Origin of the sequence: Psychroflexus sp. MES1-P1E (genome assembly GCF_002836055.1) — a bacterium.
GTDB lineage: Bacteria > Bacteroidota > Bacteroidia > Flavobacteriales > Flavobacteriaceae > Psychroflexus.
This window is the reverse complement of the sequence record NZ_PJBS01000314.1, coordinates 1-49,055: the sequence shown is the minus strand read 5'-3', so window position 1 is coordinate 49,055 and position 49,055 is coordinate 1. Positions and strand designations below refer to the sequence as shown.

General features: G+C 37.4%; 39 protein-coding genes and 7 tRNA genes. 38 read left to right on the top strand and 8 right to left on the bottom strand.

Annotated elements, in window-relative coordinates; genetic code table 11:
- Positions 1-49: 49 nt before the first annotated feature.
- From mutS to CXF67_RS12725, 4 genes are all read left to right on the top strand, one after another.
- Entirely contained in the window at positions 50-2,668 is a 2,619-nt protein-coding gene (gene mutS / locus CXF67_RS12740; protein WP_102089085.1) for a DNA mismatch repair protein MutS, read from the top strand.
- 103 nt (positions 2,669-2,771) lie between these two features.
- Positions 2,772-2,843 (top strand) — tRNA-Gly (locus CXF67_RS12735).
- A gap of 7 nt (positions 2,844-2,850) precedes the next feature.
- Positions 2,851-2,938 (top strand) — tRNA-Leu (locus CXF67_RS12730).
- Positions 2,939-2,980: 42 nt separating this feature from the next.
- Positions 2,981-3,517 (top strand): RNA methyltransferase, encoded by a 537-nt coding sequence (locus tag CXF67_RS12725; protein WP_102089084.1) that lies wholly within the window; start codon positions 2,981-2,983, stop codon positions 3,515-3,517.
- Between the two features lie 43 nt (positions 3,518-3,560).
- On the opposite strand, the gene uvrB is transcribed toward CXF67_RS12725, so the two are convergent.
- The 6 genes from uvrB to CXF67_RS12695 all read right to left on the bottom strand — a co-directional run bounded on the left by uvrB (position 3,561) and on the right by CXF67_RS12695 (position 11,265).
- Positions 3,561-5,567: an excinuclease ABC subunit UvrB gene (gene uvrB / locus CXF67_RS12720; protein ID WP_102089083.1), complete on the bottom strand. Its 2,007-nt coding sequence runs from the start codon at positions 5,565-5,567 to the stop codon at positions 3,561-3,563.
- 122 nt (positions 5,568-5,689) lie between these two features.
- Complete coding sequence (locus CXF67_RS12715; RefSeq protein WP_257984689.1) at positions 5,690-6,103, bottom strand: PrcB protein; 414 nt, start codon at positions 6,101-6,103, stop codon at positions 5,690-5,692.
- Between the two features lie 73 nt (positions 6,104-6,176).
- Positions 6,177-6,872 carry an SIMPL domain-containing protein gene (locus tag CXF67_RS12710; protein ID WP_102089081.1) on the bottom strand — a complete coding sequence of 232 codons (696 nt, stop codon included), beginning with the start codon at positions 6,870-6,872 and terminating at the stop codon, positions 6,177-6,179.
- Positions 6,873-6,915: 43 nt separating this feature from the next.
- Complete coding sequence (locus tag CXF67_RS12705) at positions 6,916-9,507, bottom strand: T9SS type B sorting domain-containing protein (RefSeq protein WP_102089080.1); 2,592 nt, start codon at positions 9,505-9,507, stop codon at positions 6,916-6,918.
- A 24-nt stretch (positions 9,508-9,531) separates the two neighbouring features.
- Positions 9,532-10,356 (bottom strand): ABC transporter permease, encoded by an 825-nt coding sequence (locus CXF67_RS12700; RefSeq protein WP_102089079.1) that lies wholly within the window; start codon positions 10,354-10,356, stop codon positions 9,532-9,534.
- A 9-nt stretch (positions 10,357-10,365) separates the two neighbouring features.
- Positions 10,366-11,265, bottom strand: coding sequence for an ABC transporter ATP-binding protein (locus CXF67_RS12695; protein ID WP_102089088.1), 900 nt, complete (start codon positions 11,263-11,265; stop codon positions 10,366-10,368).
- An 86-nt stretch (positions 11,266-11,351) separates the two neighbouring features.
- Here CXF67_RS12695 and CXF67_RS12690 point away from each other — a divergent pair, with 86 nt between their 5' ends.
- Together CXF67_RS12690 and CXF67_RS12685 are read left to right on the top strand one after the other, a co-directional pair.
- Positions 11,352-12,398: a hypothetical protein gene (locus tag CXF67_RS12690; protein ID WP_102089078.1), complete on the top strand. Its 1,047-nt coding sequence runs from the start codon at positions 11,352-11,354 to the stop codon at positions 12,396-12,398.
- 68 nt (positions 12,399-12,466) lie between these two features.
- Complete coding sequence (locus CXF67_RS12685; protein WP_102089077.1) at positions 12,467-14,407, top strand: M1 family metallopeptidase; 1,941 nt, start codon at positions 12,467-12,469, stop codon at positions 14,405-14,407.
- Positions 14,408-14,607: 200 nt separating this feature from the next.
- Here CXF67_RS12685 and fabD read toward each other — a convergent pair whose 3' ends face one another.
- On the bottom strand, positions 14,608-15,492 hold the full coding sequence (gene fabD, locus CXF67_RS12680) for an ACP S-malonyltransferase (RefSeq protein WP_102089076.1): 885 nt from the start codon (positions 15,490-15,492) through the stop codon (positions 14,608-14,610).
- Between the two features lie 782 nt (positions 15,493-16,274).
- Here fabD and CXF67_RS12675 point away from each other — a divergent pair.
- The 7 genes from CXF67_RS12675 to trpA are packed head-to-tail and all read left to right on the top strand — an operon-like array spanning position 16,275 to position 22,638.
- On the top strand, positions 16,275-17,657 hold the full coding sequence (locus tag CXF67_RS12675; RefSeq protein ID WP_102089075.1) for an anthranilate synthase component I family protein: 1,383 nt from the start codon (positions 16,275-16,277) through the stop codon (positions 17,655-17,657).
- Positions 17,658-17,667: 10 nt separating this feature from the next.
- Positions 17,668-18,234 carry an anthranilate synthase component II gene (locus CXF67_RS12670; RefSeq protein ID WP_102089074.1) on the top strand — a complete coding sequence of 189 codons (567 nt, stop codon included), beginning with the start codon at positions 17,668-17,670 and terminating at the stop codon, positions 18,232-18,234.
- 23 nt (positions 18,235-18,257) lie between these two features.
- A complete protein-coding gene (trpD, locus tag CXF67_RS12665) occupies positions 18,258-19,253 on the top strand; it encodes an anthranilate phosphoribosyltransferase (RefSeq protein ID WP_102089073.1) in 996 nt (331 codons plus the stop codon).
- On the top strand, positions 19,250-20,008 hold the full coding sequence (trpC, locus tag CXF67_RS12660; RefSeq protein WP_102089072.1) for an indole-3-glycerol phosphate synthase TrpC: 759 nt from the start codon (positions 19,250-19,252) through the stop codon (positions 20,006-20,008). The genes trpD and trpC overlap by 4 nt, the downstream gene beginning before the upstream one ends.
- 17 nt (positions 20,009-20,025) lie before the next feature.
- On the top strand, positions 20,026-20,646 hold the full coding sequence (locus CXF67_RS12655; RefSeq protein ID WP_257984688.1) for a phosphoribosylanthranilate isomerase: 621 nt from the start codon (positions 20,026-20,028) through the stop codon (positions 20,644-20,646).
- Entirely contained in the window at positions 20,633-21,817 is a 1,185-nt protein-coding gene (trpB, locus tag CXF67_RS12650; protein ID WP_102089070.1) for a tryptophan synthase subunit beta, read from the top strand. The genes CXF67_RS12655 and trpB overlap by 14 nt, the downstream gene beginning before the upstream one ends.
- A 59-nt stretch (positions 21,818-21,876) precedes the next feature.
- Positions 21,877-22,638: a tryptophan synthase subunit alpha gene (gene trpA / locus CXF67_RS12645; protein WP_102089069.1), complete on the top strand. Its 762-nt coding sequence runs from the start codon at positions 21,877-21,879 to the stop codon at positions 22,636-22,638.
- A 110-nt stretch (positions 22,639-22,748) separates the two neighbouring features.
- On the opposite strand, the gene CXF67_RS12640 is transcribed toward trpA, so the two are convergent.
- Positions 22,749-23,285, bottom strand: a complete 537-nt coding sequence (locus tag CXF67_RS12640; RefSeq protein ID WP_102089068.1) for a DUF4920 domain-containing protein — start codon at positions 23,283-23,285, stop codon at positions 22,749-22,751.
- Positions 23,286-23,386: 101 nt separating this feature from the next.
- On the opposite strand from CXF67_RS12640, the gene CXF67_RS12635 reads away from it, so the two are divergent.
- The 25 genes from CXF67_RS12635 (at position 23,387) to CXF67_RS12515 (ending at position 48,559) form a co-directional block, all read left to right on the top strand.
- Entirely contained in the window at positions 23,387-24,454 is a 1,068-nt protein-coding gene (locus CXF67_RS12635; protein ID WP_102089067.1) for a branched-chain amino acid aminotransferase, read from the top strand.
- 1,148 nt (positions 24,455-25,602) lie between these two features.
- The gene (locus tag CXF67_RS12630; RefSeq protein ID WP_102089066.1) at positions 25,603-26,508 is read left to right on the top strand and encodes a TIGR01777 family oxidoreductase; all 906 of its coding nucleotides are present in this window, start codon (positions 25,603-25,605) and stop codon (positions 26,506-26,508) included.
- A gap of 115 nt (positions 26,509-26,623) precedes the next feature.
- Positions 26,624-27,292 carry an SGNH/GDSL hydrolase family protein gene (locus CXF67_RS12625; protein WP_257984687.1) on the top strand — a complete coding sequence of 223 codons (669 nt, stop codon included), beginning with the start codon at positions 26,624-26,626 and terminating at the stop codon, positions 27,290-27,292.
- A 1-nt stretch (position 27,293) separates the two neighbouring features.
- Positions 27,294-28,577 (top strand): DUF2851 family protein, encoded by a 1,284-nt coding sequence (locus CXF67_RS12620; RefSeq protein WP_102089087.1) that lies wholly within the window; start codon positions 27,294-27,296, stop codon positions 28,575-28,577.
- Positions 28,574-28,804 (top strand): hypothetical protein, encoded by a 231-nt coding sequence (locus CXF67_RS12615; RefSeq protein WP_003440851.1) that lies wholly within the window; start codon positions 28,574-28,576, stop codon positions 28,802-28,804. Before CXF67_RS12620 ends, CXF67_RS12615 begins: the two co-directional genes overlap by 4 nt.
- A gap of 9 nt (positions 28,805-28,813) precedes the next feature.
- Entirely contained in the window at positions 28,814-29,494 is a 681-nt protein-coding gene (mnmD, locus tag CXF67_RS12610; RefSeq protein ID WP_102089065.1) for a tRNA (5-methylaminomethyl-2-thiouridine)(34)-methyltransferase MnmC2, read from the top strand.
- 150 nt (positions 29,495-29,644) lie between these two features.
- Positions 29,645-31,717 carry an amino acid carrier protein gene (locus CXF67_RS12605; protein WP_102089064.1) on the top strand — a complete coding sequence of 691 codons (2,073 nt, stop codon included), beginning with the start codon at positions 29,645-29,647 and terminating at the stop codon, positions 31,715-31,717.
- Positions 31,718-31,727: 10 nt separating this feature from the next.
- Positions 31,728-32,612 carry a helix-hairpin-helix domain-containing protein gene (locus CXF67_RS12600; protein WP_102089063.1) on the top strand — a complete coding sequence of 295 codons (885 nt, stop codon included), beginning with the start codon at positions 31,728-31,730 and terminating at the stop codon, positions 32,610-32,612.
- 25 nt (positions 32,613-32,637) lie between these two features.
- Entirely contained in the window at positions 32,638-33,804 is a 1,167-nt protein-coding gene (locus CXF67_RS12595) for an acyl-CoA dehydrogenase family protein (RefSeq protein WP_015024888.1), read from the top strand.
- A gap of 260 nt (positions 33,805-34,064) precedes the next feature.
- Positions 34,065-34,955, top strand: a complete 891-nt coding sequence (locus CXF67_RS12590) for a tyrosine-type recombinase/integrase (RefSeq protein WP_102089062.1) — start codon at positions 34,065-34,067, stop codon at positions 34,953-34,955.
- 117 nt (positions 34,956-35,072) lie between these two features.
- Positions 35,073-35,146 (top strand) — tRNA-Thr (locus CXF67_RS12585).
- A gap of 17 nt (positions 35,147-35,163) precedes the next feature.
- Positions 35,164-35,245 (top strand) — tRNA-Tyr (locus CXF67_RS12580).
- A 50-nt stretch (positions 35,246-35,295) separates the two neighbouring features.
- Positions 35,296-35,368 (top strand) — tRNA-Gly (locus tag CXF67_RS12575).
- 30 nt (positions 35,369-35,398) lie between these two features.
- Positions 35,399-35,470, top strand: a tRNA-Thr gene (locus CXF67_RS12570).
- A 93-nt stretch (positions 35,471-35,563) separates the two neighbouring features.
- Positions 35,564-36,748 carry an elongation factor Tu gene (tuf, locus tag CXF67_RS12565; protein ID WP_102089061.1) on the top strand — a complete coding sequence of 395 codons (1,185 nt, stop codon included), beginning with the start codon at positions 35,564-35,566 and terminating at the stop codon, positions 36,746-36,748.
- 126 nt (positions 36,749-36,874) lie between these two features.
- Positions 36,875-36,947, top strand: a tRNA-Trp gene (locus CXF67_RS12560).
- A gap of 14 nt (positions 36,948-36,961) precedes the next feature.
- Positions 36,962-37,159 carry a preprotein translocase subunit SecE gene (secE, locus tag CXF67_RS12555; protein WP_102089060.1) on the top strand — a complete coding sequence of 66 codons (198 nt, stop codon included), beginning with the start codon at positions 36,962-36,964 and terminating at the stop codon, positions 37,157-37,159.
- 3 nt (positions 37,160-37,162) lie between these two features.
- Positions 37,163-37,714, top strand: a complete 552-nt coding sequence (nusG, locus tag CXF67_RS12550; RefSeq protein WP_015024893.1) for a transcription termination/antitermination protein NusG — start codon at positions 37,163-37,165, stop codon at positions 37,712-37,714.
- Between the two features lie 74 nt (positions 37,715-37,788).
- Positions 37,789-38,226 carry a 50S ribosomal protein L11 gene (gene rplK / locus CXF67_RS12545; protein WP_102089059.1) on the top strand — a complete coding sequence of 146 codons (438 nt, stop codon included), beginning with the start codon at positions 37,789-37,791 and terminating at the stop codon, positions 38,224-38,226.
- Positions 38,227-38,241: 15 nt separating this feature from the next.
- Entirely contained in the window at positions 38,242-38,937 is a 696-nt protein-coding gene (gene rplA, locus CXF67_RS12540; protein WP_015024895.1) for a 50S ribosomal protein L1, read from the top strand.
- A gap of 12 nt (positions 38,938-38,949) precedes the next feature.
- Complete coding sequence (rplJ, locus tag CXF67_RS12535; protein ID WP_015024896.1) at positions 38,950-39,471, top strand: 50S ribosomal protein L10; 522 nt, start codon at positions 38,950-38,952, stop codon at positions 39,469-39,471.
- Positions 39,472-39,517: 46 nt separating this feature from the next.
- A complete protein-coding gene (gene rplL / locus CXF67_RS12530; protein ID WP_015024897.1) occupies positions 39,518-39,889 on the top strand; it encodes a 50S ribosomal protein L7/L12 in 372 nt (123 codons plus the stop codon).
- Between the two features lie 161 nt (positions 39,890-40,050).
- A complete protein-coding gene (rpoB, locus tag CXF67_RS12525) occupies positions 40,051-43,863 on the top strand; it encodes a DNA-directed RNA polymerase subunit beta (RefSeq protein WP_102089058.1) in 3,813 nt (1,270 codons plus the stop codon).
- Positions 43,864-43,931: 68 nt separating this feature from the next.
- Complete coding sequence (rpoC, locus tag CXF67_RS12520; protein WP_102089057.1) at positions 43,932-48,239, top strand: DNA-directed RNA polymerase subunit beta'; 4,308 nt, start codon at positions 43,932-43,934, stop codon at positions 48,237-48,239.
- 2 nt (positions 48,240-48,241) lie between these two features.
- Complete coding sequence (locus CXF67_RS12515; RefSeq protein WP_102089056.1) at positions 48,242-48,559, top strand: DUF3467 domain-containing protein; 318 nt, start codon at positions 48,242-48,244, stop codon at positions 48,557-48,559.
- Positions 48,560-49,055 lie beyond the last annotated feature (496 nt).

Genomic DNA, 49,055 nt, shown 5'->3' with positions numbered 1-49,055 from the left:
CAGGATTTCTTTAATCCTAATTCTATTTAGTATTTTAGCATAAAAAAACGTGCCTCAAAAAAGCCCTCATAAAGTAACTCCATTAATGAAGCAATACAATGCCATCAAGGACAAATATCCTGATGCGATGCTTCTCTTTAGAGTAGGTGATTTTTATGAAACTTTTGGATCAGATGCTATTTCTGCTTCACGTATTTTAAATATTGTTCTTACCAATCGTAATAATGGAGGCGAACGCTCAGAACTTGCTGGCTTTCCTCATCATTCTTTAAATACATATTTACCAAAACTTGTCAAGGCTGGATTAAGGGTTGCCATATGTGACCAGCTTGAAGATCCTAAGCAGACTAAAACGATCGTTAAAAGAGGTGTAACGGAATTAATCACTCCTGGAGTCTCCTTAAATGATGATGTCTTGTCTAGAAATTCCAATAATTTTTTATGCTCGATATTTTTAGGTTCCAAACAAAACTATGGTATTTCCTTTTTAGATGTTTCTACAGGCGAATTTCTTGTTTCTGAGGGGTCGCTTGAAGACATAGATAAGCTGCTTCAAAACTTTAATCCAAGTGAAATTCTTATTTCTAAAAAGCAAAAAAATGCTTTACACGATACTTTAGGAAAACAACACCCTTTCTTTTACTTAGATGATTGGATATTTAAATCGGACTTTTCTCAGGAAGCGATTCATTCTCATTTTAAAACCACTTCAGTAAAAGGCTTTGGAATTCAAGATTTTGAAGAAGGTTTAATTTCTTCAGGTGCTATTCTTCACTATTTATCTGAAACCAATCATTTTCAACTTGAACATATAAACACCATTTCAAGAATTGCGAAAGAAGACTATGTTTGGATGGATAGGTTTACAATAAGGAATCTTGAGTTATATCATTCTTCTACGCCTGGTGCTGTCACTCTTATTGATGTGATTGATAAAACTGCTTCAGCAATGGGAAGCAGGATGCTTAAACGTTGGTTAGCTTTTCCTTTGAAATCTGAATATAAGATTAATCAGCGTTTAGAAAATGTCAGTTTGTTTAAAAGTAATTTTGATTTGCAAACTGAGATAAGATCCTACTTAAAACAGATCAATGATATTGAACGTTTAATTTCAAAAGTGGCGACTTTAAAAATAAACCCTAGGGAGTTACTTCAGCTTAAAAACTCTATGGATGTTATAAATTCTTGCATGCTTTTGCTTAAGGAATCTGGTCACGAAAGTTTAAAAACAATTGCAGATCAGTTAAATTCCTGTGATGTATTTAGGGCCAAAATCGATTCAGCATTATCTGATGAACCTCCCGTCAATATTCTTAAAGGTAATGCTATTAAAAGCGGTTTTTGTGAGGAGTTAGATGATATTCGAAAAATCGCGTTCTCTGGTCATGATTTCTTAAATGAAATGTTAGAGAAAGAATCCAAGCTTACCGGTATTCCTAGTTTAAAAATAGGTAGCAATAATGTGTATGGCTATTACCTCGAAGTGAGACATGCTCATAAGAATAAAGTACCAGAGGAGTGGACACGAAAGCAAACCCTTGTCAATGCAGAACGCTATATTACTGAGGAGCTTAAGGTGTATGAGGAAAAAATTCTTACTGCAGAGGAAAGAATTTCAACACTAGAGCAGCAGCTCTTTCATGAATTAGTGATCTGGACCCAAGATTATATCAAAGTTATACAACAAAACGCAGTTCAAATTGCACAGCTAGATTGTCTTTCTGGTTTTGCTCAATTGGCTATGGAACGTAATTATAATAGACCTATAATCAATGGAAGTTTAGAACTCAACATTAAAGAGGGAAGGCATCCGGTCATTGAGAACCAACTTAAAGCAGAAGAAGAATATATTAGTAATGATCTCTACTTAGATCAGGAGGCTCACCAAATCATAATGATTACAGGTCCCAACATGAGTGGTAAATCCGCTTTACTAAGGCAAACAGCTCTCATTGTCTTATTAGCTCAAATGGGAAGCTTTATACCTGCTTCTTCTGCAGAGATCGGTATTGTAGATAAAATTTTTACTAGGGTAGGCGCAAGCGATAATATCTCTATGGGAGAATCAACATTTATGGTAGAAATGAACGAATCTGCTAGTATTTTAAATAATTTGTCGGAAAGAAGCCTAGTCTTATTAGATGAAATTGGACGAGGTACAAGTACATACGATGGTATTTCTATCGCTTGGGCTATTGCTGAGTATATTCATGAGCATCCCACAAAGGCTAAAACACTTTTTGCGACTCATTATCATGAGCTTAATGAAATGTCTAAACAATTTAAACGCATTAATAATTACAATGTCTCCGTCAAAGAGCTTAAAGACAAAGTTTTGTTTTTAAGGAAATTAGTTCCTGGCGGAAGTGAACATAGTTTTGGAATTCATGTAGCTAAAATGGCAGGTATGCCACAATTTGTTGTTCAGAAGGCTCATAAAATTTTAAAAAAACTAGAATCTTATAGAGATTTAGAAGGAGATATGAGTCTATTAAAACAGGCAATTCAACCAGAGCCACAACTGAGTTTTTTCAATATGGACGATCCTTTACTAGAAGAAATCAAGGATGAAATCCTCAGTTTAGACATCGACACCCTAACCCCAGTGGAAGCCTTGATGAAACTCAATGAAATAAAAAGACTACTTAAGCCTAAAGCAAAAAAGTAGATAGAGTTTAAAAAATCTTCTCTAAAAATTATCTTTTCAGATTTTACGTAAAAGGTTTTGAAAAATCAAATAATATATTAAATTTGCACTCGCAATTAATCATGCGAAAGTAGCTCAGCGGTAGAGCACCACCTTGCCAAGGTGGGGGTCGCGGGTTCAAATCCCGTCTTTCGCTCTATTTCGCTCGGATGGTGGAATTGGTAGACACGTTGGACTTAAAATCCAATGACCATTGCGGTCGTGCGGGTTCAAGTCCCGCTCCGAGTACCAAACCCTTTGAGAAATCAAAGGGTTTTTTTATGTGATAGTCCTATGCCTAGAAAACTAAAAAACAGAGAGCTCATTCGTAAAACAGATGAAGAATTTAAGGATTCTCCAAAGACTCCACTGATTTTGATTCTTGATAACATAAGAAGTCTAAACAATATTGGCTCTGTTTTTCGAACGTCTGATGCCTTCCTTATTCAAAAGATCTATCTGTGCGGCATCACGGCTACACCTCCTCATAAGGATATTCAAAAAACAGCTTTAGGAGCCACTCAGACCGTAGACTGGACTTATGTAAAAGACACTCTAGAACTCGTAAAAGGTTTACAGCAGCAGGGTGTGAAGGTGATGTCGATAGAGCAAGCTGAACACTCCATATCTTTGAAGGACTTTTACCCTAAACAGAATCAACCATATGCACTAGTCTTAGGTCATGAGGTAAAAGGGGTTCAACAGGAGGTTGTAGATCAATCTGATGGGGTTATTGAAATTCCACAATTGGGAACCAAGCATTCTTTAAATATTTCAGTAACCACAGGAATTTGTGTTTGGGATTTTATGTCAAAAACACAGGGTATTTAATTCACTCGATTTTTGAAAAGTTGAAGTCATCCCAAATTCTCTTTTATGCTTTTTCTTCCTCTACTTTATTTTGAAGCATTTTCAATTCATCTCTAAATCTAGCAGCTTCCATAAAGTCAAGATCCTTTGCGGCTTTTTCCATAGATTTTCTCACCTTGGTCATTCTCTTTTTCAAGTCGCTTTCAGAATAATTAGCGACAGCTTCTTCCGCAGCTTCAAGGGTTGGCATTTCTATCACTTCGTAGGGTTCCTTTTTCTTTCCACTTAAAGCAGAATCCAAGGATTTTTTGACAGCCTGTGGTGTAATGTTATGTTTTATATTGTAATCAATTTGTTTTTGGCGTCTATAATCGGTTTGGTCCATGGTTTTCTGCATGCTAACGGTAATTTTATCTGCATACAGTATGCCTTTGCCTTCCAGATGTCTAGCGGCTCTCCCTATAGTTTGCGTCAGTGTTCTGTTACTTCTTAAAAAGCCCTCTTTATCTGCATCCAAAATGGCCACCAAAGATACTTCAGGTAAATCTAGACCTTCCCTCAGTAAATTTACACCCACCAAAACATCAAACACTCCTTTTCTTAAGTCAGACATAATTTCAACTCTTTCTAAAGTGTCGATATCACTGTGGATATAGCGGGTTCTTATTTTTACTCTGGTCAAATACTTGGACAACTCTTCTGCCATTCGTTTGGTTAGAGTTGTTACTAATATTCTTTGATCTTTATCAACTCTGATATTAATTTCCTCAATGAGATCATCAATTTGATTCTGACTAGGTCGTACCTCTATCACTGGATCCAATAATCCTGTTGGTCTTATGACCTGCTCAACAACTACTCCACCAGATTTTTGCAATTCATAATCAGCAGGAGTTGCACTCACATAAACGACCTGGTTTTGCAAAGCTTCATATTCTTCCAGCCTTAGTGGCCTATTGTCCATGGCAGCTGGTAGTCTAAATCCATAATCTACCAAGTTTTCCTTACGAGATCGGTCACCACCATACATAGCCCCTACTTGGGGAATAGTAACGTGGCTTTCATCTACAATCATTAAAAAATCGTCTGGAAAATAATCAATCAAGCAAAATGGTCTTGTGCCCGGCTCCCTTCCGTCTAGATACCTAGAGTAGTTTTCAATTCCAGAGCAATAGCCTAATTCTTTTATCATTTCAAGATCGAAGTTGGTTCGCTCCTCGATACGTTTAGCTTCCAAAGGTTTTCCTATCTCTTTAAAGTATTCAATCTGTTTTCCTAGATCGATAGCAATTTGATCGATAGCTTGATTTAGGATATCAGGGGACGTCACGAAAATATTGGCAGGATAAATATTTAATTTATCATATTTCGCCATAACCTCGTTGGTTTCTACGTCAAAAGCTTCAATCTCTTCAATTTCGTCACCAAAGAAGTGAATGCGATAAGCATGATCAGCATAGCCCGGAAACACATCTAAGGTATCTCCTTTTATTCTGAAATTACCACGATTAAATTGAGCTTCTGTTCTAGAGTATAGACTTTGTACCAAACGTTGAAGAAGCTTCGTTCTCGGAATCTGCTGATCCACTTCGATAGAAATAACATTCTTTTGAAATTCTGCGGGGTTTCCAATACCATACAGACAACTTACCGAAGCAACAACTATAACATCTCGCCGTCCTGAAAGTAATGAGGAAGTTGTGCTTAGTCTAAGTTTTTCAATTTCATCATTGATGGATAGATCTTTTTCGATATAAGTTCCACTTGAAGGGATAAAGGCTTCTGGCTGGTAATAATCATAATAGGACACAAAATACTCAACGGCACTATCCGGAAAAAACGCTTTGAATTCTGAATAGAGTTGTGCAGCTAGGGTCTTATTATGAGCCAGAACCAGTGTAGGTCTTTGAACCTCTTCCACCACATTGGCTATAGTGAAGGTCTTTCCTGATCCTGTGACGCCCAATAAAGTTTGATACCGCTCATTATTATGAAGACCCTTTACCAGTTTATCGATCGCTTGAGGTTGGTCGCCAGCAGGTTTAAAATCTGATTTCAGAGTAAACTTCATAAAGTTAATTTTTGGCGAAGATACTTGGAAAGGAAGTCATCGCAAACTTTCTTTATGTCCTTTGGCATTACTTTCACAAGTGAATATACTTCAAGATATAGGTGACAATTCGACTCCTTATGTTACTGAAAAATAATCTCTTTATTGGTTTTTGGTATTTTTTTGACTTGATATGGAATCAACAGAGGCAAGGTGACCATAGAACCTTCAGGAGAATTATTTTGCATCTTGAAGATAAGTGTAGTTTCATTTTCACTTTCAAATAAAATTTCAATAGAATACCCGCTGGTATTCCTAATTTTATCTGTAGCTATTAATAGTATATATTGTTGAAAGTTGATTGGATTTTCATCAAAATAACTTAAGAATGATTCTTTGTCTGCAAAGGTGTTTTCAAGCTCAGATTGTCTGCTGATACCCAAATTCCGATTGGCTAGGGAGCTATTTTCATCGTTAAAATTGCCCTCTTTGACGAATTCTAATCTAGAATCAGCTTTAGCGTTATCATCCTCTGAAGAGCAGCTGAAAAGAACCATGGAAAGGAGTAGAAGAAGGATAGGTTTTATAATTCATTTTTTATTAAGATATTAAAAATGAGTAAGGCCTGCTTTAGTGTAATGAAAACCTTACTAAAACTTCACTCTTCACTTCCATCTGATCAAAAGATAGGTTTGGAGAATAGGTTTCATTTATGGAGGAGGCTCCTCTTATCTGAACACCAGAGGCTTTTCCTTGTAAAGCATAGGTATAGGAGTTGGTTTCCGAAATATATATCGCCTTACCAATATCTTGCCCTATGGCTTTAGACATTGCTCCAGCAGCTTCTTTTGCATGAGTCACTGCTTTTGCTTTCATCTGTGATTTAATAAGATCAATTTGCGAGTGTTCCGTTTTTCCTAAGTTGATATTAGAAATCTCAATGTCTTGTAATGCGTTTAAGACCTTACCTAAAGTAGAGGCCTGATACACCAAAAGGCTGTAGGACTTATTTTTTAGAATTTTCTGACCAGACAAAAAATAAGATTTAAAGTTACTCCCAGCATCAGTTATAAAAAGTTGCTTTTCAATATCAATAGATAGTTTTTCTAATTCTGAAATCATCTTTTGTTCCTGCTTTTCGACGCTTGTTCTTCCATGGGTATCGTCTTCAGATATTAAAATATCCAAGTAAATCCTGTCTGGACTTACTAACGTGTCGGCGCTCCCTTTAACTTCTATATAAGGTTGATCAATAAAGTTTTTTTGCTGAGCTATAGCGTTGGAGATACATAAGAAGAATATTAAAAAGCTGAGTAAAGATTTCATAAGGTTTCAGTTTAAAAAAGATTAAGTTAGTTTTATGTACGGGTCAGCGCTTTAAGGTAAAATGGCCTGTTTCCAACCGACCATCTGTAAATTGGATGCGGAACCAATAGTCATCCGTGGGCATATTTTGACCAGTGTAGGTTCCATCCCATCCCCGATCTTGATTCGTAAACGAAGCTAACAGTTTGCCGAAGCGGTCATAGACTTCCAGCTGAATATTCTCTTGATGGGTTCCGGATAAACCGCTTATTTTCCAAATATCATTGATGCCATCTCCATTAGGCGTAAAAAACTTCATAATTCCCAGCACACTCACTGTTTTTTGCGAAACTCCACAGCCTAATTTATCGCGAACAAAAATAGTGTAGATTCCAGGATTCAAGTTTTCGAATCTATTGGATTCTTGAAAATTAATAGGTTCATTTAATGCATACTCATAAACACCTAAACTAGAAGGATTAAGAGTAATTTCAATAAATTTATTATCCCTTGAAGAATCTTCTACATTCACCTCAAAAACAGCGATATTGGACTCGATAACTTCAAAGGTTTTAAAGACAGAACAACTAGAATTCGGTCCTTTTATTTCAACGCTATAAATCCCAGCTTGGTTAACTCCTAAATTTTGAGATATTTCTCCCGTAGACCATAAAAACTCATAGTTTGACGAATTTTCATCACCCTTTAAAGCCTCGAGGACAATTGGATTTGGGAAATCTTCAATACAATAAATAACCAACTCATCGTCCAAGTTAACATCAGGAAACTCTTGGATAATCAGCTCGACTTCTACTATAGAGGTGCAAATACCAAAAGTGGTCACTTTAGCAAAAAGAGATTCTAATCCTTCCGTATTTATAAAGCTAGGAGATGTAGGTATCGGGTTATTTTCTAAATCAGCATCTTGAAAGTTCCTATAAAAAATCAAGTTGATCTCATTAGGGTTCACTTGAGAATCATCAGCGAGAATAGTCTTGATTTCAGTTAAGTCAAAAGTTGCAAAGTCCTCTTGGACTTCTTTACAAGCAATGAGTTCTGCGTCGTTGTACTCAGGACTTTTATTAAAATTGACTCGAGCTATTCCTGTTAGAGGGCAATCGCCAGTATTCAAATCCACTTCTAGACTATAATTTTCTTGAAGGGGAAAATTTGAATTTGCAGGTATATTTATATCTAAAAAATAATCAGTTTCCCCGGGTAAAGTGATGCCTTCCTTCTTCCAGACATAACTAGCTCCAGGGATGTCGTCACAACTCAGTGTATAGGAGTAAATGTCACAAAGGCTGACTTGTTCTATGACTTCATCTGTGGGAGAATCAACAATAGGAATCCGTTTATTGAAAAGCGATTGGATAAAAGGAGGGAGTCCGAAAGTAGCAATTTTGCCATTAAGAGAAATCGCTCCTTGAAAGGCGCTTTGGCTATAGTTGCTAGCAGTACCAAGTTCGTTTGGATTATTGATGACTCCTAAAGTAGAAGTGCTTAATAAAGAATGATAAATTTTACCATCTGGTCCTAGTTGAAGTGCCGTCCTAGTCACACTTAAGTTGGTGATGGATGTGATAGAACTTGGAATATCCGTAGAACTTAAATCCCATTGATAAATTTTATTGAATGTATCCTCTACTGTGGCATAGACTTTTGTTCCGTCTTGGGAAAATTCTACTCCGTAAGCATTCACTCCAGCAATCAATTCAAGTGGGTTTGTAACGGTTCCAGCCAAATTATTAAAATCATATATATAGACATTACCATCGCCAAAGTCGCTATTCCTATCAATGGGGTTGAAGTTCGTGGTGTTATGAGCGATAAGTAATTTGTCTCCAAGAGGAGAGGCTTTTAAGTAACCTATAGCCGCTCTGCGATAATTATCAACCTCTAGGAGAGGAGGGACTTCTGAAATCATGGGGGTCTCATCTATCCCAGCTTGATCGATAAAAAATGCATAAAATTTATTTCTGAAGTGTGTAATTACCCATACTGAGTTACAGTCGCGACCTCTGACGGCTGTAATTTTTTCGGAAGCTTTGTATTTTATCTGTTCAGAATCACTAACATCATAAGTGATTAACTCTTTGTTCTTTTCACTTGGGATTACGTTTCCCAATCCGCCGCCAAGGCTTAAGTCTACAATTGAATAATTCAACCCATTATTAAATCCATCATCAGTTTCTGGAACACCTTGATCAGTATCAGTATATAAAGGAATTGAATTTCCATTGCTATTTGCAGGGCCCTGTTTAGGATAAGCGTTGGCGTTTTCATGGTGGGGCTCATCGATGGTAAAGACAAAATAAAGATCAGGATTTGTGGGATGAGGAACAATAAGTCCACTAGAGGTACTGGATGGATCGCCCTTTAATCCTGTGCCATTAAAATAATCTGCATTGGACATGATTTGGTGATTCCTATTCCAAATCGTTCTTCCATCGGTATACATCAATAGATTACCATTGGCATCGGAAATCGAAGAACAGCCTTCATTAGTGCTCAGCTGTCCATTAGTAAGCGCCGAAGGTGGATTGGTGTTGAAGGTAATTCCAGCTTGGGAACCAAAATACCAGTTATTGGCTTCACCCTGAGCTGAAGCTCCCCAGAAGAACAATAAAAAAATAGAGAAGATGACTTTATTCAAATTCAGTTTTTCCTCAAATATAATTTAAAGATCTCTTTTCTGAAGGAGTTTCCAAGAGGAATAAATAAAAATGAAACTCCATCCTAGTACAATTAAAACGGCAGACCATTCTACATCATAGGATTTGGTAAACTCGGAGTTTAGTTGAACTGCCGTTGATTTTACAATTCCTAATTTGGTTAAGGGTTCTACAATAAGATTGTCCATGGCTTGAAGAGGGAGAAAATTGAGAATAAAATCTAAAGACTCTGCCTGAAACTTGACTACAAGCTGAACAATACCTTCAAACACCCAGATCAAAAATAAAAACCCTAGTGCAAAGGCAGATCGCTTAAGAAGAATGCCAAAAAATAAACACATGGAGAAAAATCCTACCAGTTTGAGAAAATAGGCCAGAATATACTCTAAGTCAGAGAAAATAATTCCGATTTCATCGTAGTCAGAAAATATTAATCCCAAGGTCAGACTCACTATAAACAAGAGAAGTGTAGAGGCTAAGGCAAACGCAACAACGCCGTAAAACTTCGAAAGGATAAATTCTTTTTTGCTCAAGCCATCTATTAAATTCTGCTTCAAGGTTCTATGGGTATATTCGCTAGAGACCATAGAGACAATAACGATAGCTAAAAACAACTTTAGAAAAGCCACGAAATAGGCGTTGAAATGCCAGATGTAAGGAAAGTTAAAAATCCCTTGGTCGGCTAGCCTAAAGTCTATAGAACCAAAATTGAAACGTATAGAAGCAAATAAAGCGATAGCACTAAAGAGTAAAAAATAAATAAGACTCAATACTTTGGCCGCTTTATTATTTTTTAATTTATGGAATTCAATGGATAGTAGTCTTAGCATAACTGTGTATTATTGTTCTTTGGTGAGTTTTAAAAATTGTTCCTCCAAGGTTTCTTTTCGCTGGACAAGGTGAGTGAGAACGATGTCTTTATCAAAACTCTCTTGGTTTAGTAATTGAGCACTATATGGTTTTGAAAGAATCGCTTTAATGATATCTGTTTCACCTTTCTCATAACTTTCTATAGCAGGATGATTTTCTAAAAATACTTTGAGTTCACTGTCAGATTCGCTTTTCAATTCAAAAAAACCATGAGTGGCATTCATTTCATCTACGGGACCAGAATATAGTTTTACTCCTTTTCGAATCACAATCACATGCGTGCAGACTTTTTCAACCTCATCCAACAGGTGAGAGGCCAAAAGAATAGTCATGCCTTCACTGGCAATTTTTTTCATGATTTCTCGAATTTGATGGATTCCTTGTGGGTCTAATCCATTGGTAGGCTCATCTAGAATAAGAATTTCTGGGTCATTCAGCAAAGCAGAAGCTATCGCAAGCCTCTGTTTCATCCCTAACGAATAACTTTTAAAATGGTCTTTTTTACGATCCAGAAGATTTACAGTCTCCAATACCTCGTCTATTCTTGAGGTATGAATGCCTTTAATTTTGCAAACCAATTTAAGGTTGTCCTCAGCACTCATGCTTGGATAAAAGTTTGGACTCTCTATAATAGCCCCCACTTTTTTAAGGGCTTCATGGGTGTTGAGAGTTCCATCAAACCAATTAAATGAGCCAGATGTAGGGTTTACAACATTTAATACTATGCCTAAAGTTGTAGATTTTCCGCTCCCATTGGGGCCAAGAATGCCATAAACGTTTCCTTTCTGAATGTCGAAGGATAAATTATTAACGGCTGTAAGACTCCCAAATTTTTTAGTTAGTCCTTTTAGTTGAAGTATGGTTTCCAAAGTCAATTGATTTATTATAAGACGAGAAGCATAGAGTATTGTTACAATTTGAGAAAGCAAATTTGCTACCTTTGAAAAAAAAGAACATGGAAAAGAGACTCATGTCTAGGAAAAAACCAACGTTTCCTATCAACGTGCAACTCAATAGATATTTGCAGACTTACAATAGGAATACAAGGATTCCTGTGTCTTACGATGACTTGTTGAGATTTTCTGGTTCGATTGTGGTATACGACAGAGCAGATGAAGATACCTTGTGGGTGAGATGCTATTATTCTGATTACGAACGAGAAGAAATAGACAATAGCCTTAAGCGGGTTTACCTCATCTTACATTCTGATGGTCGAAGTGATCATATGGATTTTCTTAATGTGGATGCTATTGATTACTGCACCTTTGGAAACTCAAAGCCCTTTAGAATAAAGATAAGAAATGTACTTAATGACAACTTCACCTACTTTTACGTCAAGAAAGCAGATGCTTCCAGGATATACGGGTTGGAATTTGAACACATACTGTCTCCAAATCGCATCAATTTTTTGGTGTATAAAGACACTTTAATTGAAGAGCATATTGTTGGTATTCCAGGCGATGTTTTTATCAAGGAGCAGTTACCAAAGTGCAGCGATCGGGCTAGGAATGAAATTGCAAAACAATTTGTAAAATTTGATGAACGCTGTACAATTAGGCTTTTAGGGGATATGCGTTCTTATAATTATGTGGTGATTCCTACTCACGATTTTGATCATGTGGATTATAAAATAAGAGCTATAGATTTTGATCAGCAGAATTACGAAGGCAACCTAAAGGTGTACCAACCTCATTTTTTTAAGGAAAATCGGTCCATGGTTAAATTGGTCTCGGATCTTCTTCAGGAGTCCTCTATAAAACAATACCAAAAAGAGGAACGTTCCCAAGTTGCTAAACGCCTTATTACTTCAGAAAAACGGTTTAGGATGTTGATTCGCAGTATGATCAAAGACAGAATCTCTTCAGAAGGAAATGTAAAAATGCTACGGAATCAACTGGTGGCTTATACCAAAGATATAAGATTTAAGCGTTGCAAAACGATGGGGCACATTTTGAAAACAGCATTAGACTTTGTCAAGCGAAATTATTTAGAGGTAGAATAATTCAGAGGACGACCTTCTTTTATACGCTTGGTTTTTCCTATTTTTAGGGTCAAATAAAATTTATATACATGAAAAAAATCAGTTTTCTTTTCTTAGCTATAGGATTTGGATTCTTATCTATGCCTTCAGCTCATGCTCAGCTAGACAATAATCAATCCGATTTTGATGAATTTATGGACAGGTCTGGTAACCGATACCGATCTTCCTCAGGTAAACCTGGTCCAGACTATTTTCAAAATGAAGCCGATTATAATATCAAAGTCAATTTAGACCCAGAAACTCATACTGTGTCTGGTCAGCTGACGATGACTTATACCAATAACAGTCCAGAAAATTTGGAGTACATCTGGATGTATCTAGAACAAAATAGATTTACAGAAAATTCTAGAGGAACCTTAACTACCCCTGTTGAAGGCAATCGCTACAATGGTGATCCTCTAGGTGGGGTTAAAATTACAAATCTCCAAGCTAAAGTAAAGAGATCGACCTCTACCAAATATCTTATTACCGATACGCGTATGCAAGTGTTCTTCAATAAACCTTTGAAAGCAAAAGGTGGAACTGCTGAGGTCTCAATGAATTTTGAATTTGAAGTTCCTGTAAATGGAATGGATAGAATGGGGCGCCTAAGCACAGAGAATGGAGAAATCTACGCTATGGCCCAATGGTTTCCTCAGGTAGCCGTCTTTGATGATATTGAAGGTTGGAATGTAGAACCTTATCTAGGAGCAGGTGAATTTTATTATGATTATGGCGATTTTGACATTGAAATTACAGTACCTCATAATTATGTTGTTGTTGGCTCGGGGGAATTACAGAATCCTAAAGATGTAATGTCTTCTATCTTGTACGATAGATATAAAAAAGCTTTGGAGAGTCAAGAAACAGTGACTTTGATTTCTTCTGAAGAAATTGGAGAGTCAAGGATGTTTGCCAATCAAAGTGGCACTCAGACTTGGAATTATGAAATTGAAAATTCCAGAGATTTTGCATTTGCTGCTTCCAAAGCTTTTATTTGGGACGGAGCTCAATTCAATCTTCCTAGTGGTAAAACAGGTTTAGCCCATTCGGTCTATCCTATTGAAAGCGATGGACAAGACGCTTGGTCTAGGTCTACAGAATATAGCAAAGCATCTATAGAATACTATTCTGAAAAATGGTATGAATATCCCTATCCATCAGCTGTCAACGTTGCAGCGGATATAGGTGGTATGGAATATCCTGGCCTTAATTTTTGCAGTTGGAAGAGTAAAGGCAGTGGTCTTTGGGGAGTTACCGATCACGAATTTGGTCACAACTGGTTCCCTATGATAGTGGGGAGTAACGAAAGACGTTATGCTTGGATGGACGAAGGGTTTAATACATTTATTAATTACTACAGTACAAAGGCTTTTAACGATGGGGAATACCCTACCCGACTGAATCAACCAAGAAGTTTAACCGGTTGGTTTTTAGGCGATAATCGAGAAGGAATTGATACCTATCCAGATATGGCTAATCTTAGAAACCTAGGAATGATAGCTTATTACAAGCCAGCACTGGGATTGGTGATGTTAAGAGAATACATTTTGGGGGAGGAGCGTTTTGATTATGCATTCAGATCTTATATTGAAGCCTGGGCCTTCAAACACCCACAACCTATTGATTTCTTCAATCATATGGAAAATGCTGCTGGAGAAAATCTGTCTTGGTTTTTTAAAGCTTGGTTCTATGGCACAGGAAATATTGATTTAGCAATTGATTCCCTAACAGAAAAAGATGGCGCATATTTTCTAACAGTTTCCAATAAGGGCGATATCCCTATGCCTATGCACATGCAAATCACTTTTGAAGACGGGTCCACTAAAATGAAAAGTCTTCCTGTGGAAATATGGCAAAGAAGGGACACTTGGACACATAAGTTTGAAACTGAAAAACCTATAAAATCCATTGAACTGGATCCTACAAAAATCTTGATGGACGTTAATTTCTCTAATGATAAATGGCCTTTAGATATTTATAAAGACTAATTTCTAAGTCAAACTATACACCAAAAACGACCTCAATTTGAGGTCGTTTTTTTATTCACTTAGCTGAGGAATTCAGCTTATAGTTTGGTGCAAATTCATACCAAAAAAGCTAATCTATAGTTTTGAGTAAAATTTTTAAATTGAGATCTATTGAACTATAAATCACACTAAAGAGTTTTTTTCTTACGATCAATAATGAATTAAAGTCCAGAAATACTTTCAGCAGTGATTTGTCTATCCACTTTCTTCAACAAGCCTTGTAAAACTTTTCCAGGACCTACTTCTGTAAAGTCTGTGGCGCCGTCAGCAAGCATCTTTCGCATGGTCTGCGTCCATTTGACGGGGGCAGTTAATTGTTTGATCAAATTGATTTTGATCTCCTCAGGATCAGATACTGCAGTGGTCGTTACATTTTGATACACAGGACATTTTGGAGTCTGGAAGGCCGTTGACTCTATCGCTTTAGCAAGTTCTTCTCTAGCAGATTCCATGAGAGGAGAGTGAAAAGCTCCACCTACAGGAAGCATCATAGCCCGTTTTGCCCCTTTTTCTTTTAAAGCTTCACAGGCTTTTTCTACAGCGTGATGAGTTCCTGAAATCACCAATTGCCCAGGACAGTTATAGTTAGCAGGAACGACGATACCTTCTATGGTTTTGCAGACATCTTCTACTACCTTGTCTTCTAGACCAATGACTGCGGCCATGGTAGATGGATTCATTTCACAGGCTTTTTGCATCGCCAAAGCTCGCTTATGGACCAGTCTTAAGGCATCTTCAAACTTTAAAGTCCCGTTAGCGACCAAGGCTGAAAATTCACCTAAAGAGTGTCCGGCGACCATATCGGGTTGAAACGAATTGCCTAAGACTTTACTTAAGATGACGGAGTGAAGAAAGACAGCAGGTTGAGTGACTTTAGTTTCTTTCAAGTCCGCTGCGGAGCCTTCAAACATGATTTTGGAAATATCAAAACCAAGAATGTCGTAGGCTTGGTGAAATAGAGCTCTAGCTTTTTCAGACGAATTATAAAGATCTTTACCCATGCCTGCAAACTGAGCGCCTTGTCCTGGAAATATATATGCTTTCATAAAGTTGTATTTTAAAATATATGCATCAAATATACTATTTTGACGGATTTTTGAAAGACTATGATCTAAAGCTCTTCCTCGATTTATAAAAATTTCATCAATGACATTTGTTTCTGCGAGCTTTATAACTTATCTCTCAAAGATACAACCTCAAGGGTGCTGAGAGCGTGGGGTAAAGTAGCACGAAGTTCTGGACTTCGCCTGCTTAACAAAAAGTTCTCGACTCCGCTCGAACATAAACAAGGTGTTGGTTTTTTTTTGAATAGAAAGGCTCGAACATCAACAAGGAGTCAAATAGCGTTGGGTTCTCGACTCCGCCTGCCTAACACAAAAATTCTCTTCTCCGCTCGAACATAAACAAGGTGAAGAATTTTTTTTTAATATCAAGGTGAAAGCTTAGGCTGATTGATAGACGAAGTGGTATGAGTTATGGGTAAAGCAACACAAAGTTCTCGACTTCGCCTGCCTAACACAAAGTTTTCGACTCCGCTCCAACAAAAACAAGGAGTCAAGAAGGCTTGATGACAAACAAGAGGTTTGAGTTTATCTTAATGAATAGAAGACTTGAGCTTGAAATAAGCAACAAAATTTTAACACCTGTCCAAATCAGGAGAAATGAATATTATTCTTATGTTTGCATCATGCTTAAAACAAATAACATATCTTGGTGGTGGTCTTTATTACGTCAAACGTCGTGATTTAGGTCCTGCTATGTAAATATATCATAAAGGCTTGTCTATCACGACAAGCCTTTTTTCATTTATAACATTTGAACAAACACTATGAGTTATTCACTTAAAACCACTCACCAAAAGCTTCTGGCAGATACTTTTACGCCAGTAAGTGCCTATCTAAAGATAAGGGATAGATACCCGAATTCTCTTCTTTTGGAAAGTAGCGATTACCATACCAACGATAACAGCTTTAGTTATATCTGTTGTAATCCTATTGCCCATTTCAAGGTTGAAAATGAACGGGTAGAACTCAAGTATCCCGATGGCAGCTTTAAACATATCGATATTGATGCTGAGGTAGATGTTACCGATGAGTTACAAAAGTATTTGGCTGAATACGACGTAGAAGAACAAGACTTTAAATTTCTAACGCAAGGTCTTTTTGGCTTTACCACTTACGATGCGGTACGGTATTTTGAGAAACTGACTATTGATAAGAGCAAGTCCAAACTTGACTTACCTGATATGCTTTACAATGTCTTTCAAAATGTGATTGTAATCAATCATTTCAATGATGAGGCTTATATTTTTGACCATAGTTATGATGGATCTAGTCGCCTTTCAGAATTGAAATCTTTGCTAAAGAATCAAAATTATACCGAATATGATTTTGAATTAGATGGTAAAGAAGAATCCAATATTACTGATGAAGAATTTATGGCTTCTGTGAGCAAAGCGAAGGTGCACTGCCAACGTGGGGATGTTTTTCAAATGGTGATGTCAAGACGATTTTCTCAAGGTTTTAAAGGCGATGAATTTAATGTATATCGCAAATTGAGAAGCATCAACCCAAGTCCGTATCTGTTTTACTTCGATTTCGGTGACTATAAAATTTTTGGAAGTTCTCCGGAAGCCCATTTGGTGGTTCAAGATGGAAAAGCAGAAATACACCCTATTGCTGGGACTTTTAAGCGGACTGGGAATGATCAAGACGATGCTGCCATGGCCTTGAAATTGTCTGAAGATGCTAAAGAAAACTCTGAACATGTGATGCTGGTGGATTTAGCCAGAAACGATTTAAGCCGAAATGGGAAGAAGGTCAAGGTAGAAACCTATAAAGAGGTGCAATATTTCTCGCACGTGATTCACTTGGTGAGTAAAGTAACGGCGGAGGTAAAGCAAGAAGACAGCTTAAAGCTCCTTGGCGACACCTTTCCTGCTGGAACCCTAAGCGGCGCACCAAAACACAATGCGATGACTTTAATTGAGAGTTACGAAAACGTAAGCCGTGAAGCTTATGGCGGAGCTATAGGGGTTATTGATTTTAAAGGAAATATGAACCAAGCGATTATCATCCGTAGTTTTGTGAGCAAAGATTTGAAATTATATTACCAAGCGGGAGCAGGAGTCGTGAGCGACAGTACAGAAGAAAATGAATTACAAGAAGTCATCAACAAACTTGGAGCTTTGCGTAAAGCTTTAGACCACTAAAATTCAAACCATGAAAAAAATATTAGTTATAGATAATTATGATTCTTTTGTGTACAACTTGGTGCATTATTTGGAAGAATTTGATGCAAACGTTACTGTTAAGCGAAACGATGAGGTCAGTCTAGGAGAGATCGAGTCTTATGATAAAATCTTACTCTCCCCTGGTCCTGGTATTCCTGAGGAAGCTGGCCAGTTGAAGGCTATCATAAAAGCCTATGCTCACCAAAAACCAATGTTAGGTGTTTGCCTTGGTCAACAAGCTATCATGGAAGTTTTTGGGGGTGAGTTATTGAATTTAGACAAGGTACACCATGGCGTGGCTTCTGAAATTAAAACCCTAGTAGACGATGAAATTTTATACAAGGATTTGCCTAAAGTTATGATGGTAGGGCGTTATCATTCTTGGGTCGTTAAGCCTGAATTACCAGACTGTCTTATGGCAACCTCTATCGATGAGCAGGGACAAATCATGTCGTTACGCCACAGAGAATTCGACGTGAGAGGGGTTCAGTTTCACCCTGAGTCGGTGCTGACTCCAGAAGGAAAACAAATGATTAAAAACTGGATCGAAAGCTAATTTACTCTCAAAACGACTATAAAATGAAATATATACTCAATCGCTTAATTCAACAGGAACAGCTTTCTAAAGAGGAAGCCAAAGAAGCTCTATTACAGATCTCCAACGGTGAGTTTAGTGATTTACAAATTGCCTCTTTTCTAACTGTTTTTATGATGCGAAGCATCAGTGTGGAGGAACTAGAAGGCTTTCGCGATGCCTTGCTCGAGCTTTGTATTCCTGTAGATTTTCAAGGAGAAACCCTTATGGATTTATGTGGTACCGGTGGTGATGGTCAAAACACCTTTAATGTGTCTACAGCGGCTTCGTTTGTAGTGGCTGCGATGGATGTAAAAGTTGCTAAACACGGTAACTATGGCGTGTCTTCGGTGAGCGGAAGCTCTAATGTTTTGGAGGCGATGGGCATTAAGTTTTCCAACGAACAAGGTTTTTTAGATTCTTGTCTGGAGAAAGCCAATATTGCCATTCTTCATGCACCGCTGTTCCATCCCGCTATGAAAAACGTAGCGCCTATCCGGCAGTCTTTAGCTCTAAAGACATTTTTTAATATGTTAGGACCTATGGTAAATCCCGCTCGTCCAGACTTGCAGTTAGTTGGAGTTTATGATTTGGAGCTCTTGAGAAAGTATCAATATCTCTATCAAAAAACATCTAAGACCTATTGTATTCTGCATGATCTCAACCAGTATGATGAGATTTCGTTGACGGCGAAAACCAAATGCGTGACCAATTCCAAAGAAATCTTTCTTTCTGCGGAAGATTTTGGAGTCTTACCAGTGTCGAAAGAAGAGATTTATGGCGGTGATACGGTAGAAGCTGCTGCCGATATTTTTTATCAAATCCTCAGCGGAAAAGGGACGGTCGCACAAAATCATGTGGTCTGTGCCAATGCTGCAGCGGCTATTTCCACGGCAAAGCCTGTAGCGATAAGTGACGCCTTTATAGAAGCTAAAGCTATTTTGGAAGGTGGTAAAGCTTTAGAAGTATTAAATCAACTAAAAACCATAAGTCAGTTATGAAGCGGATTTTAGAAGAAATCATAGAGTACCAATACGCAGTAGTCAGGCATAAGAAACTCAGTATGCCAGTGGAGGTTTTAAAAGCCTTCCCTGAGTTTTCTAGTCCCACACGAAGTTTCAAGTCAGCAGTGGCAAATTCAGAATTGGGGATCATTTCAGAATTTAAGAGACGTTCCCCAAGTAAAGAAGCCATCCACCTAAAAGCAGATGTGATGGAGATTGCTCAAGCTTATGAACAGATGGGTGCAGCAGGCATGTCAGTTTTAACCAATCAGCGTTATTTTGGTGGGAGTTTAGAAGATTTGCAATTGGCAAAATCGGTTTGTGACTTGCCTTTATTACGCAAAGATTTTATGGTCGATGCTTATCAGGTTTATGAAGCTAAAGCCTATGGCGCCGATGCGATTTTATTAATAGCGAATGCTTTGCCAGCTCAGAAACTAGAAGAATTGGCGGTTTTAGCCCATAATTTAGGTTTAGAAGTCCTTTATGAAATCCATGAAGCGAAAGAAATTCATAACTTATCGGAATCGCTTATCGACTTGATTGGAGTGAACAATCGGAATCTTCAGACTTTTGAGGTGTCACTTCAGCAAGGCTTGGACATGTTGCCACATTTACCAAAAGACCTTCTAAAGATTTCCGAAAGTGGGATACAAGATGAGAGGACTATTAAACGTCTTATCGAACAAGGCTTTAATGGCGTTTTAGTGGGTGAGTTTTTTATGAAACAACATAAATCTAGCAAGTCATGAAGATAAAGGTATGCGGAATGAATGACGCTGGAAACATTGAGGCTATCAGTCAGTTGGAGGTAGATTACTTGGGTTTTATATTCTACAAAGCCTCCCCTCGATATGCCGAGACTCCAGTTCACCTGCCGGAGACTCTCCAAAAAGTGGGAGTGTTCGTCAACGAAAGTGAGGAGCTCATCTTGGAGAAAGTCAAGCAATTCGATCTAGACGTAATTCAGCTCCATGGTCACGAAACCCCAGAGTTTTGCGAAGATATTTCCGAGGCTTTAGCTAAAAACGGATATCCTAAGGTTGAACTTTGGAAGGTGTTTTCGATCAAAACCCCAGAGGATTTTGAAGGTATGGAGGCTTATAGTTTTTATGTCCATAAGTATCTACTGGACACCAAAGGACAATACAGGGGAGGTAATGGACAAAAATTCGATTGGCAGATGCTATATCAGAGGGACTTCTCAAAACCCGTGATGTTAAGCGGAGGGATAGGGCCTGAGGATGCCGAAGCGGTTGTAAAACTGTACCAAGATGGTATAATAGAAGGCGTAGACGTTAATAGTGGCTTTGAAGACGAGCCCGGACTTAAAAATAAAATAGCAATAAAAAAATTCATTAAAACCATTAGAACTTATGAGCAAGTATAGCGCGAATGACAAAGGATTTTATGGTGATTTTGGGGGGGCTTACATCCCAGAATTATTATATCCTAATGTGGAAGAATTAAGACAAAACTACAAGCAGATTATTGCTACGGACGATTTTCAGAAGCAATTTAAAAGTCTCTTAAAAGATTATGTAGGGCGACCAACGCCTTTATATCTAGCCGAGAATCTCAGCGAAAAGTACAAGGCTAAGATTTATCTGAAGCGTGAAGATTTATGTCACACAGGCGCACATAAAATCAATAACACCGTAGGGCAGATCCTACTTGCCAAGGCCTTGGGCAAGCACCGCATTATTGCGGAGACTGGAGCCGGACAGCATGGGGTGGCAACAGCTACGGTTTGTGCGTTAATGGGACTGGAGTGTATCGTCTATATGGGAGCTGTCGACATCGAGCGTCAAGCCCCTAACGTGGCGAGAATGAAAATGTTGGGAGCGACGGTTGTCCCAGCGAACTCAGGGAGTAAAACTTTGAAGGATGCTACTAACGAGGCGATTCGGGATTGGATTAACCATCCTAAAGATACCCATTACATTATCGGTTCTGTGGTAGGACCGCATCCGTATCCTGATATGGTCACTCAGTTGCAGAGTGTTATTTCCAAGGAAGTCAAGACGCAGTTATTAGAGAAGGAAGGTCGGGAATTACCAGATTATCTCATCGCCTGTGTTGGAGGGGGAAGCAATGCTGCAGGGCTGTTCGCCGATTTTATGGATCACGAAGAGGTAGGGATCATCGGTGTAGAAGCATCTGGGAAAGGAGTGGAGACGAATGAGTCTGCGGCGACAACTATTTTAGGTCGAGAAGGCATCATCCACGGGAGTAAAACCTTGCTGATGCAAAATACCGATGGACAAATCACCGAGCCGTATTCTATTTCTGCAGGACTGGACTATCCAGGGATTGGACCTATGCACGCGAATCTCTATAAAACAGGGCGTGGGAAATTTGTCTCTATTACCGATGCTGAAGCTATGGAAGCAGGCTTAGAGTTGAGCCGTATAGAAGGGATTATCCCTGCGATAGAAACGGCGCATGCTTTTGCGATTTTCAAGTATTTGGATTTCAAAGAAGACGATGTGTTGGTCTTTAACTGCTCAGGACGTGGCGATAAAGATTTAGATACCTACAGAACGTATTTCGGATATTAAGGTCTTCGGAAAGACATACAGCTAGCTTAGATGCTTAGCAAATTTAATTTAAACCTCTTATGAATAGAATTAATAGAGCCTTGGCTCAAGATAAAAAATTGATTTCCATTTATTTCACTGCGGGATACCCGCAGTTGGAAGACACCACTGAAGTCATCAAACGCCTTACCGACTCGGGTACCGATGTGATTGAAATCGGGTTGCCGTATAGCGACCCTTTGGCGGATGGACCTGTGATCCAAAAAAGCTCAGAGCAAGCCTTAAGAAATGGCATGAGTACCAAAAAACTATTTCAACAGCTGGAAGGTATTCGTGATCATGTGGATATTCCTCTCATTGTGATGGGGTATTTCAATGCGATGTTACAGTTTGGGGTGGAAGATTTCTGCAAAGAATGCGAAGTTATTGGAATTGATGGGATTATCATGCCCGATTTACCCATCGATATTTTTGAAGTGGATTACAAAGAATTATTCGAGGCACATGGCTTAAAATTTATTCCGCTCATCACTCCAGAAACCTCTGCAAACCGAATTAATACGATCGATGCTTTAGGAGATAGTTTTGTCTATATGGTAAGTTCATCCAGTACCACTGGGGGGCAACAAGGCTTTGGAGACGAGGCCTTGTCTTATTTTAAACGCTTAGCCGATATGCAACTTACTAATAAGTTGATGGTAGGCTTTGGTATCAAAGATGCGCTGAGTTTTGAACAAGCGAGCCGGTACACGAGTGGGTGTATAATTGGTTCAGCTTTTATTCAAACCCTTACCAAAACAGGTTTGGACGGCATCCCAGGGTTTATTCAGTCATTGAAGTAGGGAGGTTCGCATATTCGAATAGTCAAGGTTAAGCTATGAATTCATAATTATTTAGACCACTCTTTACTGTCATTTCGTGCATGACAATAGCTGCGATATGGAAGTAAAATTTATTTAACTGCTTTAGCGCCTTCAGCTATAAATCTATAATTCAATTTAGGGGAGACAATTGCCGCGATGTCTTCCTTACTTTTACCAGCATCTTCAGCATAATGCTTTAGTGTTTCCACATCTGTTTTTTCTATAAACGCTCTTCCTTTTACAGCCATCTCATGACCTTTACTGTCCTTTGGAACATAGAACTCGTAATCTTTAAAAGTTACATGCACATTCAAGTCTTCGGGGAGATTTAATTTCATCCAACAGCCTTTTTTAGCACAAACGCTTTGGACTTGAGATTGAAATTGAACTTGAAGGGTATCTCCAATAGATAATTTTTGGTACATTTTCAACATATCCTCTCCTTTTTTAACCTCCTTATTTTCAAAAGACTCTCCAAATTCATCATCGGTTAGAATACTTAATTCTTTTTCTTCTGAAGGAGTTTCTGTGGTTTGTTCAATTGGGCTTTGTTTTTCTTCAGTTGAATTATGTTGTCCGCAAGCTAAAAACATTAATAAGATTGTGAGTAAAAGAAGCTTTTTCATGATAATAATTAAAAATTTATAATAAGAATAACAACAAAGTTAGGAATCTTCCTGAATTAACCTTGCTAAAATTTAGTACATTTGCAAAAAACTAAAAAGTAATGAATAGCACCGATATACGACTAGATATTACTAAAATCCCTAAGTCTCGAATTGACGCTGTGGATTTTGAAAACCTCCAATTCGGGAAGCAGCATGCTGACCATATGATGTACTGCGACTTCATAGATGGAGAATGGCAAACGCCAAAAATTGTTCCTTATGGTCCAATGCAGTTTGAACCTTCTGCTAAGGTATTTCATTATGGTCAGGCGGTCTTTGAAGGTATGAAGGCCTTCAAAGATGAAGAGGACAAGGTTTGGTTATTTCGACCAGAGCAAAATTTTGAGCGTATCAATAAATCTTCTAAGCGGATGGCTATTCCAGAATTCCCTGAAAGTCACTTTTTTGCGTCTTTAGAAGCTTTATTAAAGCTCGATAAAGATTGGGTTAGGAAAGGTGGAGGAAACTCCTTGTATATTCGCCCTTTTGTTATCGCTACAGAAAGTGGTGTATCGGCTTCAGAATCTGACCGGTACCGGTTTATGATCATCACCTGTCCTGCACAAGCGTATTATAGCAAACCTATCAAAGTTATTTTTGCTCAAGATTATAGCCGTGCTGCCGATGGTGGTGTTGGTTTTGCTAAAGCTGCAGGAAATTATGGTGCACAATTTTATCCTACTAAATTAGCCAAGGAAAAAGGCTTAGATCAAATTATTTGGACCGATGCTAGTTCTCATGAGTACTTAGAAGAAGCGGGGACGATGAACATCTTTTTTAGAGTGGGAGATAAACTTTTTACAGCACCAACCAATGATAGAATTCTCGATGGGGTGACTCGTAAAAGCATTATCCAACTTGCTAAAGATAAAAATGTAGAAGTAGTTGTTGATAAGGTTTCTGTAAAACAAATCGTAGAGGCCGCTAAAAGCGGAGAGTTAAAGGAGATTTTTGGAACAGGAACAGCAGCAGCGATCGTGAGAGTCGAAGGCTTTGAGCACGATGACGTGTATTATGATCTTCCAGATATTGAGGAGCCATACGGTACCTTTTTTAAGAAAAACCTTCAAGACATCCAATATAACCGTGTAGAAGATACTCACGGATGGACTCGTCAAGTGATATAAGAAAATTGTCATATAAATCAAAGAAGCCCAATGTACCCTCATTGGACTTCTTTGATTTACATACTAATGGTGTAATGGTGTAGTAGTATAATGGTGAACTGGTAGACTGGTGGACTCGTAATTGGTGAGTCGGTTTTCAATTTTCAGTTGTCTGTTTTCTGTCTGTGGTGAGTCGTGAGCTAGTATAGTGGTGTAATGGTGAGTAGTTCATGTCAGTTCGAGTGATGGGTTTGTGTCGACAAAACACTCAATGATCAGATTTTATATTTAGAATTTCAAAATTGACAAGTCAAATTTTTATGAAAACGGTCACCTGATAGTTAGAAAACAGCCTACGAAAAGAGGTCGTAAAAATTAAAGTGAAGGTGTCGTAAAATTTTAGACTGTTTGAGACCGACTTAAGGAGGTTGAGTTTCTAAAATTTAGATATCAAACGTAAATTTTAGACTGAAGTTCGTGAGCCTAGATTTTTTTGGTTCGTTTTTTCATCAATGGAAAAAATGAATGAAAACACTAATTCTTTCTAAAGTTTAAATAAGGAGACACACTTGAAAAGATTCCGTATCGTGAGTAGTGTAATGGTGTAGTAGTGAGTAAAATAATTAGGAATCGATAATTAAGAATTTTTAATTAAAAAAGTAGTTTTATCGAAGCAGGCTACTAAGGGCATTGAGGCAGGCTTAAGGTGACAAGCTTCTCGATACAAAGAAAACGGCCTACTAAATTCACCCGTAAAAATTGAGGCAAAAGCCTCGCGAAATTTTAGACTGTTTGAGGCTTTTTTGAGCCGAGTTTCTGAAATTTAGAGGGTGAGCGATAATTTTAGGAAGAATTTCGTGAGCCTAGATTTTTTTGGTTCGTTTTTTCATCAATGGAAAAAAGGAATAAAAACACTAATTCTTTCTAAAGTTTAAATAAGGAGACACACTTGAAAAGATTCCGTATCACGCTATCGCTTGCACGGAATAACAATGCCAAGTTTAGGGTGACAACTATTGAAGATTTCTTATGCTGCCTTAAGTCTCGAGATTATTTCAGCCTCTGGTCGAAGTATAAAGACTCACTTTAGCATCTAGTTAAAACCTTACTAAACCTTAGCTAAGGCTAAAATAATCTCGCTAAATTTATGCTAAATATCATTTGATTGTATGCGGGTTTTAATTACAGGAGCAACAGGATTAGTCGGACAAGCTTTAGTCAAGTTATTCCATGAGAAAGGCATAGGGGTAAACTATCTAACCACAAGCAAATCCAAAATTAAAACGCTACCTAATTATCAAGGTTTTTATTGGGATCCTTCTAAGTCAGAATTAGATGTCGAAAGCTTAAAAGACGTCGCGACTATCATTAACCTAGCTGGAGCGAGTGTTGCAAAAAAATGGACGTCTTCCTACAAAAAAGAGATTTTAAACAGCAGACTAGACACCTTAATGACGCTCAAAAAAGCCTTGTCTACCGAAGACCATCAAGTTGAGCAACTTATTTCTGCCAGTGCCATTGGGCTTTACAAAGATTCGTTGACCAAGTTTCATGAGGAAGATCAATTTTCTCCAGGCAGCAATTTTTTGGCAGATGTCGTATTGCAGTGGGAAGCCGCTGCCGATGAGGTGGGTAAACTTGGAATAGACGTCGCTAAAATCAGAATAGGACTGGTTTTAGCTAAAGATGGCGGTGCCCTTGAAAAAATAAAGCAACCTATCGAAAATTATATAGGGGCGCCCCTAGGAACTGGGAAACAATGGCAATCATGGATTCATATCGCCGATCTAAACAGGATTTTTCTCTACGTTATGGAGCATAAACTAGAAGGTGTTTTTAATGCTGTAGCGCCCAGCCCAGTGAATAATAGAGAATTAACGGAATGCATTGCTAAGCGTCTTGAAAAGCCACTTATTCTTCCAAAGGTTCCTGCCTTTGTTCTAAAATTAATGCTAGGAGAAATGGCGACGATCGTTTTAGCGAGTCAGCTAGTGAGCTCTAAGAAAATGTTGTCTACAGGATTTCAGTTTAATTATGCTCAGCTAAAGCCTGCTCTTGCCGATTTGCTATCATAGTCTTAATAGCTGATTATTTCCTATTTTTTGAGTAAATTTAGATTTTTGAAATGATAAGTGCACTGCAATTAAATCTGTATTTATAACAAGATAACAGAAATTCAACGTTATTGAGATGAAAATATTCATTGCCCTATTTTTACTAACCACTATGACCTCTACTTTTGCACAAGATTCTCTTAGTTATTTAGCCTTAGGCGATTCCTACTCCATAGGAGAGCAGGTCTCTGAAGAGGAGTCTTGGCCTGTCCTTTTGACAAGCTTTCTTAATCAGCAAGGTTATCCTGTAGAAAAGCCTGAAGTTATCGCAGTCACAGGTTGGAGAACAGACGAGTTACAAGATTCTATCGCTTCGCTGCATTATAAAAAAGAGTCCTTTGACTTGGTTTCTCTGCTTATTGGAGTCAACAATCAATATCAGAAAAAACCTTTTAAAAAGTTTAAATCTGAATTTGAAGATCTTTTAAAAACTGCAATTGAATTAAGTAGTCAACACAACAAAGGTGTTTTTATAGTGGGTATTCCAGATTATAGTTTGTCTAAATTTGCTCAAGATGAAAAGTTAAAAAAAGTTTCTTCACGATTAAAACGCTACAATAGATACATCGAGAAAATGAGTCAGCGCTACAATGTGGCCTATTTTCCTATGCAACAATTCAGCAAACCCTTGCATAAAGAGAAACTCATGTTAGCTGAAGATTTATTACATCCAAGCGGTCTTCAATATAAGGCCTGGGTTGATAGTTTTAAGGATGAAATCCTCTCTAAAGTTAAAAGTTTTTAATATGCAAGAAGCCTTTCTTCATAGCGTTTGGAAATATAAAAAATTGGGTACTAGCCAATTGAAAACAACGCGTGGAGAATCTCTCCAGATCTTGAATACAGGTTTTCATAACGAAACAGAATCTGGCCCTGATTTCTTTAAAGCTGAACTAGTCATCGATGGGCAACACTGGGTAGGAAATCTGGAAATACATATCATTTCATCAGATTGGTATGCCCATAAGCACGAGGTTGATTCCGCTTACGATAATGTTATTTTGCATGTGGTCTGGGAAGAGGATGTTAGCATATTCAGGAAAGATGAAACATTTATACCTTGTTTGGAACTTAAACACTATATCTCTAATGAACAGGTTTTAGCTTGCGAATCTTTGTTAAGCAATACCTCTAAACAGTGGATTAATTGTGAAACCCATTTTAAAGACGTGGATACTTTTAAACTTAATAACTGGCTAGAGCGTCTCTATATTGAGCGTTTGGAAGATAAAAACGAATTAATTCTGAATTTATTAAAAGTGTCTCATAATAGCTGGGATGAGGTGTGCTTTAAGCTTATGGCCAAAGCTTTTGGCTTGAATGTGAATGGAGAAGCCTTTCTGCAAATGAGTAATGCCGCCGATTTTAAAGTCTTTCAAAAATGTTTTCAGCATCCTCTTCAATTGGAGGCGTTGTGCTTTGGATTAGGGGGGCTTTTAAATTCGGACTCAGAAGACGCCTATTTTAAAAAGCTTCATGATGAGTACGGCTTTTTAGCTCAAAAATTTCTGTTAACCACAAAGGTAGATAGTCAAGTGAAATACTTTAGGCTTCGACCAGACAATTTCCCAACCATAAGGTTATCTCAATTTGCGAGCTTATATCATAAAAAGCCAAACTTGTTTTCTGAGCTAATTCAGTGTAAAACCAAACAAGAATTAAGCAATAACTTAGAGGCAAAAGTGTCTAGCTATTGGAAAACCCACTATACCTTTGGGAAAGAAAGCAAATCCAAAACAAAAGCCTTAAGTCAATCTTTTAAAGATCTTTTAATTATAAATACCGTCTTGCCTTTGAAGTTTGCTTACGCCAAATACAAGGGTCAGGCCGATTTTGAAATGATTATTTATCCGATTATAACCGCCTTAAAACCAGAACAAAATAGCATCACCAAAGGATTTGATGCCTTAAAAACCAATGTGGTGGCTTCTGCCTTGGAAAGTCAGGCTTTTATTCAATTAAAAACAAAGTATTGCGACCTTAATCGCTGCTTGAAATGCCGAGTTGGCTTAGAACTTATATATTCATGAAAAATTTTATATATAATCTACGGACGTTTTTTGAAAAGCACGGATTTTATGTGAGCTCTCGCCTTGCCGATAAGTTAGGGATGAAAGCAAAGTCAGTGCGAATTTTTTTCATTTACATCTCTTTTGCTACCTTCGGTTTTGGTTTTGGACTTTACCTGACTTTAGCATTTTGGTTGAAACTGAAAGACTTAGTCTATACCAAGCGCACTTCGGTATTTGATCTATAAAACGGATTTATGAAACGCAGTATCATTACCACAAAAGATGGTTCCAAAACGATAAGACTTGAAGATTGGGATGAGCATTATCATTCTACTTATGGTGCTATCCAAGAATCTCAACACGTTTATATTGAAGCAGGTTTAGACTATTATAATGAGTTGTACCAACCTAAAACCCTAAGAGTTCTGGAAGCTGGTTTTGGGACTGGTCTCAATGCTTTGCTGTCTTATTTCTGGGGAGAACATCGTGGAATTTCTGTGGATTATACCGGATTGGAGGCTTATCCAATTTCTAATGAGGAACACTTAGCAATGGAGTATCACAGAGAACTTGTCTCTGTTTCCGCTCAACAGGTCTATGAAGATTTATATAAGGCGAAATGGGAAGACTGGTCATCGATCTCCAAGATCTTTCAGCTCAAGAAAAGTAAGATGTTTTTTTTCGATTTAAAGTTAAAACAAGAGGTGGATATCGTCTTTTATGATGCTTTTGGTCCAAGTGTTCAGCCTGAATTATGGGAAGCTCCACTATTTCGGAAGTTCTATGAGGCCTTGACCCCAGGAGGTTTTTTTGTGACTTATTGCGTAAAAGGAACCGCCAGAAGAGCTTTGCAAGCCATTGGCTTTGAGGTGGACATTATAGAAGGTCCTCCGGGGAAACGGCATATGATGAGAGCTCAGAAACCTTGCTGTTAAGTCTTAATAAATACAAAACTACTTCTTAAAGATTTTAGGGTTTTGAGTTTGAATGCAAAGCATATTTTTTGCATATTGCGAGATGTTTTGAAATCTGTAAGATTCCGACATGGCTTTTTACAATGAAAATATTAAATTATAAATAACCTTATGGTAAGAAATATCAGTCTGATTGTTTTTCTAATGTTCACTGTTTCATTGACATTTGCTCAAGATTTACAAGTTGAAGAAACCTTAATTAACCCTTCAGAAGAAATTGATGATGGTCAAATAGAATTGAATGTATCAGGAGGAATTCCTCCTTATACTTACGAATGGAGTGATGCAGAAACGCCATTAAGTTCAGCTAAATCTAGTCATCTTACAGAAGGGATAACCCATGTTGTAAAAGTAACAGATGCCAATGGGAACTTTGTTGAAAAATCTTTCGAAATAAAAGCTGAGTCTATTGTAGAAAGTTTTAATGGTACGTTTAAGCCTATTGTAAACAGCATGGGAGATGTTCTGTTCTGGGATCCCTTTGCCGCAGTTGGTGTTTACGATCCAGTAGTCTACACGAAGGAAAAATTATTATTTGCCCCACGTTGGGAACCTAATACACAAAATAAATTTCTGCTCAAGCAATGGCTTGTCCAAGAAAGTGAAACGGTCAAAAAAGGTCAAGATATCGCCATTATAGAGGTTGATGGAGAAAGTGAAATTGTAAAGGCACAAGCCAACGGAAAGATAGATCACCTGACAATAGAAGGGGACTATATTTATGATCCTAATAATAAACAAGATGTCATTACCCAAAATGCACATAAGTTTGGTAAAATTACATTTGATGATCCAGTAGCCTTGACCCATCCTAATGGAACTCCTTTAACTAAGGATATACCCTTTATAGTCATTTGGCTGATCTTTGGGGCGGCATTCTTTACTTTTAGAATGGGCTTTATCAACATTAGAGGTTTCAAACATGCTTTACAACTCGCCAGAGGAAAATACGACGAGCCTAATGCACCAGGTAGAATTACGCATTTTCAAGCTTTAGCAACTGCAGTTTCTGCTACTGTTGGACTTGGGAATATTGCGGGTGTAGCTATTGCTGTTTCCTTAGGGGGTGCCGGTGCTACCTTTTGGATGGTTCTTGCTGGTTTTTTAGGGATGTCTTCTAAATTTGTAGAATGTACTCTGGGTGTAAAATATAGATTTATCAATAAAGAAGGCCGAATCTTTGGGGGTCCAATGAACTATTTGAGATATGGTCTTGAAAAACGGAATATGGGTAAATTGGGTAAATTTTTAGCCGCCTTTTTTGCTATTTTAGCTATTGGAGCTTCTTTCGGAGGAGGTAATATGTTCCAAGCCAACCAATCTTTTGCAATTTTATCCGGTCAAATTCCATTTTTAGAAGGAAATGGCTTTTGGTTTGGAGTCTTTTTAATGGTGTTGGTAGGAGTTGTTATTATTGGAGGTATCAATAGTATTGCAAAAGTAACAGGTAAAGTAGTCCCGGTTATGGCTGGGGTTTATATCTTAGGGGCCCTAGTTGTCATAGGGATCAACATAGATAATCTAGGCCCAGCTCTTAATGCAATTTTCTCTGGTGCATTTACACCTACAGCGCTTAAAGGTGGCTTTATAGGAGTACTGGTGGTCGGTTTCCAAAGAGCAGCTTTTTCAAACGAGGCTGGTGTAGGGTCCGCTGCTATAGCTCACTCTGCTGCCAAAACTAACCATCCACCCTCAGAAGGCTTTGTTGCTTTATTAGAACCTTTTATAGATACCGTAGTAGTCTGTACACTTACGGCTTTGGTATTGATCTTTACAGGGATGCATGAAGTAGAAGGAGTATCTGGTGTGCAATTGACAACCGATGCGTTTGGAAGTGTGATCTCATGGTTTCCATACGTCCTCTCTGTTGCCGTATTCTTGTTTGCTTTCTCTACAATGATATCTTGGTCTTACTACGGAATGAGAGCTTGGACTTATATTTTTGGAAGAAGTAATCGATCAGAATTGATTTATAAAATTATATTTTTATTGTTTGTAGTCTTAGGGGCTTCTGTGAGCCTAGGAGCTGTCTTAGATTTCTCTGATATGATGATTTTAGCGATGTCTTTTCCTAATATTATTGGACTTTATATCATGTCTGGTGAAGTGAGGAAAGATTTAAAAGAATACATGATCAAGTTAAAATCAGGGCAAATTTTTAAAAAGGAAGTTTTGAAAAAATAAGAATCCACTCATGAAATCTTTAAGGAAATTCCGTTTTGGCTACACTAAAGGTGACCGAAACGGAATTTTTTTATTCAGCCTTATTTTGATTGTAGGTTTAACTATCAATTACTTTAGCTTGAATACATTATCCGATACCAATACCCCCTTTGAATTTTCTAAAACAGCAGATTCTCTTCATCGTGTTGTAGATTCGTTAATAAAACAACAAAGCCTTGAGGGTCAAAGAGTCATTTATCCTTTTAATCCTAATTTTGTAAATGATTATAAAGGATACACTTTAGAAATGACTACTGAGCAAATTGACAGACTTCATGAGTTTAGAGCCAAGAAACAATGGATCAATTCCAATGTTCAATTTCAGAAAGTAACTGGGGTTTCCAACCAATGGATGACAACCTATAGTCCTTATTTTAAATTTCCAGATTGGGTGATTGAACGTCAAAAACAAGATTCCAAAAAACCGAGGCGCGAGTCCTTAAAATATTCAGAAAAGAAAGACCTGAATACCGTTGAAGTTGATGATTTGATCTTGGTGTCTGGAATAGGAGAGACATTAGCTAATAGAATACTAAGGTATAGAAGTCAGTTAGGGGGTTTTACCAATTCAATTCAACTTAAAGATGTGTACGGCTTAAAATCAGAAGTGATAGAACGTTTGGAAGAGCTAATTGCTTTAAAAACGCCTTTAAAAATAGAGAAGCAAGACTTCAATACTATTACTGTGCTTGAGTTGTCTGAGCTTCCTTATTTCGATTATGAAATGTCTAGAAGCATAGTTAACTTTATAAAATTGAGAGAAAAGATCAGTAATTTTGAAGAATTATCAAAAATCGAAGGGTTTCCAAGTTATAAATTAGACAGAATTCAATTATATTTGGAAATTATAGAATAATACTTAAAATAATAGACTTAGAGATATGGATCACATGTATTTTAGTGAAGAACATGAAATGTTCAGAAAGAGTTTAAAGGAATTCCTTCAGAAGGAAGTTGTTCCTCATTTAGATAAATGGGAAGAAGAAGGTAGTATAGAGCGTTTTATTTGGAAAAAGTTTGGAGATATGGGCTATTTTGCCCTAGCTTCTCCAGAGAAATATGGGGGCTTAGATTTAGACTTATTTTATACTATTATCCTTTTAGAAGAACTTCAGAAAATAAATTCAGGCGGTTTTGCTGCAGCGATATGGGCACATGCTTATCTAGCTATGACTCACGTCAATAAAGAAGGAAGTGAAGAGATAAAAGAAAAGTATCTATCAGGTTCTATTTCTGGAGATATGATCGGGTGTCTCTGTATCACTGAACCTTACGGGGGCTCTGATGTTGCTGGAATGAAAACCACGGCGGTAGAAAAAGAAGACACTTTTGTGATCAACGGGTCTAAAACATTTATCACTAATGGCGTATATTCCGATTACCTCATAGTAGCTGCTAAAACAGCTCCGGAGAAAGGAGGAAAGGGCATGAGTATCTTTCTAGTGGATAGAGACACACCTGGGATTTCTGCTACCAAGCTGAATAAGTTAGGTTGGAGGGCTTCCGATACGGCTGAGCTTGCTTTCGATAATGTTGAAATTCCTAAGTCACATTTGATGGGAGAGCGAAATCAAGGTTTTCCATATATCATGCAGCACTTTGCTCTTGAGCGTCTTATCATGGGTGTGAATGGTCATGCAAGAGCAGAATATGCCTTGGAATACGCGATAAAGTACATGTCGGAGCGTGAAGCCTTTGGACAGACTATTGATAAATTTCAAGCTTTAAGGCACAAAATCGCGGAGCGAAGTAGTGAAGTTGAAATGGCTAAAGCTTTCAATTATACAACTGCAAAACGTCTAGATGCTGGAGAATACGTTGTGAAAGAAGCAACAATGTCCAAATTGCTTTCTACTAAAATTGCCGATGAGGTTATTTACGATTGCTTGCAGATGTTGGGTGGTTATGGCTATGTAGAAGATTACCCATTAGCTAGAATGTTTAGAGATAGTAGATTAGGACCTATCGGAGGTGGTACTTCTGAAATTTTAAAAGAAATTATCGCCAAAATGGTAATAGATAACAAGGACTATAAGCCGGCTACTTAGCTGATTAGGACTTAAAGTCTCGATAAGGACGTTTGGCGAAAATATCCCCAAAATTATCGCCAAAACGGAAATAGATGACAAGGACTATAAGCCGGCTACTTAGCTGATTAGGACTTAAAGTCTTGATAAGGACGTTTGGCGAAAATATCCCCAAAGTTATCTTCAAAATGGTGATAGATAATAAGAATTATAAACCAGCGACTTAGTTGGCATTTAATTATAAATTTGTAACCATGTTCTCTTAGGAACATGGTTTTTTTATGATATATATTGATTCTTTTTTAGATTACCTCCTACTGGAAAAGAAGTATGCTAAGCTTACTATCATTTCTTACGCTACGGACTTATCGCAATTTCATATGTTCATATTAGAAACATATGATACAAGAGAAATGTCTGAAGTTAATTACCCTATGATTCGACAGTGGATTGTTGGTTTTATAGAGTTAGGGTTAACACATAAAACCATCAACAGAAAGCTATCTACCCTCAAGACTTTTTTTAAATTTCTTCTGAAGATACAAGCGATAGCGGTGAATCCGATGGTGCAGCATAAGTCTTTAAAATTGCCAAAACGTCAGCAAGAGGCATTTTCCGTCCTTGAATTGGAGAAAGTTTCCGATTATTTTGAAGATGTCACTTTTGAAGGTCTTAGGGATCATCTTATCATTGAATTGTTATACGCTACAGGGATGCGAAGGCAGGAGTTAATTGACCTTCAGCTGAGCAGTCTCGATTTAAAACAACAACAGCTTAAAGTGCGCGGTAAACGCAATAAAGAGCGACTCATACCTTTGCTCGACTCTATCTCTCTTTTAATAGAGCGCTATTTGCAGGAAAGAAGTGTTTTGCTGCCTCAAGGGAGTCAACTCTTTGTTACTTCAAAGGGAAAAGCTATTTATCCGAATTTAGTTTATAGGGTCGTGCATTCTTATTTTGAAAAAGTATCTACAAAGAAAAAATTAAGTCCCCATTTATTAAGGCATGCCTTTGCTACGCATTTGTTAGATAAAGGAGCTGATATTTCAGCTATAAAGGATTTATTAGGACATAGTAGTTTAGCTTCTACAGAAGTTTATACCCACTCGAATTTTAAAGAGTTAACCAAAGCTCATCAAGCCGCACATCCACGCTCACAGGGCGATGAGTAAGCTGATTAGATTTATTTTCAATTTAATTAGAAAAAAAGTAAAAAATAATTTTCAGATATCAAAAATCGTTTTATATTTGCATCCCGTTACTAAAAGTAGCGATTGACATACTGATAAGCCGATGTAGCTCAGCTGGCTAGAGCAGCTGATTTGTAATCAGCAGGTCGCGGGTTCGAGTCCCTCCATCGGCTCTATTATCAGATTATTTGGGGAGATACTCAAGCGGCCAACGAGGGCAGACTGTAAATCTGCTGGTTTCACCTTCGCAGGTTCGAATCCTGCTCTCCCCACAACCAAGTCGGATAACGTCAGACTTTGAATTGAAATAGTGATTAAATAAGCGGAAGTAGCTCAGTTGGTAGAGCGTCAGCCTTCCAAGCTGAATGTCGCCGGTTCGAACCCGGTCTTCCGCTCTATTTTATTTCAATTTCAAATGTGTGAATGCCGACGTAGCTCAGGGGTAGAGCGTTTCCTTGGTAAGGAAAAGGTCACGAGTTCAATTCTCGTCGTTGGCTCAATTTTAAAGTCTCAAAACTTAGTTTTGTTGGCTTTTTATGTTGTTATAAACACTAACACTAATATATAACTAAGATTAAATAATTATTACTATGGCAAAGGAAAAATTTGATCGATCCAAACCGCACCTTAATATAGGTACTATTGGTCACGTCGATCACGGAAAAACTACTCTTACAGCTGCTATTACTAAGGTTATGGCAGATGCTGGATATTCTGAAGCTAGTGCTTTTGATCAAATTGATAATGCACCTGAGGAGAAAGAACGTGGTATAACCATCAACTCTTCTCACGTTGAATATCAAACAGCCAATCGTCATTATGCACATGTTGACTGTCCAGGTCACGCCGATTATGTGAAAAACATGGTTACTGGTGCTGCACAAATGGATGGTGCTATTTTAGTAGTAGCTGCAACTGATGGTCCAATGCCACAAACTCGTGAGCATATTCTTCTAGGACGTCAGGTTGGTATCCCTAGAATTGTTACTTTCTTAAACAAGGTTGACCTTGTGGATGATGATGAGCTTTTAGAACTTGTTGAAATGGAAGTAAGAGATTTACTTTCTTTTTACGAATATGATGGTGACAATGCTCCTGTAATTTCAGGATCAGCTCTTGGCGCTTTAGAAGGTGATGAGAAGTGGGGAAAAACTGTTCTAGATCTTATGGAAGCAGTTGATAATTACATTGAATTGCCAGAAAGAGATATTGAAAAAGATTTCTTAATGCCTATTGAAGATGTGTTCTCAATTACAGGTCGTGGTACTGTTGCAACTGGTCGTATTGAGACTGGGGTAGCGAATACAGGTGATCCTGTCGAGATTAACGGTATGGGTGCTGAAAATTTAAAGTCAACAGTTACTGGAGTTGAAATGTTCCGTAAAATTCTTAACAGAGGTGAAGCAGGAGATAACGTTGGTATCTTGTTAAGAGGTATTGAAAAAACCCAAATCACTAGAGGTATGGTTATCGCAAAACCTGGTTCTGTTAAGCCACATGCTAAATTTAAGGCTGAAGTATACATCCTTAAGAAAGAAGAAGGTGGACGTCACACTCCATTCCATAATAACTATAGACCACAGTTCTACGTAAGAACAACAGATGTTACAGGTACAATCAATCTTCCCGATGGAGTTGAAATGGTTATGCCTGGTGATAACTTAACAATTACTGTAGATTTGATTCAAGCAATTGCCTTAAACGTTGGTTTAAGATTTGCTATCCGTGAGGGTGGACGTACAGTTGGTGCTGGTCAGGTTACTGAAATTATATAATTCTTTTTTAAGAATCATAAATAAATTAGTTAAGGTATCTATTAGAGATACCTTAACTTTTTAAATTTTATTTTTTTAAGTGCATTTTATTTTGTTTCTTTGCACGCTTTAAAAATTGAATCATTTACGGGTTTAGCTCAGTTGGTAGAGCACTGGTCTCCAAAACCAGGTGTCGGGAGTTCGAGCCTCTCAACCCGTGCAAATCTTAAGGAGATGTCAAACTTTAAAAATTACGTAAGCGAGTCTTACGAGGAATTAAAAAATCATGTGACTTGGCCAACTTGGGCTGAGGGGCAAAAACTCATGGTTATTGTAGCTGTATTTTCAATACTCTTTTCACTCGCCATTTGGGGAATTGATGAGGTATTTAGTTCAGCAGTCAAGCAATATTTTAATTGGGTTAAATCATAACACATGTCAGAAACAAGTTTAAAGAAATGGTATGTGGTTAGATCCATCAGCGGTTCTGAGAACAAGGTAAAAGATTATATTGAAAAAGAAATCTCACACCAAGGTCTTAGTGATTATGTCGATGATATCCTCGTACCTACAGAAAATGTGGTTCAGATCCGTGATGGAAAGAAAATTACCAAGGAAAAAGTTTATTTTCCAGGTTACATTATGGTAAATGCTAATCTTGAAGGTGAAGTTGGGCACGTTATTAAAAACGTCAATGGGGTTATTGGCTTTTTGGGTGAAACCAAAAGAGGAGATCCTGTCCCAATGCGTGAATCTGAAGTGAATAGAATGCTGGGTAAAGTCGATCAACTTTCCACGCAAAAAGAAAATGTGGCCATACCATTTAATATTGGTGAATCTATTAAAGTAGTTGATGGTCCTTTCAATAGTTTTACTGGAACTATTGATAAGATAAATGAAGATAAACGAAAGCTCCAAGTTATGGTTAAGATCTTTGGTCGTAAAACACCTGTTGAACTTAGTTATATGCAAGTAGAGAAAATTTAAATGTTACATATAATACAGAGTTGTTTTTATTTATAATGCTTCCCACTGAAAACAATTCGACTAAATTTTGAAAAATGGCAAAAGAAGTAAGTAAAGTAGTAAAACTCCAGGTAAAAGGTGGTGCAGCGAACCCATCCCCGCCAGTTGGACCTGCTTTAGGTGCTGCTGGGGTAAATATCATGGAATTCTGTAAGCAATTCAATGGTAGAACTCAAGATAAAGGTGGAAAAATCCTTCCTGTAGAAATTACAGTATATAAGGATAAATCCTTTGATTTTGTAATCAAAACACCACCTGCAGCAGTTCAATTGATGGAAGCATCAAAAATAAAGAAAGGATCTGGCGAGCCTAATAGTAAAAAAGTTGGTACCGTATCTTGGGATCAGGTGAAAGCTATAGCTGAAGATAAAATGCAAGATTTAAATGCATTTTCTACGGAATCTGCTATGAAAATGGTAGCTGGTACAGCAAGATCTATGGGAATAACTGTAAAAGGTGATGCACCATTTTAACAAAACGAAATTAACATGGCAAAAATAACTAAAAAGCAAAAAGAAGCACAAAGTAAAGTGGATGAGTCTAGAACTTATTCAGTAGCTGATGCCTCTGCTTTATTGAAAGATATGGCTTACGCTAATTTCGACGAATCTGTTGATTTAGCTGTAAGACTAAATGTAGATCCTAGAAAAGCCAACCAAATGGTTCGTGGAGTAGTCAAACTTCCTCACGGAACTGGTAAAGATGTAAAAGTTTTGGCTTTAGTCACTCCAGATAAAGCGAAAGAAGCTGAAGACGCTGGTGCTGATTATGTAGGACTGGACGAATACCTTGATAAAATCAAAGGTGGATGGACCGATGTTGATGTTATCGTAACTATGCCCAGTGTAATGGGTAAATTAGGTCCTTTAGGTCGAGTATTAGGCCCAAGAGGTTTGATGCCTAACCCGAAGACTGGCACAGTAACTATGGACATCGCCAAAGCAGTTTCAGAAGTGAAAGCAGGTAAAATCGACTTTAAAGTTGATAAAACTGGTATAGTTCATGCTGCTGTAGGTAAAGTATCCTTTGATGCAGAAAAAATTGCTGGAAATGCAAGAGAATTACTAACTACACTCGTCAAACTTAAACCTCAAGTAGTGAAAGGTATTTATATAAAAAGTATCTACATCGCTTCTACAATGAGTCCAAGTATTGAAATCGATACGAAACGATTTACCGAGTAATAATATTAAGTTATGACAAGAGAAGAGAAATCTACAGTAATAAAAGATTTAACTACTAAGTTAGCAGATTCATCGAATGTATACCTAGCAGACATTTCAGGATTGAATGCAACATTAACATCAGACCTAAGACGTGCTTGTTATAGAGCAGACGTTAAGTTGATGGTAGTTAAAAATACTCTCCTAGCTAAGGCTATGGAAAGTTCAGATAAGGAATTTGGAGAGCTTACAGGTATTCTGAAAGGAAGTACCTCAATTATGCTTTCTGAAACAGGAAACGCTCCTGCTAAAGTGATTAAAACCTTTAGAAAGAAAAATGAGAAGCCAGTTTTAAAAGGCGCCTATGTTGCAGAGTCAGTTTATGTTGGCGATGAATACCTAGATGCTCTTGTAGATATTAAATCTAAAGACGAAGTGATTGGTGATATCATTGGATTGTTACAATCTCCTGCTATAAACGTTATTTCAGCGCTTAAATCTAGTGGAGGTAAACTGGCAGGTATCCTAAAAACCCTTTCAGAAAAAGAAGAATAAACACGCACTAATTACTAAATATTAAATTACACTAAAACGATAGAAAATGGCAGAATTAAAAGATTTCGCAGAACAATTAGTTAATCTTACTGTAAAAGAAGTAAATGAATTAGCTGATATTTTAAAAGATGAATATGGTATAGAACCTGCTGCTGCTCCAGTAGTTGTCGGTGGCGGTGCTGCTGGTGCTGAAGAAGTTGAGGAGCAAACAGAATTTGATGTCATATTAAAAGCTCCAGGTGGATCTAAATTAGCGGTTGTTAAACTTGTTAAAGAATTGACAGGTTTAGGTCTTAAAGATGCTAAAGGATTAGTAGATAGTGCACCAGCTCCAGTTAAAGAAGCTGTTTCTAAAGACGAAGCAGAAGCGCTAAAAGCACAATTAGAAGAAGCAGGTGCTGAAGTTGAGCTTAAGTAAGCTTAACAATATTTTTAACAATAGGTTTAGACCACAAGATTTAGTCATCTTGTGGGGCTAAACCATTTTGCGTATCTATACGCGACGTGTTTATTTTACTTTTTATAAGTTAATATTGCTGATGAATTTTATTAAATTCAAAGCATTAAAATCTTCCTTAGATGTTAGCAATTCATAATGAAAGAATTAGTTTTTCTTCCGTACAAAACAAGCCAGATTATCCAGATTTTCTGGATATCCAAGTTAAATCTTTTCAAGATTTTTTTCAGCTTGAAACTAAACCAGAAGAAAGATCCAACGAAGGTTTATATAATACCTTCAAAGAAAATTTCCCAATTACAGATACGAGAAATCAATTTGTACTTGAATTTTTAGATTACTTTGTAGATCCTCCAAGATATTCAATACAAGAATGTATTGAAAGAGGTCTTACTTACAGTGTGCCTTTAAAGGCAAGATTAAAACTTTACTGTACTGATCCAGAACACGAGGATTTTGAAACTATCGTACAGGACGTTTATTTAGGGACTATTCCCTATATGACACCCAGTGGAACGTTTGTGATTAATGGAGCAGAGCGTGTTGTGGTGTCACAATTACACAGATCACCAGGTGTATTTTTTGGTCAGTCTTTCCATGCTAACGGAACTAAGCTATATTCCGCTAGAGTTATCCCTTTTAAAGGATCGTGGATTGAATTTGCGACTGATATAAATTCTGTCATGTATGCCTACATCGACAGGAAAAAGAAATTACCTGTTACCACACTTTTTAGAGCCATAGGTTTTGAAAGAGATAAAGATATCTTAGAAATATTTGATCTTGCTGAAGAAGTCAAAGTTTCAAAAACAGGTCTTAAAAAATACCTTGGTAGAAAATTAGCTGCAAGGGTTTTAAATACATGGTATGAAGATTTCGTAGATGAAGATACAGGAGAGGTAGTGTCGATTGAAAGAAATGAAATCGTACTCGACCGTGATACCGTTTTAGAAAAAGACCATATTGAAGAGATTTTAGAAACGGGTTCAAAAACGATCTTACTTCACAAAGAAGAGAATTTGACCGGTGACTATGCCATCATATACAATACATTACAAAAAGATCCTACTAACTCTGAAAAAGAAGCAGTAGAGCATATCTATAGACAACTTCGTAATGCTGAGCCGCCTGATGAAGAAACAGCTAGAGGTATTATTGATAAGTTATTTTTCTCAGATCAACGTTACAATTTAGGTGAAGTTGGTCGTTATAGAATGAATAAAAAGCTAGGTCTTAATATTAGTATGGATAGTAAGGTCCTTACAAAATTGGATATTATTACCATCATCAAGTATCTAATAGAACTTGTTAATTCCAAAGCTGAAGTTGACGATATTGATCACCTTTCCAACCGTCGTGTAAGAACAGTTGGTGAGCAATTGTCTCAACAATTTGGTGTTGGTTTAGCTAGAATGGCAAGAACCATTAGAGAGAGAATGAATGTTAGAGATAATGAAGTCTTTACACCAATCGACTTGATTAATGCGAAGACGTTGTCATCTGTCATCAATTCTTTCTTTGGAACAAATCAGTTGTCTCAGTTTATGGATCAAACCAATCCATTAGCTGAATTAACCAACAAACGTAGGCTTTCTGCTTTAGGACCTGGAGGTTTATCTAGAGAAAGAGCTGGGTTTGAGGTTCGTGATGTTCACTATACACATTACGGAAGGCTTTGCCCTATTGAAACTCCTGAAGGACCAAACATTGGTTTGATTTCTTCAATGTCTGTTTATGGAAAAGTGAACAGTATGGGATTTATCGAAACTCCATACCGTAAGGTTGAAAATGGAAAAATCGATTTTAAATCAGATCCTTTATATCTTTCTGCAGAGGAGGAAGAAAATAAATTGATCGCGCAGGCCAATATTCCTATTTCAGAAGATGGATCTATCACTTCAGAACGTGTTATTGCACGTATGGAAGGTGACTTCCCTGTTGTAGATCCAAATGATGTGGATTATATTGATGTCGCACCAAACCAAATTTCATCGATCTCTGCTTCATTAATTCCATTTTTGGAACACGATGATGCCAACAGAGCCTTGATGGGATCTAACATGATGCGTCAAGCACTTCCATTATTGAGAGTAGATGCTCCTATCGTTGGAACAGGTCTTGAAAGAAGAGTTGCTCAAGATTCAAGAGTCTTGATTAATGCCGAAGGTGAAGGGCGTGTTAACTACGTTGATGCAAGAAAAATCATCATCGATTACGACAGAACGGAAAATGAAAGACTTGTTAGTTTTGACGAAGATCACAAAACTTATAATCTGATTAAATTCAGAAAAACAAACCAAGGTTCTACGATTAACCTAAAACCTATCGTTCGCGTTGGTGATAGAGTTACTAAAGGACAAGTTCTTTGTGAAGGTTATGCAACAGATAATGGAGAGCTAGCTTTAGGTAGAAATATGAAAGTGGCATTTATGCCATGGAAAGGATATAACTTTGAGGATGCTATTGTAATTTCTGAGCGTGTGGTTAAAGATGATATCTTAACTTCAGTTCATATTGATGAGTATTCTTTAGAAGTGAGAGATACCAAGCTTGGTAATGAAGAATTGACCAGCGATATTCCAAACGTTTCTGAAGAAGCGACTAAAGATTTGGATGAACATGGTATGATAAGAATAGGTGCAGAAATTAAGCCTGGAGACATTCTTATCGGTAAGATCACACCAAAAGGTGAAAGCGATCCTACTCCTGAAGAGAAATTATTGAGAGCTATATTTGGAGACAAAGCTGGCGATGTAAAAGATGCTTCTTTAAAAGCTTCTCCTTCGCTTAACGGTGTCGTTATCGATAAGAAATTGTTTACTCGAGCTGTTAAAGATAAGCGTAAGCGTGCTCAGGATAAACAAGAGATCGATGCTCTGGAAGGAAATTTCCAAATTAAGTTTGAAGACCTAAGAAACCGTTTGATAGATAAGTTATTCGGAATTGTAGGTGGAAGAACTGCTCAAGGTGTACAAAATGATTTAGGGGAAGATACTCTGCCAAAAGGTAAGAAGTATACATTGAAGATGTTGAATTCTGTAGAAGATTTCAGTCACTTAACTAAAGGGACTTGGACTACAGATAAAGGCACTAATGCTTTAGTAGCAGATTTACTGCACAACTATAAAATCAAGCAAAACGATCTTCAAGGAAACCTTAGAAGAGAAAAGTTTACTATAACAGTTGGAGATGAACTTCCATCTGGTATTTTAAAACTCGCTAAAATTTACGTGGCTAAGAAGCGTAAATTGAAAGTAGGTGATAAAATGGCTGGTCGTCACGGAAACAAAGGTATTGTCGCTAAAATCGTAAGAGAAGAGGATATGCCATTCTTGGACGATGGAACTCCTGTAGATATCGTATTAAATCCATTGGGCGTACCATCGCGTATGAACATAGGACAAATTTATGAAACCGTATTAGGTTGGGCTGGACAAAAATTAGGCAAGAAATTTGCAACTCCAATTTTTGATGGAGCCACTTTAGACCAAATTAATGAATTGACCGACGAAGCTGGAATTCCAAGATTTGGACACACATATCTTTTTGATGGTGGAACTGGTGAACGTTTTGATCAACCTGCAACTGTAGGTGTGATTTATATGTTGAAACTAGGTCACATGATCGAAGATAAAATGCACGCTAGATCTATAGGGCCTTACTCTTTAATCACACAGCAACCTCTAGGTGGTAAAGCACAATTTGGTGGACAGCGTTTTGGTGAGATGGAAGTTTGGGCTTTAGAAGCTTACGGAGCGTCTGCTACATTAAGAGAAATTTTGACTGTAAAATCTGACGATGTTGTTGGTAGAGCCAAAACTTACGAAGCAATCGTAAAAGGTGAACCAATGCCAGAGCCAGGATTACCAGAATCTTTCAATGTATTGATGCACGAATTGAAAGGTCTAGGACTAGATATCAGATTAGAAGAGTAATAACAATCCCACCTAAGGGTGGGGTTGATTATCACATTATATTTCAATAATTCTTTAGCACTTGTATTATGACAAGAAATAATGATAAGAATACACAAAAGAGATTTAATAAAATCTCTATAGGTTTATCTTCTCCAGAGAGAATTCTAGGTGAATCTCGAGGTGAAGTTTTAAAACCTGAAACTATTAACTACAGAACACACAAGCCGGAAAGAGATGGATTGTTTTGTGAACGAATTTTTGGCCCTGTCAAAGATTATGAATGTGCTTGTGGGAAATACAAAAGAATACGCTACAAAGGAATTGTTTGCGACCGTTGTGGAGTTGAAGTTACCGAAAAGAAAGTAAGAAGAGACCGTGTTGGACATATCAACTTAGTAGTTCCTGTTGCTCATATTTGGTACTTTAGATCGTTACCTAACAAAATAGGTTACCTTCTTGGGATTCCTTCCAAGAAACTGGACATGATTATTTACTACGAGCGTTATGTAGTCGTTCAGCCAGGGGATGCTAAAAATGAAGAGGGAGAGTCACTCAAAAAAATGGATTTCTTAACGGAAGAAGAATATTTGAATATTCTTGAAAAAATTCCACAAGAAAACCAATATTTAGACGATGACGATCCAAACAAATTCATCGCCAAAATGGGTGCTGAATGTCTTTTGGAAATTTTAAAGCGTTTAGATCTTAATGAACTGTCTTACGACCTAAGACACAAAGCTAACAATGAAACTTCTAAGCAAAGAAAAACTGAAGCTTTAAAGCGTTTACAAGTTGTTGAAGCTTTAAGAGATTCTACAAAAAATAGAGAGAATAATCCTGAGTGGATGATCATGAAAGTGATTCCTGTAACTCCACCAGAATTAAGACCACTTGTGCCACTTGATGGTGGGCGTTTTGCGACCTCAGATTTAAATGACTTATACCGTAGAGTGATTATTAGAAACAATCGTTTAAAGCGATTGATGGAAATAAAGGCTCCTGAAGTTATTTTGAGAAACGAAAAGCGTATGCTGCAGGAATCTGTAGATTCTTTGTTTGATAATACAAGGAAATCTTCAGCGGTTAAAACCGATTCTAACAGACCTCTGAAATCGCTTTCAGATTCTTTAAAAGGTAAGCAAGGACGTTTCAGACAAAACTTACTTGGTAAGCGTGTGGATTATTCAGCACGTTCGGTTATTGTTGTTGGTCCTGAAATGAAAATGTTTGAATGTGGATTACCAAAAGATATGGCAGCAGAACTTTACAAGCCCTTTGTTATCAGAAAACTGATTGAAAGAGGAATTGTTAAGACTGTAAAATCGGCTAAGAAAATAATTGACAAAAAAGAACCAGTAGTTTGGGATATTCTTGAAAATGTACTTAAGGGTCATCCTGTCCTGCTTAACCGTGCGCCAACGCTTCACAGACTTGGTATACAAGCTTTTCAACCTAAGTTGATTGAAGGTAAAGCAATACAACTGCACCCATTGGTATGTACTGCATTTAATGCCGATTTTGACGGTGATCAAATGGCGGTTCATTTACCACTAGGTCCGGAAGCCATTTTGGAAGCTCAACTTTTAATGTTAGCCTCTCATAGTATTTTGAATCCTGCAAATGGTTCTCCTATTACTGTTCCTTCTCAGGATATGGTACTTGGATTATACTACATGACTAAGCCAAGATCTTCTACTCCAGAACATAAAGTTAAAGGAGAAGGCCTTAGGTTTTATTCCGATGAAGAAGTTAACATTGCTTACAATGAAAAGCAGGTTGAATTAAATGCATTAATTACAATTAGAACTAACGATGTTGATGAAAATGGAGATATCGTTAAGAAAAATATAGAAACGACAGTAGGACGGGTCCTGTTTAATCAAACTATCCCTGATAGTGTTGGTTTTATCAACGATGTAATGACGAAGAAAGCATTACGTGATGTTATAGCGAGGGTGCTTAAGAAAACATCTGTTCCTGAAACTGCTGAATTCTTAGATGAAATTAAAAGTCTAGGTTACAATTTCGCCTTTAGAGGTGGATTGTCTTTCTCTCTTGGTGATATTATTATCCCAGCAGAAAAACAATCTATGATTGATGATGCAAATGAGCAAGTAGAAGGTGTTATAGGAAACTATAACATGGGTCTTATCACAAACAATGAACGTTACAACCAAGTTATTGATATATGGACGGCTACCAATGCAAATCTAACAGAACTCGCTATGAAGCGTATTCGTGAAGATCAGCAAGGTTTCAACTCTGTGTATATGATGCTTGATTCAGGTGCAAGGGGTTCTAAGGAGCAAATTCGCCAGTTAACAGGTATGCGTGGTTTGATGGCTAAGCCTAAAAAATCTACATCTGCAGGTGGAGAAATCATTGAAAACCCTATTTTATCTAACTTTAAAGAAGGTCTTTCAATTTTAGAATACTTTATCTCTACTCACGGTGCTCGTAAAGGTCTTGCCGATACGGCTCTTAAAACTGCCGATGCTGGTTACTTAACTCGTAGACTGGTAGATGTTTCTCAAGATGTAATTGTAAGAGAAGAAGACTGTGGAACTTTAAGAGGTATCGAAGTCTTTGCATTGAAGAAAAATGATGAAGTTGTAGAAAGTTTAGGAGAGCGTATCGTTGGTAGAACAGCTCTTAACGATATTATAGATCCTATTTCTCAAGATTTACTTGTAGAGTCTGGAGATGAAATTCATGAAGATGCTGCAGATAAAATTGAAGCTTCTGCTTTGAACTCAGTTGAAGTTCGCTCTCCATTAACTTGTGAAGCTAAACAAGGAATTTGTGTGAAATGTTATGGTAGAAACCTTTCAACTAATAAGACAGTCCAGCGAGGTGAAGCTGTAGGAGTTGTCGCTGCCCAATCTATTGGTGAGCCAGGTACTCAGTTAACCTTAAGAACTTTCCACGTTGGAGGTATCGCAGGTAACATTTCAGAAGAAAACAAATTGGAATCTAAGTTTGATGGTGTTGCAGAAATTGAAGACTTAAAAACAGTTGAAGGAAAAAATAACGATGGCAAGAAAACAGACATTGTTATTTCAAGAACTTCAGAAATAAAAGTCATCGATAAAAAATCTGGAATTGCTTTAAGTACAAATGTTATCCCTTATGGTTCTGAACTTCTGGTAAGCCCTGGAGATAAAATCAAAAAAGGAGACGTCATTTGTAAATGGGATCCCTATAATGGTGTAATTATTTCAGAATTCTCTGGTAAAATTGAATTTGAAAATATCACTCAAGGTCAGACTTTCGATGTTGAAAGTGATGAGCAAACTGGTTTCCAAGAGAAAGTAATTATTGAGTCTAAGAATAAGCGTAAGATTCCTACACTTCACATCAAAAATAGCGATGGTGAAATTATGAGATCTTATAACTTACCTGTTGGAGCTCACTTAATGGTGGATGATGATGAAGAAATCAAAATCGGAAAGATCTTGGTTAAAATTCCTAGAAAATCATCAAAGACTGGTGATATTACAGGGGGTCTTCCAAGACTAACAGAATTGTTTGAAGCAAGAAATCCTTCAAATCCTGCTGTAGTAAGTGAAATTGATGGTGTTGTCTCTTTTGGAAAAATTAAAAGAGGTAACCGTGAAATTATCATAGAGTCTAAACTTGGTGTAATTAAAAAATACTTGGTTAAACTTTCTAATCAGATCTTAGTACAAGAAAATGATTATGTAAAAGCAGGTATGCCATTATCCGATGGTTCTGTTACACCAGAAGATATCTTGAAAATTAAAGGTCCTAGCGCTGTGCAACAATACCTAGTGAACGAGGTGCAGGAGGTCTATAGATTACAAGGGGTGCAGATCAACGATAAACACTTTGAAGTTGTTGTAAGACAGATGATGAGAAAAGTTAGGATTCAAGACTCTGGAGATACGATATTCTTAGAAAACCAATTGGTGCATAAAGAAGACTTTATCGAAGAGAACGATAATATTTTTGGTAAGAAAATTATAGAGGAGGCGGGTGACAGTGTTAACTTAAAACCTGGTCAAATTGTCACGATCCGTGAATTAAGAGATGAAAATTCTATCTTGAAACGCGAGGATAAGCAATTGGTTACTGCGCGTGACGCAGAGTCTGCTACTGCCGCTCCAATCTTACAAGGAATTACAAGAGCATCTCTACAAACCAAATCATTCATTTCGGCCGCTTCTTTCCAAGAAACGACCAAAGTATTAAACGAAGCCGCGGTAAGTGGAAAAGTAGATTACTTAGAAGGATTGAAAGAAAATGTAATTGTAGGACATAGGATTCCTGCAGGTACAGGTTTAAGAGAGTTTGACGACATCATAGTAGGTTCTAAAGAAGAATTGGCTAATATGATGGAGAAAAAACAACAAGTAAATGTAAACTTTAATTAATCATGAGCGATCAAAACGATAAGAAACAACAGAAGCTCAATATACAGATAGACGACGATGTCGCTCAGGGTATATATAGCAACTTGGCGATTATCAATCATTCTCAAACAGAGTTTGTACTGGATTTTGTAAACATAATGCCTGGATCTCCTAAGAACAAAGTGAGATCGAGAATTATACTTACACCACAACATGCTAAGCGTTTGATGAGGGCATTGAGTGATAACATCAATCGTTTTGAAAAAAGTCAGGGTTCGATTAAAGAACAAGACAAAACCACTATTCCTTTGAATTTTGGTGGACCTACTGGTGAAGCTTAATTTGCTTTGTAGAGCTTTAAAAAAATCCCCTCAAGCATTAGCTTGAGGGGATTTTTATTTGAATAAAATCTGATAGGTGGTTATTCAGCTTTGTAAGCTTTCAAATTGAAAGTAATTTTTATTTGATTGTTAATAAATTTATTACCTAAACTCTCAATAACAGATTTAGATATAAATTTTTCTCATTCTGTTTTATCTAAGACCAATGTCCTCTGATGTCAAAATCAACGAATCATCACCTTCGTTCATAGAGACTTGAACAGGGAAAATGATGTTTATAGAGGTTTCCTTCAAGGTTAAATTCCAAGATAACAGAGTTCGCCTATCTTTATTTTCTACACCGTCAATTTCAAAATTCGCTTCAGGATACTTATACCTAATTTAATATATAATACCGCCATAAATCTTTTCTTTTCGCCTGCTTTTTATCAAAAATAAGTACCGTGACTAAGGCTATGCCTATTATACCAATTTAAACCTATAATGTCGCAATAAA

Coding starts and splice junctions, on each gene's coding strand:
- rplJ (WP_015024896.1), top strand. CDS start 38,950: ATGACAAGAGAAGAGAAATCTACAGTAATAAAAGATTTAACTACTAAG.
- CXF67_RS12675 (WP_102089075.1), top strand. CDS start 16,275: ATGAGTTATTCACTTAAAACCACTCACCAAAAGCTTCTGGCAGATACT.
- CXF67_RS12685 (WP_102089077.1), top strand. CDS start 12,467: ATGAAAAAAATCAGTTTTCTTTTCTTAGCTATAGGATTTGGATTCTTA.
- CXF67_RS12710 (WP_102089081.1), bottom strand. CDS start 6,872: ATGAAATCTTTACTCAGCTTTTTAATATTCTTCTTATGTATCTCCAAC.
- rplK (WP_102089059.1), top strand. CDS start 37,789: ATGGCAAAAGAAGTAAGTAAAGTAGTAAAACTCCAGGTAAAAGGTGGT.
- trpD (WP_102089073.1), top strand. CDS start 18,258: ATGAAATATATACTCAATCGCTTAATTCAACAGGAACAGCTTTCTAAA.
- rpoB (WP_102089058.1), top strand. CDS start 40,051: ATGTTAGCAATTCATAATGAAAGAATTAGTTTTTCTTCCGTACAAAAC.
- CXF67_RS12590 (WP_102089062.1), top strand. CDS start 34,065: ATGATATATATTGATTCTTTTTTAGATTACCTCCTACTGGAAAAGAAG.
- CXF67_RS12655 (WP_257984688.1), top strand. CDS start 20,026: ATGAATGACGCTGGAAACATTGAGGCTATCAGTCAGTTGGAGGTAGAT.
- CXF67_RS12605 (WP_102089064.1), top strand. CDS start 29,645: ATGGTAAGAAATATCAGTCTGATTGTTTTTCTAATGTTCACTGTTTCA.
- CXF67_RS12670 (WP_102089074.1), top strand. CDS start 17,668: ATGAAAAAAATATTAGTTATAGATAATTATGATTCTTTTGTGTACAAC.
- trpA (WP_102089069.1), top strand. CDS start 21,877: ATGAATAGAATTAATAGAGCCTTGGCTCAAGATAAAAAATTGATTTCC.
- trpB (WP_102089070.1), top strand. CDS start 20,633: ATGAGCAAGTATAGCGCGAATGACAAAGGATTTTATGGTGATTTTGGG.
- CXF67_RS12615 (WP_003440851.1), top strand. CDS start 28,574: ATGAAAAATTTTATATATAATCTACGGACGTTTTTTGAAAAGCACGGA.
- CXF67_RS12715 (WP_257984689.1), bottom strand. CDS start 6,103: ATGGTTCTTTTCAGCTGCTCTTCAGAGGATGATAACGCTAAAGCTGAT.
- secE (WP_102089060.1), top strand. CDS start 36,962: ATGTCAAACTTTAAAAATTACGTAAGCGAGTCTTACGAGGAATTAAAA.
- CXF67_RS12515 (WP_102089056.1), top strand. CDS start 48,242: ATGAGCGATCAAAACGATAAGAAACAACAGAAGCTCAATATACAGATA.
- rpoC (WP_102089057.1), top strand. CDS start 43,932: ATGACAAGAAATAATGATAAGAATACACAAAAGAGATTTAATAAAATC.
- CXF67_RS12725 (WP_102089084.1), top strand. CDS start 2,981: ATGCCTAGAAAACTAAAAAACAGAGAGCTCATTCGTAAAACAGATGAA.
- CXF67_RS12625 (WP_257984687.1), top strand. CDS start 26,624: ATGAAAATATTCATTGCCCTATTTTTACTAACCACTATGACCTCTACT.
- fabD (WP_102089076.1), bottom strand. CDS start 15,492: ATGAAAGCATATATATTTCCAGGACAAGGCGCTCAGTTTGCAGGCATG.
- trpC (WP_102089072.1), top strand. CDS start 19,250: ATGAAGCGGATTTTAGAAGAAATCATAGAGTACCAATACGCAGTAGTC.
- nusG (WP_015024893.1), top strand. CDS start 37,163: ATGTCAGAAACAAGTTTAAAGAAATGGTATGTGGTTAGATCCATCAGC.
- CXF67_RS12700 (WP_102089079.1), bottom strand. CDS start 10,356: ATGCTAAGACTACTATCCATTGAATTCCATAAATTAAAAAATAATAAA.
- CXF67_RS12640 (WP_102089068.1), bottom strand. CDS start 23,285: ATGAAAAAGCTTCTTTTACTCACAATCTTATTAATGTTTTTAGCTTGC.
- mnmD (WP_102089065.1), top strand. CDS start 28,814: ATGAAACGCAGTATCATTACCACAAAAGATGGTTCCAAAACGATAAGA.
- rplA (WP_015024895.1), top strand. CDS start 38,242: ATGGCAAAAATAACTAAAAAGCAAAAAGAAGCACAAAGTAAAGTGGAT.
- CXF67_RS12690 (WP_102089078.1), top strand. CDS start 11,352: ATGGAAAAGAGACTCATGTCTAGGAAAAAACCAACGTTTCCTATCAAC.
- uvrB (WP_102089083.1), bottom strand. CDS start 5,567: ATGAAGTTTACTCTGAAATCAGATTTTAAACCTGCTGGCGACCAACCT.
- rplL (WP_015024897.1), top strand. CDS start 39,518: ATGGCAGAATTAAAAGATTTCGCAGAACAATTAGTTAATCTTACTGTA.
- CXF67_RS12595 (WP_015024888.1), top strand. CDS start 32,638: ATGGATCACATGTATTTTAGTGAAGAACATGAAATGTTCAGAAAGAGT.
- CXF67_RS12600 (WP_102089063.1), top strand. CDS start 31,728: ATGAAATCTTTAAGGAAATTCCGTTTTGGCTACACTAAAGGTGACCGA.
- tuf (WP_102089061.1), top strand. CDS start 35,564: ATGGCAAAGGAAAAATTTGATCGATCCAAACCGCACCTTAATATAGGT.
- CXF67_RS12620 (WP_102089087.1), top strand. CDS start 27,294: ATGCAAGAAGCCTTTCTTCATAGCGTTTGGAAATATAAAAAATTGGGT.
- CXF67_RS12630 (WP_102089066.1), top strand. CDS start 25,603: ATGCGGGTTTTAATTACAGGAGCAACAGGATTAGTCGGACAAGCTTTA.
- CXF67_RS12635 (WP_102089067.1), top strand. CDS start 23,387: ATGAATAGCACCGATATACGACTAGATATTACTAAAATCCCTAAGTCT.